Below are 57671 nucleotides of genomic sequence, written 5' to 3'. Positions count from 1 at the left end.
GCTGCCCGCCGCCATTGGTGATGACGTAGTGCGAACGCTGCGTCAGCGGCAGATGCTCGCGCCGCATATTCCACGCCAGATCCATCAGTTCGACGCCATCCAATGCGCTGCGCCCAGACCATGGCTGGCCCGCGGCATGGGCGGTCTTGCCCTTGAAGGTGTATTCTACCGAGACCATGCCATTATTGCCGGAATCTCCATAGCCCGTGCCGAAGTTCGATCCGACATGGGTGAAGATCGAGGCATCGACATCCTTGAAGAGGCCTGCGCGCACATAGTATGCTTTAGTCGCCAGCAGTTCCTCGGCAACGCCCGGCCAGAGCATCAGGCGGCCCTTGATGTTGTTCTTGACCATGACATCCTTGGTCGCGAGCGCCGCAGCAATGATGAGCGGCATACCCGAATTATGGCCTTCGCCATGGCCCGGAGCACCTTCGACCATCGGCTTTATGACTGGAGAGCCGGGATATTGCGAAAGCCCGAGCAGGCCGTCGATATCGCTGCCCAGGGCGATGACGGGGCCTTCCGTGCCCCATGTTGCGGTCCAGGCAGTGGGAATACCGGCCACGCCCTTGGTGATGGTGAACCCGTTCTTCTCAAGGATCCCGGTCAGATATTCCGAAGTCTTGAACTCCTGAAACCCCGGCTCCGCGAAGCTGAAGACCGAGTCGACCATCTCCTGCACCATCTTCGCCCGGCTATCGACGCCCACCATCGCTTCCTTCTTGAGCTTGGGGCTGGCTTCGGCGTGAGCCGATTGCAGGGGCGCAGCCAATCCAGCGGTTGCCATCAGCGCTGCCAGTATCTTGGAGCGGGTCTGGGTCATCAATCATCCTCCGGTAATCAGGGCCCTTCAGCGGGCGGTGTTATGAGCAAGGCGACGCGGACCGGGCGAAGGGGGGCACGCCCGGTCCGGCCACCCCCGCATTAGAGAGCGAAACGGACGCCCATGCGGAACACGCGGCCCAGAACATCGTAGAGGCTGCGGTTCGTTTGCGGGTAAGCGGGTGTGTTGTTGCCGGTCGGGCCGTTGCCGATGAGGACCGGATCGGTATTCATGACATTCTTGATGGCAAGGAACACTTCCATCTTGGCATTGCTGACTTCGAAGGAATAGTTGGCGTTGAAGTCAAGATAGAAGGCGCCGGGAATCTTGTTCCGGTTGATCGTGCGGAAGTCCGCGGTCGAAGCCGGGCAGTCGGTTTCACACACGATGTAGTTGTTATTGTACACGCCGCCGCTGACGCCACGTCCGATGAACTGGAACGCGAGCGGGCCGATATCGTATCCGGCCGAGAGGCGGTAGGTCCAGTCGGGAAGGCTGCCGGTGTTCTCGCCGGCGCCGTCGGTCGTCGCCGTAACGCCGTTGTCCGTCTTCAGGCTGAAGGCTTTGCTGGCCAGCGCGCGCAGCGTGACATTCCCCTCGAAGAGCGGGCGGCGATAGCTTGCCTCGAAATCGATGCCCTTGGTCTTGATACTGACGAAGTTGGTGGGTTTGATCTCGATGCTGGTGACGGGCAGGCCAAGCGTGGTGACGCCGCGCCCGCCGGTCGTCGAAATGAAGGTGCAGGCATCTGCGATGTTCTGCTGATAGCATTGATCGACCAATGTCTGGGCAAGGAGGGAGGATATCGCGCCCTTCAAGGTGATGTCGTAATAATCGACCGATAATGCGAAGCCCGGCAGGAAGGTCGGCGTCAGGACCACGCCCGCACCATAGGTCTTCGCGACCTCAGGACGCAGGTTGGCGTTGCCCACCGTCGACTCGTTGAACTGGTTCGATGCAATCGAACCGCCGATCTGCGGCACGTTGACCGTGTTCGTCCGGCCCGTCCCCGGTGCGAACAGTTCGCTGAGGTTAGGTGCGCGGATATCGCGGGAAATAGTGCCGCGGAACTTGATATCGTCCAGCGCCTGCCAAGTGAGGCCCGCCTTCCACGTCTTGACGCTGCCCGAGGTAGAATAGTCGGTGATGCGGAACGCGCCATTGAAATCCATGCCCTTGAAGATCGGAACGATGGTTTCGAGATAGGCTTCCTTCACATTATACTTGCCGAATGTGGGCAGGTAATTGCCGTAGATCCAGGTGCCGGTCGTCACGCCATTGGACACGAGCGGCTGGTATAGCGGATCGACATAGCCGCTGACGGACTCCTTGCGGTACTCCGCACCGAATGCGAGCGACACGGGGCCTGCCCAGATATCGAACAGGTTGTTAGCGGAGAAGTTGAGCGCGGCCACCTGCTGCTTCAGGTTTTGAAGCCGCAGCGGCTGAGCGCCAATGTCATTGTACAGCACGTAGTTGATCGCCGCCTGCGACCCGCCGCCGACGCCGATGCGGTTTAGCGGAATACAGCCGTTGGACGGGTTGGCCAGCGTCGAGCGACAGACGATGGTGCCCGCGGCAATGCCCGCCGCATTGCCCGCTGGCGCGACTACGGCGTCCGTCGCCAGCGTCATGCGATTGATGTTCCAGGCGTTGGTCAGCAACTCGCGCGTTTTGGTCTGGCCGTACTGATAGTAAGCGTCCCAGCTCCATTCCTTGCCGAACAGCCCGAAATCGCCGTTGCCGCCAACCACATAACGCCCGACTTCGCGTTCGTTCGCGCTGCCCTGCGGCGGGATGTCGATGTTGCTGGTGCCGATCTGGATCGAGTTGAGGTTGTTCGTCACCATCGCGGCTCTGACGGAATCAGGCAGATAAGCGTTGTCCCGCTGGATCGTAACGCCGGTCGTCGGCGTCTGCTGATAGAAGCTGCGGCCGGTGTAGTAGCTGTAGGCAAGCTGTCCGAAGAGTTCGAACGCTGGCGAGAATTCGTAGCTAACGCGGCCAAAGGCGCTCGCGCGCCTTTCGGAAGGAAGCAGGGTGGCGCTGCCGCGATGGCCCTCCGTGGTGATGTCGATATCGCCGCCCAGCATCCACTGGCCGCTGGTTGCGCCGAAATTGAGTTGATTGACGGTGGCTTTGCCCGTCGCAGGGTTTACAGAGCCAAAATAGGTTCCACGCAGCGGGCCCGTGCTGATCAGACCACCCGGCGTAAATTGGCCGGTGCCGATATTGTTGGACACAATAAATTCGGGTACGCAGGGCGTGTTCAGCGATGCGGCATCAGTGCAGCGACCTGCGGCATAAGCGGGATTGTTGGCCAGGAAATAGCCGCTCTCGTTCCAGTCGCGGTCGATCGACTGAATGCCCTTTTGCGTGAAATACTCGCCGCTGAGCAGGATATGCCCCTTGCCGTCGGCGAACGACTTGCCGCCAGTGAAGCTGATCTTGTGATTGGGGCCGTCGCCATAGGTAGTGACGCCATGCTCATACTCACCCTTGAACCCCGTAAAGTCCTTGTCGAGGATGAAGTTGACCACACCCGATACTGCGTCCGACCCATATGCGGATGAGGCACCCCCAGTCACAACTTCCACGCGTTCGATCAGGGCTTGGGGGAAAGTGTTGACGTCGACCTGCCCCGTTGTCGTGGATGCGACTGATCGCTGGCCGTCGAACAGCACGAGCGTGCGGTTTGCGCCAAGATTGCGGAGATTGACACTGTTGACACCAGCCGCGCCGTTGCTGAGCGACCCGTTCGAGGTGGCTGCGGTGCCGCTGCCGCGTACAGCTGGCAGCGTATTCACGAAGTCGGAGATATTCGCCGGCGCTTCGGATTTCAGCTCCTTGGTGCTGATGACGCTGACGGGGGTTGGTGCATCGTAGCCATCGCGCACGATGCGCGAGCCGGTAACGGTGATCTCCATTGTCTCGGGCGCGGCGTCTTCGACATCGGCAGGCGCCGCAGCATCCTGTGCATAAGCAGATTGGGCAGCCAGGCACATTGCGCCGGTGCCGATCGTCGCCAGCAGCCGTAGACGATCCCCGCGCCGACCCGCCGCAAGGCCGATCGTCCTCGAATAATTCAGAACGCCCATATTATGTCCCCTGTCTTGTCTCCGTGGGCTTTTCTGACGTCCTCTCCGGTCATTTTCCGACGCCCTCGCGTTCATCGTCAATGGTTCAGTTTCATCGTCTCTGCGATATCCGTCACTTCAGGTTCGTAACGGATTCAACGAGCAGGCATGGCAATCCCTCTACGTTTCACCTCCAAGTCAGGAGCGAACGGAACATTATTGCGATCTTGAGGAAATCAGGGCAAATCGAAGAAATATCTGGTGCTATTTGCCATGAAGGATGTAAATTGTGGGAAATTCCCTCGCTACTTCGCTCGATTCGGTAGATTTCAGGATTCTGAAAGAACTGTCCGAAGATGGGCGCGCCTCTGACGTCGCCGTGGGCGAACGCATAAATCTTTCCAGTAGTTCAGTAGCTCGCAGGCGCAAGATGATGGAAGATTCCGGCATCATCGGGGGCTATAATGTATCGGTGAACCTGAACGCTCTAGGCTTCAGCGGCGTGGTGCTCGTCGCCATTGAGCTGAATTCACAGGCCGAGAACGTGCTCAATGAGTTCGAGCAGGCGGTCGTAAAGTGCCCGTCAATGTCCTATTGCGGGTTCGTGTCGGGCGATACCGACTTCATCATCATGATCCACGTCACGTCGTTCAACGACTACGACACGATCTACCGGCAGGAACTTTCGATCCTGCCGCATGTGTCGAAGATCCGCAGCAGCTTCGTCCTGCGCGAAGTCGCGCGGCGAGCGAACCCGCCGACGATCTTCGACAAGCGGTAGAGGTCAGCCGCCGTTCGCAGCTGACTTCACTTTCTCGTACGGCACGAACTGGCCGAGCCCGACCGACCCCCGCTCGAAGCGCGCGGTAGTATCGTAAAGGCGAACGATATCGACGTTGCAAAGCTGCGAAAGCGAGGTTCGCGTCACCAGCGCGTCCCCCTTACGCAGGAACGACGCACCCGATGTGGGTCGATTGACGTAGATCTTCCTTCCGCTCGTTTCGTAGACGATCGCTGTGCCGTCTATGATCCGGCTGGATCGGATGTCCCGAAAGTTGATGCAGCTCACGGGTTTTCCGGCAACGCGACCTTCGATTTCCTTGGCCAGCTTGGCCTCGCCTTTTTCATTTGGCGCCGCCTGCGCCTGCACGCCTGCTGCCGTCAGCGCCGCCGACAGCATGATCGATGGAATGATACGCATGTCTATACCTCTCTAAACAGAGATTATGGGACTATATATAAGCTTGCCGCCCTGAATGCGCCATGACCGAGAGGCGAAAATCAGCGGCTTGGCGTTAGAAAAGCAATACGAAGTCGACGATCTTACCCCAGATCATGAAAGTTGGAATGTAGTGACAAACGAAACCATACTCCGCATAGGAGTTGTATGAGCACTGACCTTCCGCCCCCTGCCGGAGCCGCGTCCGATTGGACCATTCCGCAGGATTGGTCCCGCTACACGCCGGCAGAAAATGGGATGTGGGACAGGCTATTCGCGCGCCAATCCGCAATGCTGCCGGGGCGAGTCGCACCAGCTTTCCTTTATGGCCTGGACGTTTTGCGAATGGAGCGTCCGGGCATCCCTAATTTCGACGAGCTGTCCGAACGGTTGATGAAGAAGACGGGTTGGCAGGTGGTTGCGGTGCCGGGGCTCGTGCCGGACGAAGTGTTCTTCGATCATCTCGCCAATCGGCGTTTCGTGGCGGGGCGCTTCATCCGCACCCCCGACCAGATCGATTACCTGCAGGAACCCGACATTTTCCATGACGTGTTCGGCCATGTTCCCTTGCTCGCGCACCCTGCCTTTGCCGATTACATGCAGGCCTATGGCCAGGGCGGCCTTCGTAGCCTTGGCTTCGGTGCATTGCACAAGCTGGCGCGGCTGTATTGGTACACGGTGGAGTTCGGGCTGATCCGCGACGGCGGCGACCTGAAGCTTTACGGCGCGGGCATCGTCTCCTCCTATGGCGAATCGCGCTTCGCACTGGAGGATGCGTCTCCCAACCGGATCGGTTTCGACCTGATGCGGCTGATGCGGACTAACTATAAGATCGATGACTACCAACAGAGCTACTTCGTCATCGACAGTTTCGAGGAACTCCTCCGCATCACGATGGAAACCGACTTCGCCCCGCTCTACGAGGCTCTGAACGACGCAAGTGATCTCTCGCCCGACGCCATTATCGAGAGCGATGTCGTGCTTACACGCGGCACGCAGGCACATGCCCGGAACATGACGCGCGTTTGACCTTGCAGGTAAGGCGCGAGCAGCGCTAAGACCGCCCCAAATATAAAAGACGGCGTCGCTTCAGGGGCCTTTCGCAAGCATAGCTTACGGAAGTTAGGGAGATTTGCGGTGCGGGGGTTTCGAGTTTCTGTGGCGGCCGGGCTTATGTCGGCCGGGGCCGTGCTGGCGATGGCTATGCCGTTCGTGGCGAACGCACAGGCTGAAAAGCCAAGCCTGATGGACAGCTTCCGCATCGGCGGCAGCGGCAAGGGAGCGCTGTGCCAGGCGCAGAGCCGTAGCGGCGATCCGACCAGCAACAGCATGTTCGACCGCGCATGGACCGTGGCATGCCGCGATTCGGCACAGCCGGTTGGGCGGCTCTACGCACTGCGCCTGCCTGCTGGCGGGAGCGGCGATGCCCTGCTCGGCATGTTGGCGAAATCACGCGGAGCGGAACTCTCGTGCAGCGATGAAGGCGGTAAGACACTGGCCGACCTTGGCGCCGTGCTGGTGCGCAACTGTCGGATTGCCGGCAACGGCGCTGCCTACCGCATCACCCAAGTAAAGCGCGGCAAGACGACCTATATCGCACAGGGTTTCGCCAGCTACGCCAGCGCCCTCGACCTTGGCCTGCGTACCATCGTCGCCGACAAGATCGTGGCGGGCACTGTCGAGATCGCCACCCTTGGCGGAGAGGACATGACGGCCTTCGCCCGATTGCAGGCCGCAGGCCTCGATCCGCAGACAGTGCTTGCGGAAGGGTATCGCCGGAACAATTCGGGCAATTATGCCGAAGCCGCCGAGTTTTTCGACAGCCTGGAGGACCGTTTGGCAACGGCACCGGATGCCGCAAAGCTGACGGCGCAGGAACGCACCGGACTGGCGCATGAGTATCTGATCAATCGCGCGCTGCAGCTCTCCAATATGGGCGAATTCGCGCAGGCCGACGCATTGTTCGCGCAAGCGCGCAGGTTGCCGTCAGGCGGCCGTCTGCAACTGAGCCTGCGCCGCAATTTCGAGGCCATGCACCGGCTCAACCAGCGTGACTATGCAGGCGCGCTGATATTGCTCAACCAGCCGCTGGAGCAAGTACCGGAGGGCGTCATCGGCGATGCAGGCGGCGTTTCGCTGGGCGCGCAGGTCGTGGCCGAGATCAACAGCGGCATTCCCACTGGGCAAGCGCTGGGCACGGCGCAGGCGAACAAGCTGACGCCGCAGGAACGCGGCGCAATCATCGACGCGCAAACGCAGCAGCTTCGCGGCACCCTCCAGCGGCTGACCGGCAAGCCGGAGATGGCGCGGGCGACGCTTGATCAGGCGCTGAAAGCCGCGATGATGATCCGCGATGGGCGAGTGACCTCGATCACCCGTTTGCGCGCGCAATTGCTGGCGGAAATCGCGCTGACCTATGAAGCGCAAAAGAATTTCGGGCAGGCCGAGGCCCTCCTCAATCAGGCTGTCGATCTGCTCGCCGTGCAATATCCCGAGACAGTGGCGCTGAACGGTGCACGGGCGCGGTTGGGCTCGTTCCTCGTGCGGCGCGGGCGCACTGACGATGCGATCCCACTCTACCGGAAGATCATTGCGTCCACGACCGAGAACCGCAATGCGTTGACGGGCCTTTCCAATCAGTTGCAGCCCTGGTTCGCCCTGCTGGCGCAGCAGATCCCGACCCGGCCGGAACTGACCGCTGACCTTTTCCTCGCGACACAGACGCTTGTCCGGCCAGGTGCGGCCGACACGATGGAAGTGCTGACACGCGAGTTGTCGGCAGGCACCGGCGACGCGGCACGACTGTTCCGGCAGTCGGTGTCGCTGGCCCGCGATGTGGAGCGGGCGCGGATCACGCTGGCGCAACTTTCGCTAACAAAGTCGAGCGAGGAAGGTGTCGCAGCGCAGATCGCCGCGCAGCAGAAGGAAATCGCGACGCTCGGCGAGCAGCAGGCAACGACGCTCGCGGCATTGGCGGCCTATCCACAGTATCGCGCAGTCGCCAAGGATGTGCTGACTCTGGCCGACATGCAGGCGGCACTGAAACCCGGCGAAGCCTATGTGAAGATGGCGCAATTGGGCGACGCGCTCTACGCCGTGTGGATCGATCCGCAGGGTGCGACCGGCTATCGCATCGGCATCGGCGCTGCGGCGATGCGGGACAAGGTCACGTCTCTCCGCGAGACCATCTCCACCAGCGTGAATGGCGTCCAGGCGACGTATCCGCTGGACGTCGAACTGGCGCGCAGCCTCTATCTCGACCTGTTCGCGCCAGTCCAAGCGCGGCTGGCGGCGACCAGGCACCTGATCTTCGAGCCCGACGGCGCGATGCTGCAATTGCCGGCGAACCTGCTGATTGCGAGCCAGCCGGGCGTCGACGCCTATACGAGCCGGGTGGCCGCGAAGCCCGACAGCGAGTTCGACTTCCGCGGCATAGATTGGCTCGGACGGTCGCACAGCGTCAGCACCGCGCTCTCTGCACGCGCCTTCCGCGACGCCCGCAATGCGCCTGCTTCTGCGGCGGCGCGCGACTATATCGGCTTTGGAGAGAACGCGCCGGTTTCCGCGCTGCGCACAGCCGCATTGACGCGGAGCGCCACCGGCGAACCAGGGATCAACTGCAACTGGCCCGCTGCCGAGTGGAACCGCCCGATCCCGGCGACCGAGCTGCGCGAAGCGGCCAGGCAGATTGGCGGGCAGGGGTCGGAAGTGCTGACCGGCGCGGCCTTCACCGATGATGCGATCATGGCGCAGGGCAATCTCAACGATTTCCGCATCCTGCACTTCGCAACGCACGGGCTGGTGACGGCGCCGCGGGCGCAGTGCCCGGCACGCCCTGCCCTGCTTACCAGCTTCGGCAACAGCGCCAAATCGGACGGTTTGCTGCAATTCGGCGAGATATTCGACCTTAAGCTGGACGCGGACGTAGTGATCCTCTCTGCCTGCGACACGGCGGGCAAGGCGAGCCGGGAAGCGACCAAGGCTGCGGGCCTCAGCGGCGGCGGTGGTGCGTTGGACGGCCTGGTGCGCGCGTTCATCGGCGCAGGCGGACGTTCGGTGATCGCCAGCCACTGGCCCGCTCCGGAAGAGTTCAAGGCGACCGAGCGGCTGATCAACGGCCTGTTCTCCGCACCGCGCGGCGTCGGGATGGCCGAAGCGCTGCGTGAGGCGGAAGTCGTGCTGATGGATGATGCCGACACATCGCACCCCTTCTACTGGTCCGGCTTTGCGATCATCGGCGATGGCGCGCGTCCGCTGGCGGCTCCGGCGACCGTAGCGCAACGCTGAAGGCCGTGGCGGAGCGCCCCAGAGCATCCAGATCCTGGCTGAGGCGCGCCGCCCGCATCATCCAGGATGCGGGCCAATGGCGGCTGGTATCCACAGGCGTGGTGCTGTTGATCGCCCTGCTGTGCGCGCGCTTTAGCTGGGATTATGTGCCTGTCGTCGGCGATGCGGAGCGGGCGCTCTATGATGTGCGCATGACGGGCTTCGCACCGCGCGTGGATCAGGACCCGCGCATCGTGCTGGTGGTCTATAATGACCAGACGTTGATCGCGACCAAGAAACGTTCGCCACTCGACCGATCCACTTTGGCGAAAGCGTTGCGCACGCTCGACGCGCTGGGTCCCAAATCCATCGGCATCGATATCCTGATCGACCAGCCGCAGGATGAAGACCCGGACCTCATCGCGACGATGCGGGCGATGAAGACACGGACATGGCTCGGCTATGCCGAAGTCGCCGACAATGCCGAACAGATCATCTACGAACAGCAGCAATTTCTGGACGGCTTCGTAAAGCAAGTGCGGACGGACAGAATGAAACCCGCCAGCATCCGCCTGGAAGCGGATGCCGACAATGTGGCGCGCAGCTGGCCGGCGCAACTGGCTTCCCTGCCGCCGATATTGGTGCAGGCAATGGCCCCCTCCCCCGCCTTTGCCAAATATAAGGGCTCCATCCGCTATCGCCTGCCCGCCGATCCGGACCGGCCGGTGTTCGCGTCTTTCCCCATCGACCTGTTCACTGACCCCGCAGTCGGCGCGGCCTTCGCGGATCAGATCCGCGGCAGGCATGTGATGATCGGCGGAGACATCGTCGATAACGACCAGTTCGAGACGCCGATGTCCGCAACGACCGGCAAGTCGATGATCGGGCTGGAGGTTCACGCGAATATGCTGGCGCAGTCGCTTGATGGCGCAGCCCTGCCGCGCGTGCCGGGATGGCTCCTCTGGATCATCGCGTTGTTGGCGATCATGACTGCCGTGTTCACCAGCCTGGCAGAAATGCGGTGGTATTCGCTGGCGCCTTTTCTTATCGTGCAGGCCATATTATTCGGCGGCCTGCCATTCTGGTTCCAGCATGGCGGGTGGGATACACAGGGCGTGCCAGCCATCGGCTGGGGCATAGGCTGGGTGCTCGCCTTCGCGGCGGTGGGATCGGCGGCGCGCGCGGTCGGATCGCAGCAGCGGCGGTTCGCCCAGTCCGCGCTTGGCAAATATCTCCCCCGCGATATCGCCAACCAGATATTGGCCGAGCCCGAGAAGCTCGCATTGCATGGCGAGAAGCGCGCGATCTTCGTGGTGTTCACAGACCTTGAGGGCTTCACAAAGCTCAGCCACGCGATCGCGCCGGAAATGGTCGCGCAACTGCTGAACCGTTATCTCGACAGCCTGTCCGACGTGGTGTTGGCGCATGGCGGGACAATCGACAAATTCGTGGGCGACGCCGTGGTGGCCTTCTGGGGCGCGCCCATCTCGCGACCCGACGACGGCACCAACGCCGCCAAGGCCGCCTATGCGATGTGGCAGGCAGGCGAGGCCTTCCGCAAGGACGTTCCCGAAGGCGTGCCCCCGATCGGCAAGACGCGCGTGGGCCTGCATTACGGCGAGGCGATCGTCGGCAACTTCGGCGGTGAAGGCCGCATCCAGTACACGGCGCTGGGTGACAGCATGAACACTGCCGCGCGGCTGGAGGCAGCGAACAAATCCCTGCAAGCCAGCGTGATGGCCAGCCGCGAGGCGATGGAGCGCTCGGGGATGGACTGGTGGCGGCCAATGGGTCGCGTGATCCTGCGCGGGCGGGCAAAACCAGTCGAAATCTTCGAGCCCGCGCCGGATTTTCCCGCCAGTGACCGCGATCACTTAACCGCGATCCTGAGACGGTTAACAGAAGACAGGGAGGGCGCCCTGAAGGGTCTGATTGCGCTGGTCATGCGCCATCCCGAGGACACCGCTCTCGCCCATTTATTGTATCGTATCGAACAGACCGAAAATGGAGACGCATATGTTCTGGGGTAGGAAAAGTTCGCTGGGAGCTGCGATGGCGTTGGCGCTGAGCGCTGTCGCAGCCATGCCCGCCGTTGCCGAAACCATAGTGGTGCGCGCATCGGGTCCTTCGGCCAAGGGCTATCCTCCGGGCAAGAAGCTGGCGGACAGCGGCACTGTTTCACTCAAGGCTGGCGACGTAGTGACACTGCTGGACGGACGCGGCACCCGGACATTACGCGGACCCGGCACCTTCGGGCTGACGGCTGCGGCATCGTCGGGCACCGACAGCCGCAACACGCTCGCCTCGCTGCTGGAGACCAAGCGTGTGCGGCGGGCACGGACCGGGGCAGTTCGCGGCGGCATAAGCGAGGGCGCGCCAGCGCCCCGCAGTCCGAACCTCTGGTATGTCGACATCAGCCAGCCTTCGACTGCCTGCGTTCCCGATCCCGCCAATGTCCAGCTATGGCGTCCGGACATCGGTAGCGCCGTTACGCTCACCATCACTCCAGCAAAGGGCGGCCCAAGCGCTCCCGTCAGCTTCGCTGCGGGGGACGCCGTGGCGGGCTGGCCAGCGACCCTGCCCGTAACCGAAGGCGCGCAATACCGCTTGAGCTGGAGCGGTCTTGGCAAGCCTATCGACATCGGCTTCGCATTGATGAGCGGCGCAGCGGGCGGTCTGGAGACGATGGCCTCCACCCTGATCGCAAAGAAGTGCGAAGCGCAGTTGGCGCTGCTGACGGAGACGGTCGCGCTGCCCGATCCGGCACCTGACGCGCCCTGACCGAAGCGACGCCTGACAAGGATATATTTCTAGGTAATTGCCGCATGGCGATGCTTGTCAGCGTGGGGCCGGACTGTTAGGCCATCGCCCGACGAGCGCCGCCGGCAAAGAGCGGTGCCGATTCCCTTTACGGTCGCAAGAATAACAAGGCCAAGTCGGCACATCCGCCGCCTGGTCTTTCGTGTTTAGAGGCGATGTCCGACATCTGCGGCAGGGGGCCGCGTGCGGACAAGTGGGGGATCGTCATGGGTTTGAGAACAAGTGCAGAGCGGTCCGGGTCTTGCCTGCTGGCACTGATTGCGGCCTCTGCGCTGTCTCCTTTCGGCATAGTGTCCGGTGTTGCGATGGCGCAGGCAGTTCCGCCCCCGGCCCCCACAACCGGCGCGCCGACCCGCGAGGAAATCGAGCGCGGCACCACGCCGACGACACAGGCGCCCGGCCCCTCGCGCCTCACCGTGGAGGGCGGCGTCGAACGCGCGCCCTGCCCGCTCGCCGATCCGCGCTATGCCAAGGTGATGGTGACGTTCGCCGATGTGCGTTTCGACCATCTCTCTGCCGTGGACCCGGCCAGCCTGCGCGATAGCTGGGCGGAGTTTGCTGGACGCGAAGTGCCCATCGCCACGGTCTGCGAAATCCGCGACCGGGCTGCGACTGTCTTGCGTACGCGCGGTTATCTGGCCGCTGTGCAGGTGCCACCCCAGCGGATCGAGAAAGGCGGCACGGTCGTCCTCGACGTGCTGATGGCGAAGCTCGTGCGAGTCGAAATCCGCGGCAATGCGGGCAATGCCGAAAAAATGATCGCCGCGCACATGAATGCGCTGACCAGCCAGCCGGTCTTCAACGTGCAGGAGGCGGAGCGGCACCTTCTTTTGGCGCGTGACATGCCCGGCTTCGACGTGCGGCTGGCGCTGAAGCCTGCAGGCACCGGCGTTCCGGGCGAAGTGGTCGGCGAAGTACAAGTGACGCGGCGGCAGGTTCAGGTCGACGTCAACGTGCAGAATCTGGGCTCGCGGAGCGTCGGGCGCTTCGGCGCACTGGCCCGGCTTCAACTGAACGACATCACCGGAATGGCCGACAGCACGGTCTTCAGCATCTTCTCGACTGCGCAGACCAAGGAGCAGACCGTGCTTCAGGTCGGCCATAGCATGGGCCTTGGCAGCAACGGACTGCGGCTGGCGGGCGATTTCACTTATGCCTGGACCACGCCGGACATCGTCAATGGGACGCTGGAGTCCGAGACGCTGATCGCCAGCCTGTCGCTGAGTTACCCGCTGCTGCGGCGGCAATCGCGCAATCTGCTGGGTGCGGTTGGACTGGACGTGGTCGATCAGAAGGTCGAATTTTCCGGATTGCCCTTGAACCGCGACAAGCTGCGCGTGGTCTATGCGCGGCTGGACGCGGAAGCGACTGACACTGCCAGCCTGACCAGCACCATCGGCTATTCCGCCTCCGAGCCCAAATGGCGGATCGGCGGATCGCTGGAGGTCCGGCAGGGACTGGACGCCCTTGGCGCAAGCAAGCCCTGCGGCCCGCTCGGCATCGACTGCCGCGCGCCGCGCGTGCCACTGGGTCGTGTCGAGGGCGACCCCAGTGGATTTGCCGTGCGGCTGAGCGGCTATAGCGAATATCGCCCTGTGCCCAAGATCGCCTTCACCCTGTCCCCCCGCGCGCAATATTCGCCGGATGCGCTACTCTCCTATGAAGAAATGAGCGCGGGCAACTATACGGTCGGGCGCGGCTATGATCCCGGCGCGCTGATTGGCGACAGCGGCGTCGGCTTCGCCGCCGAAGTCCGCGTCGGCAGCGTCGTGCCGCGCAGTGTCAGTGACCTGTCGTTGCAGCCGTTCGGCTTCTTCGATGCGGCCTGGATCTGGAACAACGACAGGAGCTTCGACGGCATCAATCCGCAGCGGCTCTATTCGGCTGGCGGCGGCGTGCGCGGCGCATTCGGCAATCGCGCGCGCTTCGACCTGACGGTCGCGGTGCCGCTCAAGAAAACCACTTTCGAGACGGAGCGCAGCGATGTGCGCGTGCTGATGTCCGTCACTGCCCAGCTGCTGCCCTGGAGGCGATAATGCGCAAGATACCGCAAAAACTTCTCTGCACCTGTGCGATGGCCGTGGTGATGGGCACGGTAGCAGCCGTTTTGCCGCTGCAGGCGCAGGGCGGCTTTCAGGGCAACGTCACTTCGGCGATCGGGCTGAGCGGCAACAATCCGTTCATTTCCCGTGGAGAAACCAGTGACGTGATCGGCATCCGTGATACGGAGACGATCATCGACTGGCAGCCCTATGACAATGACATAAACAGTACTGCTCCGGTCGACTTCCTGCCGGATGGCAATGATGTCCGGTATGAGATCGGCATCTCGGCCACGATCAGCGACTACACGGTGCTCAACCGCATCAACCCCAGCAATACATCGCGGATCGTCACGCTCGATGGGCAGATTCGGAGTGTCCTGAACGACATCAACACGCCGGGCGGGTCGGTCTGGTTCTACACACCGGGCGGTTTTGCCATTGGCGCCAACGCCGTCATCAACGTCGGGAGCCTGGTCCTCACCAGCAACCCCATCACGACCACGGGCGGACTGTTCGACGCGAATGGCGCGATCCGTTTCCGGGGGCCTGCGAACAGCACATCGGCTGTGCAGGTCGGGACCGGCGCGCAGATCACTGCCGGTAACTACATCGCCCTCGTCGCGCCGCGTATCGAGCAAGGCGGCACCGTCTCCGTGAACGGGTCCGCGGCGTATATCGGTGCCGAGCAGGCGGATATCGTCATCAACGGCGGCCTGTTCGACATCAATATCCTGGCAGGCACCACCGATAGCAATGGCGTCGTCCATACCGGCAGCACGACCGGCCCCGCCTCCACTGCCGCCACGGACGTGCAGCGCATCGCCATGGTTGCCGTGCCGAAGAACAACGCGCTGACGATGTTGCTGTCCGGCGCCGTCGGCTATCCCGCCGCCGCTGCCCTGACGCAGGAGGGCAGCGCCATCATCCTGTCGGCGGGCTATAATCTAAACGCCGGAGACATAACGGATCCGGTCAACACCGTCGCCGCGAACATGACATTGGGCGGCGGTACGCTCTCATCCCGAACCTATGCTGAAGCGACGGGAACACTAGCCCTCGATCAGTCCGTCTCGCCAACGCTCACGTTCGGCAATTCGGCCGATCTGAAAGGCGGCGGCGACCTCTCGCTAGACGCCAGTGCAGGCAGTCTCATTCAGGTTCAAGGAGACCTCACTCTCGATACCTACAACCTGAACGGCCCCGGAACGATCAAACTGACGGCGCTCGGCGGGCCGAACCAGGTCGGCACCATCGATGTAACTGGCAATCTGACAGTCAATCTTTCCAACGAAGGGGTGAACGATCCGCTGAACGGCGGGAACGTCACGGGTGGCTCCTTGACGATGGAGAGCAACGGCGGCCTGATCCGCGCGCAATCGCTAATGGTCGATGCTACCAGCTATAGCGGCGTCGGGTCGAACAGCTCCGGCAATGCCACCGCCGGCAGCGTCGACCTGACGGTATCTGATGGCGGCATATTGCAATTCGCCACGACCGCTATCGATGCTTCGGCGGCCGTGAACCGGGACGCCAGCACATCGCCCGTCAACGGAGGCAATGCGACCGGCGGCTCGATCACCTTTACCGGCAACGGCGGAACCTTGGATCTGGGCGTCGTCACGGCCAAGGCGCAGGCCAGTGCCGGAACCTCGACCAGCGGCATCGCGGGAGATGCCACGAGCGGCAACATCGTCGTCGATCTGACCAGCGGCACCCATAACTGGACGAGCTTCAACGGCGACATAACCGCCGCTAACGGCTTTTCGGTCACTGGCCTTGGCACATCGGGCGCGACAGGTCCCGGCCTCGGCGCTCATCGCATTCTGATAGACGTGTCGGGATCGGCCACGCTGAACCTCTCGCAGTCGATTTCACTCTATGCCGAAGCATACAGCTTTGGCGGCAGCAGCGCGGCGGGAACCGTGCGGGGCGGGACAATCGGCGTGCAGGCCCGCGATGGCGGCACCCTGAATATCACCCGCGATCTGTTCGCCACCGCCAATGTCTTTTCCAACAACTTCAGCCTGAGCGGCGACGTCACCGGCGATATGCTCGGCGGCAATATCTCGGTAGGCGCATTGGGCGGCACGTTCAGGGCAGCGGGTCTCAATCTTTCCGCCTCCGCCGTTGCCGGGCAGGCCGGGATCACCGCCGGTTCGGCGACCGGAGGCTCCATCACTTTGGCCGCGACGCGCCCAGACGGCCTGCGCGGGAACCTGTCGCTCACGGACTGCGCGACTTTCGGCTGCGCCTTGAATGTGTTCGCGGCGGGTGCGCAGGGCGCCAACGGTTCCAGCGGAACCGGCGGCACTATTCTCGCCTACACCAGCGACGCCGACATGGCGATCGGCGCACTCTCGTTGTCGGCAGAAGGGCAAGGCGGCGCGGCCCGTCAAGCCTTCGGGCAAACCGGAACGGGTGGCGAAGGCATTGGCGGCACCATCACCATCGAGAGCCGCCGCGGCACGTTGAACAACGGCACCCTGACCTTGGGACAGCTATTCGCCAACGCGTCCGGCACGCCCCAGATCCTGGGCGAATATTATAATTTCAATCCGGGCGATGCAGGAGCCGGCTCCGGCGGCACCGTAACGCTGGGGCTCGACGGCGGCACTTTCAGCGCGTCGGATGTGGAGCTGACAGCCAATGGCTTTGGAGCGGCGGCGGACGAGAATTGCCTCGACTGCACGGGCGGCGGCACCAATCCCTTCCGGGCAGGAACGGGCGCGGGCGGCGCCGTAACGATGCGGCTGGCAGGCGCGAACGCGACGCTGGGTTCCTTGACTTTGAGCGCTAACGGAACGGGCGGCGAAGCACAGGGCGCCTATTCGCCTGACAGCATTGGCGCCATTGCCGGGATCGGGCGCGGCGGCACGGCAAGCCTTGAGGCAGTGTCCGGCCAGCTTACCGTCGGCACTCTTACGATCAATGCCAATGGCCTCGGCGGCACTGGCAGCCAGGTCTTCGACGGCAACGCTGCAGACGGCGGTTCGGGCGTCGGCGGCACGGCGCAGTTCGTCATGGAAGCTGGCACCACGGCCATAGTGAACGCCACCAATCTCACCCTGTCGGCGGCAGGCACCGGCGGTCTGGGCGGATCGGCGATTGCCGACGGGCTGCCTGCTGCCTACCGCGCAGGCACTGGCGGGGACGGCACGGGCGGCACAGTCGATTTCCAGCTGGCGGGCGGCACATTGAACACGCCCACCATCTTCCTTTCTGCGAACGGCGAAGGCGGGAACGGCGGCGAAAATGAAACGGACGGTGCAGGCGCTTCCGGGGGCGCGGGCATCGGTGGATCGGCCCGCCTGGCCTTCCAGAGCGAAGGGCACAATCTTGTGGATCTGACGCTCTCCGCTGCAGGCCGGGGTGGACAGGCGGGCACGACGCTCAGGATCGTGGGGTTCGATCAGAATGACGAGCCTATCTACGATTATGGCATCGGCGCAGGCGGCAATGGCGGCTCCGGCACTGGAGGGCTCGCCTCCTTGGCCATCGATGTCGATCCCGTCTTTGCCAACCTGACCCTGGATGCAAGCGGCGCCGGACGGGATGGCGGGACCGGATCGACCGGCGGTGCTGGCGGTGCGGGCACCGGCGGCATCAATGGCATGGGCGCCAATCTGGCGGTCAACTTCGGCACGCTGACCGTGGCCAATACCCTCACCATAACCGCAGGCGCGTTGGGCGGCGACGGCGGCATGGGGCTAACCGGCGTCGGCGGCGATGGCGGAATCGGCACCGGCGGCGAGGCTGGTATGATCGTTTCAGGCGGATCGACTCTGGTTCAGACGAACATGCTCGATATCTACGCAGGAAGCCTTGGCGGCGACGGCGGCGCAAGCGGAACGATGAGTGGCGCCGGGCTTGCGGGCGCCAGCGGCGGAATGGCGATCGGTGGAGCCGCAGGCATCCTCGTTGCCGACAACGCAACGCTGGAACTGGGACAAACGACGCAGATCAGCGCCGCGACCATTGGCGGCACCGGCTTTTCCGGCACCAGCAGCGCGGTGCCCGGCACCGGCGGCAGGAGCGGCGCGGGAGGCGACGCGACGGGAGGCACTGCCCGTTTCGTGGTACAGAATGCCACCGTCACCAGCGGCACGGGCAGCACTCTCGCTATCGACGCATCGGCAGCGGCGGGATCGGCGTTCGGCGTCTCCGATGGCGGACAGGGCGGCCCCGGCGGCAGCGCCACGGGCGGCATCGCACAGATCGAAGCGGCGGGCAGCGCCGTTGCCCTCAACACCGTCTTACTCTCTGCCAATGCACTAGGCGGGACCAGCATCAACGGCGCGGCTATCGGCAATGTCGGCGGCAATGCGACTGGCGGCAACGCAGCGGTCAATGTAAGTGGCGGCGGCATCGTTGCACAGCTCGACGCACTCGCCCTCAGCGCATCGGCGCTTGGCGGCAGCGGCGGCGCTTCGAGCGGCGCAGGCGTTGCAGGCGCAAATGGCGGAGCGGCCACAGGCGGACGTGTCCGGTTCGGCGGCAGCGGCAACAGCCAGACCGTGCTGGCCCCCTCCATCACTCTGATCGCCAATGCGACAGGCGGTGCGGGTGGAGCAGGCGCTACGGGTGGCACGGGCGGCAACGGCGGTATAGGACTGGGCGGCACCGCGCAGTTCGCCATCGACTCCGCACAGGCCCGATCTTCAGGCTCGGGCACCTACTCGCTCTCCGCGCATGGCACTGGCGGCAATGGCGGAGCAGGCGGCGATGGCACCGGCGGCCTCGCCAACTTCGAAGCCCTGAACGCCGATTTCGATCTACCGGCAATGCAACTCTTCGCCAATGGCAGCGCGGGCGATGGCGGGCTTGGCGGGATCAGCGGCAACGGCACTATCCCGGTCGCCTCCGGACGGAACGGCTTCGCCACGGGCGGCATCGCCCAGGCATCGAATGGCGGCGGCGGATCGCTCGCCAGTGGTGGACTGCGCCGCCTCGCCGGACTTATCATGGAAGCGAACGGCCAGTTTCAAACTGCGAACGGCTTCGCCCTCGGCACTACGGCCGGCCGCATCACTATTACCGACACGTCCATCACGGCTGGCGGCGGGCTGATCATCAACGGCACGCTGAACGCGGATGCTCTTGGCAGCCCATCCTGCAACTGCTCGGGCATCTTCGTCAACGCCAGCGGCAACCCGATCCAGAGCAGCGATGCTTTCCTGTCCAGCGACGCGCCGATTTCCTTTGCCTTCAACGGCGGCGGGTCGTTCCGCGCCACCAACACGCTGGACGTACAAAGCCGCGGCACGATCACGGTCATGCACAGCAATCCGGTTGCCACCGGCGACAGCCTGTTCGGCAGCACCGTCGCCTTGAATGCGGCAGGCGATGTGCTGAGCGCCGCAGGCACGACCCTGCGCGCCGCCAATGCGATGACGATCACCAGCGGGAACGGATCGGTCGCACTTGCCCAGGCCATTGCGGACACCGGCCTCAACGTGCTTGCGACTACCGGCACGGCAAGCGTCAGCGGACAGGCCGTTGCGCAGACCATCAAGATATCCTCGGCCGACATCGTGATCGGCAGCGGCGCGCGGCTGGGCGCGCAGGGTACGACGCGCAACATCACGCTGAGCGGATCCTTCGGCCAGCAGGGCCGAAACTATATCGGCGGTGGCGATCAGGCAGGTGCCTACAGCCTCTCGGGCGATGAGATGACGCGCCTGTTCGCGCAAGACATATTGATCGCTCTGGCGGCGCAATCCACTATCGGCAGCTTCACATTGACGTCGGGCACGAATGGCAATCTTGGGCCGAACGGCACGTTGACCGTGCAGTCGCAAGGGCGGATGGAAGTCGTCGGCGCGATCAGGTTGACAGGGCTTGGAACGACCGGTGGTCTTACGCTGAGTGCAGGCAATGGCATGGACGTGTTCACGGATACGGCCTCCATCGACCTGCGTGGCGCAGGCACGACCCTTGGCGGAGTCCTGACCCTGGACGCTCCGAGCGTCGCGGTTGCGACCAGATCCGCGATCACCGACATCACTGGCTTCATTCCGGTGGACACGCGTAACGAGCGGCTCAGCCGGAATGACGGCAATGTGAGCGATGAAGGGTTCCTGCGCGCCGGGGCGATCGCCATCAACGGAATCGGCGTCTATATTCAGAACAGTGGCGCAGGAACGGAGCTTGCCGACCGGCGCGGCTTCACGACGAACCGCCTGACACTGACGGGTGGCGGGCCGGATACGGAAATCGTCATCAACGGCCGTCTCGTGAACAATGCGGGGGGCTTCATCACGGGCGCCGAAGCAATCCGGCTGGTGTCGATCAACGGCGTTCCAGGCGGTCGAACTGGCGATTTCAGCGACCGCTCGACGGTCAATGGCTGCCTGATCCTTGCCGTAGCGAATTGCACCATCGTGCCGCCCGTGATCCCGGAAATTCCGCCGGTCATGGCTGACAACCGCGACGCGATCGAGCGCATCCTCGATCCGGCCATCGCTGTGAAGCAGATCTTCCCGGTCGCCATCGTGGAACTGCGCGACTTCGTGGCGGAGGGTTATCCGCCGCTGATCGACGAGCCCGTGACCGGCGCGGGGAACGAGGACCTGTGGGACAGCGATTGCAGCGTCAGTGGCAATGAAGGCTGCGGTGATCCCGTCGCGCAATGATCGATTTCTCAGTAGGGGGATAATTTATGACGAAGGCTTCGGACCTTTTCATTCAGTGCCTTGAGGAAGAGGGCTGCGAATATATCTTCGGCGTCCCCGGCGAGGAAAACCTCGACATGCTCGACAGTCTGAGCCGGTCGAAAACGATCAAGCTGATCCTCACCCGGCACGAGCAGGGCGCTGGGTTCATGGCCGCGACCTATGGGCGGCACACCGGCAAGACCGGGGTGTGCATGGCGACACTGGGACCCGGCGCGACCAACCTGGTGACGGCCGCCGCCTATGCGCAGCTGGGCGGCATGCCGATCCTGATGGTGACGGGCCAGAAGCCGATCAAGAAGAGCAAGCAGGGCCGTTTCCAGATCCTGGATGTCGTGTCGATGATGGGGCCGATCACCAAATATACCCACCAACTGGCGAGCGCGGACAATATCCCCAGCCGCGTCCGCGAAGCCTTCCGTCTGGCCGAAGAAGAGAAGCCCGGGGCGACGCATCTGGAGTTCCCGGAAGACGTCGCGGACGAGCACACGGACTCGCGCCCGATCAAGCCGAGCCTCGCCCGGCGCCCCTCCGCCGATCCGAAGGCGGTGCGCGCGGCGGTGCAGATGCTGGAAAAAGCCAAGTCCCCCATCCTCGTGATAGGCGCAGGCGCGAACCGGAAAATGACCGGGAGGATGCTGCTCCAGTTCGTGGAGAAGACCGGCATCCCTTTCCTTACGACGCAGTTGGGCAAAGGCGTGATCGATGAGACGCACCCCAAATTCCTCGGCTGCGCCGCGCTTTCCGCGGGCGATTTCGTGCATCGGGCGATCGGCGCGGCGGACCTGATCGTCAATATCGGCTATGACGTCATCGAAAAACCGCCCTTCTTCATGAAAAACGAAGGTGGTTGCCCCGTCATCCATGTCTCGACGCGCTTCGCGGAAGTCGATCCGGTCTACTTCCCACAGGTCGAAGTAATCGGCGACATCGCCAACGCCATCTGGCAGATGAAGGAAGACATCGTGCCTAAGGGCTGGGCCTGCGAAAAGATGCTGGACTATCGCAAGGCGGAAGTGGCGCATACCGCCAGTCTCGACGGCGATGATCGTTTCCCGATCTTCCCGCCCTATCTCGTGCGCAAGGTGCGGGAGGCGATGCCGAACGACGGGATCATCTGCCTCGACAATGGCGTCTACAAGATCTGGTTCGCGCGCAACTATCCCGCGCGCCAACAAAATACCGTATTGCTGGACAATGCGCTGGCGACGATGGGTGCGGGCCTGCCCTCCGCCATGGCGAGCGCCATGGTCTATCCCGACCGCAAGGTGATGGCGATCTGCGGTGATGGCGGCTTCATGATGAACAGTCAGGAGATGGAAACCGCGGTCCGTCTGGGCCTCAACATCACCGTCCTGATCCTGAACGACGGCAGCTACGGCATGATCCGCTGGAAGCAGGCAAACATGGGTTTCGAGGACTTCGGACTGACGTATGGCAACCCGGATTTCGTGAAGTATGCAGAAGCGTATGGCGCGCATGGCCACCGGGTTGAAAGCTCGGCTCATCTTGCCGATATCCTGAAGCACACCCTGGACACGCCGGGCGTTCACCTCATCGACTGCCCGGTCGATTACGCCGACAACGATCAGATCCTGAACAAGGATATCAAGGAACTGAGCGCGGCGCTCTGAATTAGCCTACTGGCCTTATCCCCGATGGGCCAAGGAGAAAGCATGACCAAGCTCAAGGACGTCTATCCGCTATACCTCAACAACAAGGCGCAGCAGCCCAATACCGACCTCGAAGTCACCGACAAATATAGTGGCGAAATCGCATTCCGCGTCGCGCAGGCTGACAAGGCGACGATCGAGGAGGGTATTGCAGGGGCCGTCCGCGCGGCGGGACCGATGGCACGGATGGCGGCCTATGAGCGGCAGGCCGTGTTGCAGCATTGCGTCGACCGCTTCAAGGAACGGAAGGAAGAACTCGCGTTTGCGCTATGCGTGGAAGCGGGCAAGCCGATCAAGGACAGTGAAGGCGAAGTCGGACGGCTGATCGACACCTTCCGCATTGCCGCCGAAGAAAGCGTGCGCATAACTGGCGAAGTCCAGCCTCTGGACATCTCGCCGCGCGCAAAGGGCTATCAGGGCATCTGGAAACGCGTGCCAATCGGCCCCTGCTCCTTCATTTCACCCTTCAACTTCCCCCTCAACCTTGCCGCGCACAAGATCGCGCCCGCCATCGCTGTGGGCTGCCCCTTCGTGATGAAACCCGCCAGCCGGACGCCACTGGGCGCGATCATCATGGGCGAGGTTCTGGCCGAGACGAACCTGCCCGAAGGCGCGTTCTCCATCCTCCCCGCGCATCGCGAAGGCGCGGACCTGTTCACCGAGGACGAGCGACTGAAGCTGCTGTCCTTCACCGGATCGCCCGGCGTGGGCTGGGACCTGAAGGCCAAGGCGGGCAAGAAGAAGGTCATCCTGGAACTCGGCGGCAATGCGGCCGTCATCATTGACCATGACGCCGATCTGGATGACGCGCTGGAACGGGTGATCTTCGGCGCCTTCTACCAGTCCGGGCAAAGCTGCATCGGCGTGCAGCGAATCATCATCCACGAATCGATCTACGACCGGTTCCGCGATATGCTGGTCGCCAAGACCAAAACGCTGGTTGCGGGGGATCCAAAGGACCGGAACGTCTTCATCGGCCCCATGATCTCCGAAAGCGAAGCGCGGCGTCTGGACGGCTGGATACAGGAAGCCGTCGCGGGCGGCGCGAAGCTGCTGTGCGGCGGCAAGCGCGAAGGCGCGATGCTGGAGGCGACGCTGCTGGAGAATGTCGACCGCTCGTCCAATGCCTACCGCGAGGAAGCCTTCGGGCCGCTGGCCTTGCTGAGCAAGTTCAGCGATTTCGATGCGGCGCTCGATGAGGTCAACGACAGCAAATTCGGGCTGCAGGCGGGCATCTTCACGCGCGACCTGTTCAAGATGTTCGACGCATGGGACCGGCTGGACGTGGGCGGCGTCGTGATCAATGACGTGCCCAGCTACCGCGTGGACAACATGCCTTATGGCGGCGTCAAGGATTCCGGATTGGGCCGCGAGGGCATCAAGTTCGCCATGGAAGACATGACCGAGATCAGAAACCTCGTCATCCGGCGCAACTGAGCCGATTTCGGATTGTAAGAAGGCCCCGGTCGAGGCTAGGGACAATTACATAAGATAAAGCGGTCGCGCGCAATATTCGGGGGGCGCGTCGGGCAAAGGTCCGGCGCGAATTGGGGGCGTGCAAATGACGTTCGGGGGCAGAACTGTCCGCATCCGGGCCATGGCGGCGGTCATGCTGCTGACGGCCTTTGCGCTGTGCGCGCTGCTGCTGGGCGGACTCCCGGGCCGGATCATGACGTCTGCCGATGCCGCTCCGTCGTCCACTTCCGTCTCTACATCGTCCGGGCCTGGCGGCTTCGTAGGGGTGGCGTCCTGCGCGGGCACCACCTGCCACGGACGCATGGAAGCCGACGGCAAGATCGTGCGTCAGGACGAATTGATGCGCTGGCAAGAACCATCAACGCAGGACGGCGCGCATAGCCGCGCCTTTGCCGTGCTGTCCGGCACACGCAGCAAGCAGATCGCGGCAACATTGGGCATCGGGGATCCCACGGCGGCGGGCGCGTGCCTAGGCTGTCACGCAACGCCCGCATCGGCAGAGCGCGGCCCGCGCTTCCACACGCAGGATGGTGTCGGCTGCGAGGCATGTCATGGCCCCGCTTCCGGCTGGATCGCATCGCATTATGCGGTAGGGGTCACCCATGCGAGCAACGTCGCCAAGGGCATGATCCCGCTGGATCGCCCCGCGGAGCGGGCGGCGGTCTGCCTCGACTGCCATTTCGGCAGCGACCAGCCGGGCCAGTTCGTAACGCACCGGATCATGGCCGCCGGACATCCACGCATCGCCTTCGAACTCGATCTGTTTTCGACTTTGCAAGCGCACCACAACGAAGATCCGGACTATATTCAGCGCAAAGGCAGGCCCGACGGCGTGCGCATGTGGGCCGTGGGTCAGGCGCTGGCGCTGGAACGGTCGCTTTCCCTCTATGCCAGCGCGCGCGGCACCGAAGGCGTATTCCCCGAATTCTATTTCCTGGACTGCCATAGCTGCCACCGCCGCATTGCCGATCAGGATGCACGCGTGAAGACGTGGGAGAGCAATCCCGGTCGCCCCATCCCGGCAGGCATGCCGCCCTATAATGACGAGAATCTGATCATGCTGTCCGCGGCGGCGCAAGTGGCCGCACCGGGTCTTGCGGCGCGCTTCGATGCCGACAGCCGCGCTTTCCACGCCGCGATGGGCCGCGACCGACCGAGCAGCGTTGCCGCAGCCCGCAAGCTCGCGGCAAGCGCCGCGGCACTGGCGGCGGACTTTTCGAGTGATCGGCTGGGCGGCGACATGGGCTTTGCCATCATCGACAGGATCGCCAGCACCAGCATCGCGTCTCGCTTCACGGACTATGAGGGATCGGTACAGGCAGTGATGGGCGTGGACACGCTGCTGAACGCGCTGGTGAGATCCGGGCGGGTGACGGTTGGCGCGGCAGCGGGAATTCGCGGCGACATCAATCGCGCTTACGCCGCCGTAAGGGAGCCGAACAGCTATCGCCCTGTCGATTTCCGCGCCGCCTTGGGCAGCGCGTCGCGCAGCATCGGGGCGTTGCACTGACATGAAAAGGCTGTCCGCTTTCCTCGCCGGAGCTTCGCTGGTCCTCTCGTCCTGCGGCGGGGGCGGGAGCAGTTCGCCAGCGCCGAGTCCCACGCCCTCCCCCGCGCCGTCGCCGACGCCGGCCAGCCTCTACGCCGTGCCCGCGCAGGAATCACTGAGCGTCGCGGACGTGGAAACCATTGTCGCACGGGCAGCGGCCGAAGCGCGTGCGCGCAACCTTCCCGCCGTGATTGCCGTGACGGACCGGGTCGGCAATGTGCTGGCGATCTTCAACATGACCGGCGCGCGCGCGACCGCAACCACCAGCGCCGCACCCAATGGCGACAATATCGACGCGCAGAACCTGACCGTACCGGCAGCGGCAGGCGCCATCGCCAAGGCCATAACCGGCGCATATCTGTCGAGCGGCGGCAATGCCTTCTCGACACGCACGGCGAGCCAGATCGTACAGCAGCATTTCCCGCCCGCGCCGACGACCGTGGGGCTGGAGAGCGGGCCACTCTACGGCGTGCAGTTCAGCCAATTACCGTGCTCGGATCTCGCGGCGCGGTTCGCCTCGTCCGGCGCGGGCGCGCTCATCGGGCCCAAGCGCTCGCCACTCGGTCTCGCTGCCGATCCGGGCGGCTTCCCGCTCTACAAGAACGGTGTGGTCGTCGGCGGCATCGGCGTGATGGCGGATGGCGTCTATGGCTCCGACCCCAACATCCTGGACGATGACAACGATCCGGAGGAATATATCGCGCTGGCCGGAACGGTCGGCTTCGAGACGCCGGAAACCATCCGCGCAAGCCGCATTTCGGTGGACGGCACATTGCTGCGCTACTCGGACGCGACCTATGACCGCCTGATGGCAACTGGTGTGGCGAGCTATGCCGCGACAAACCCGGCGCTCGGTACATTGGTCGCGGTGCGCGGCTATTATGGCGACCCGGCTCCGGCGATCCTGGCGGGCACGGCCTATGGCAGCGAGACGTCCGGCATCCGCCCGTCCCGCACGGCAGAGTTCTCCAATCGCGATGCGTTCATCCTGACCGACGGGTCGGGCAACAATCGCTTCCCCATCCGCGCCGCCACCGATGCAGGCGATGTCGCGCAGCCGCTCACCGCCGCCGAAGTCACGGCATTGATCGAAGAAGCCTTCACTGTGATGAGCCGGGCACGCGCGCAAATCCGCCAACCTTTGGACAGCCGCGCGCAGGTGTCGATTTCCGTAGTCGACACGCGCGGACAGGCACTGGGCGTGGTGCGCTCGCCCGATGCGCCGATCTTCGGCACGGACGTTTCGTTGCAGAAGGCGCGAACCGCCGCGTTCTTCTCCGGCGCGCGCGCGGGCGAAGAGCTGCTGCTGAACCCCAGCGCGGACGTCCGTGCCTTCGTCGCCAAGGCACGGACCTTCTTCAACGATCAGAGCGCGCTGACTGGCAAATATGCCTTTACCGACCGCGCGAACGGCCTGATCTCTCGCCCCTATTTCCCCGATGGTGAAGTCGGCCGCCCGAACGGCCCGTTCTCGCGCCCCATCGCGCAATTCAACCCCTTCTCCACCGGGCTGCAATCGGCGCTGATCCTGGGCGACCTCGCCGCGCATCTCGGCTTCGTCACCGGCGCGACGCCCACCGACACACCGCAGCGCTGCACGGCTCTCCCCGCTCCCGCCCCTAACCAGAACCGGCTTCAGAACGGCATTCAGATCTTCCCTGGCTCAGTGCCGATCTATCGCGGCAATGTGTTGGTCGGGGCCATCGGCGTGTCAGGCGACGGCATTGATCAGGACGATATGATCAGCTTCCTGGGCGTCAATAATGGCGGCAAGCGCACCAGCGGCATCGGCAATGCGCCCGTCGCGATCCGGTCCGACCAGATCGTCGTGCAGTTGGACAATGCCAGCGTCCGCCTACGCTATGTCGGCTGCCCGTTCGCGCCGTTCCTCGACACCAATGCCCAAGATGCGTGCGGCGGGCTGTAGCAAATGGCCATAGTTTCCCTCCTGCCGCTGATGGCGATGCTGGGCGCGCAGCCGCCCGGAGAGCCTGTGCCTCCGCCACCGCCCGACAATTGGCAGGAGATCATCGACGCGCCGGAACATCAATCGCAGGCGGACGCTGACGAACAGTTGATCGATGGCCGCCGCCGTCCTGGCTTTCAGCAGGAACTGCCGGACAAGGTCACGCAGGACAATCAGGGCGCCCTCCGCGCCCCGCCGCCCGAGGCATTCCCGACCGATCAGGTGCCGGTTCCGGACCGCTGGCGACTGATCGAGTCGCTGGGGCTGGTGAAGGAGCGCTGGTTCGACCCGTACAATCAGAACACGCTGAAGGGCGACCGGCCCATCAATCGCGAGAAGGTGAAGTGGCTGCCGATCAAGGGCGAGGACTGGTTCTTCGTCGCGAGCGCCGTCAGCGACACGGTGCTGGAGCCGCGCACCTTCCCCATTCCCGTCGGAGTGCAGACCACCGAGCGCCCCGGCAGCCTCGACGTGTTCGGCAAGGACGCCAGCTTCGTCTTCTCGCAAACCTTCATCGCCAGTGCATCGCTGGTGAAGGGATCGACGGCCTTCAAGCCGCCCGAGATCGAATATCGCGTGGCGCTGGCGTTCAACGTCAATCATGTGGATGTCCCTGAACGTCGTGTGCTGTTCGTCCAGCCCTCCAAACCCAGCCACCGCACCGATCATTTTCTGGGTGTACAGGAATTGTTCGTCGATTATCACCTCGCGAACACGTCAGACCGCTACGATTTCCGCTCGCTACGCGTCGGCATCCAGCCGATGCAGTCGGACTTTCGCGGCTTCCTGTTCAACGACCAGCAGCTTGGCATCCGCCTGTTCGGCAATCGCGACAACAATCGCTTCCAGTTCAATCTCGCGGCCTTCTGGCGACTGGAGAAGGACACGAACAGCGGCCTCAACAGTGTGGTGCAGCGCCCGCGGGACGATTTCGTGTTCCTCGCCAACGTCTATCGGCAGGACTTCCTGATCCCCAGTTTCACCAGCCAGATTACCGCAGTCTACAACATGAACCGGGAGAAGAATGACGTCGAGATCGACGACAACGGCTTCCCGGTGCGCCCTGCCCTGCTCGGCGATCTGCGCGGGCGGGAATATGATGTCGTGTATCTGGGCTACAACGCGGACGGTCGGATCGGCCGCATCAACCTGACTGCATCGCTGTACGGCGCATTGGGTGAGGACCGGAACAGCTTCTTCACCGGCAAAAAAGCGGAAATCCGCGCCTTCTTCGCCGCTGCGGAGGCAAGCTACGACATCGACTGGGTGCGCTTCCGTCTCTCCGGACTGTACGCCAGCGGCGACGGCGATCCCTATGATGATAGCGAAAACGGCTTCGACGCCATTTTCGAGAACCCCGTTTTCGCCGGAGCCGATACCAGTTACTGGATCAGGCAGACGATCCCCTTTGCAGGCGGCGGGCGCGTCATCAGCATCAACGGACGCAACGGCATCCTCAATTCCCTGCGATCCTCGAAGGAGCAAGGGCAGTCGAACTTCAACAATCCCGGCACGATGTTGGTGGGCGCAGGCGCGGATTTCGACGTGACGCCGGAGCTACGGCTCTCCGCCAACGCCAACCATCTCTGGTTCGAGAACACCGCCACGCTGCAAGCGCTGCGGGTGGAGGGCAGCATTCCCAAGTCGATCGGCTGGGACCTGTCCACTGCCGCGATCTGGCGGCCCAAGGCAACGCAGAACATCGTGTTCCGGCTGTCAGGCGCGGCATTGCTTCCCGGCAAGGGCTTCAGGGATCTTTTCGATAACCGCGACAGCCACCGGAATTACTATTCGGTGCTCGCCAATCTGATTGTCAGCTACTGATGCGCGGCCTGCTTCACCTTCTCTCCCGAGTGAAAGCATGGGCGCTGCTCCTGCTCGCGGCGCTGTTGATCCCCGTCGCGATCGTACAGGCGAGCGACGACGAGAAGCCGGTGAAGCGGAACTATGCGGTCGCCCCCGCCGCACCGATGAGCCAGACTGCCGAGCAGGTCGCGGCGAAATCCGACGGCTGCTATAGCTGCCACACCAAGACTGACGAGCCCTCAATGCACGCGACTCCGGCGGTGATGCTGGGCTGCACCGACTGCCATGGCGGCAATGCGAGCGTGCGCGGCAACCCGGCGCTAGGCTTCGACGCCCCGGAATATGCCGCCGCGCGCGATAAGGCGCATGTGCTGCCGACCTATCCCGAGAGCTGGCACTACCCCTCCTCCGCCAACCCGAAACGCACCTACACGCTGCTGAACAAGGAAGCGCCGGAGTTCGTGCGCTTCGTGAACCCGTCCGACTACCGCGTCGCGCGTGAGGCGTGCGGGTCCTGCCATCTTGCCACAATCGAGGCGGCGGAGCGCTCGATCATGGCGTCCGGCGCGATGCTGTGGGGCGGAGCGGCCTATAATAACGGGCTAGTGCCGTTCAAGAATTACATATTCGGCGAGGCTTATACCCGCGACGGCAAGCCCGCCAAGATCGTGACGCCGGGCAATCCTCCCGGCACGCTGACCGACGCCGAGAAGAAGCGCGGCGCGCTGGCGGAACTCTACCCTTTGCCGACCTGGCAGGTCATTCCGCCGGGCGACGTGTTCCGCGTGTTCGAGCGCGGCGGGCGTAATATCCAGACGCAGTTTGCCGAAATCGGCCTGCCCAATCCCACCGGATCGATCCAGCGGCTGGAAGAACCGGGCCGCCCCGATCTCAAGCAGTCCAGCCGTGGCCCCGGCACCGGCCTTCGCGTCGCCATTCCCGCGCTCAATATCCACAAGACGCGCCTCAATGACCCCTTCATGTGGTTCATGGGCACTAACGACCAGCCGGGCGATTATCGCCATTCGGGCTGTTCGGGCTGCCATGTCGTCTATGCCAATGACCGCGAACCGCGCCACAGCCTTGTCTACGCGCAATATGGCCGCGACGGGCAGAGCGCGACGATAGATCCGACGATCGCCGCTAAGGTGGAACATGCGGAAGTCGGCCATGGCGGCCTGAAAGGTCCGCATGGAGAGACTGTCGCCCCCGGCCACGGCGCCGAAAAGCCGGAGCACCCCATCGCCGCCGCCAAGGAAAGCGGGCACCCCATCCGCCACGCCTTCACCCGCGCAATCCCGACCGCGCAGTGCATGAACTGCCACATGCATCAGCCCAACATCTTCCTGAACAGCTACCTCGGCTACACGATGTGGGACTATGAATCCGACGCCCCGCTGATGTGGCCCAAGAAGCAGAAATATCCGACCGCCGCGGAAGTGCATGAGGTGCTGGAGCGCAATCCCGAAGCCGCCTCACCCAAGGGCAACTGGTCGGACGTCGATTTCCTGCGCAACGTCTATGACCTGAACGAGAAGGCGAAGGACACCCAGTTCGCCGACTATCACGGCCATGGCTGGAACTTCCGCGGCATCTTCAAGCGCGACCGCGAAGGCAATCTGCTGGACAAGGACGGCAAGATCGTCGCCAATGACGATCCCGAGAAATGGCGCAAGAAGGACGAGCCGAAGTTCGTCCAGCCCGGCACCAATCCCGGCAAAACCGTCCACATGATGGACATCCACGCTGAAAAGGGCCTGCAATGCGCCGACTGCCATTTCGGGCAGGACAGCCATGGCAATGGCTATATCTACGGCGAAGTCGCCAACGCCATCGAGATCGGCTGCAAGGATTGCCATGGCACTGCCGACGCCTGGCCGACTCTGCTCACCTCCGGCCCGGCCGCGCCGCCGAACGGCACGAACCTCGCGCTGCTGCGCAATCCGGACGGCAAGCGGCGGTTCGAATGGTTCTATGATGCCAGCGGTCGGCGCAAGCTGATCCAACGGTCCATCGTCGATCCGAACCTCGAATGGGAAGTCAGCCTCGTCAAGAACTCGGTCGACCCGGCCAACCCGCACTTCAACGCCCGCGCCGCCCGCGCCAAGCTGATGAGCAAGAGCGGCGCGGAAGATGGCAGCTTCGGCTTCGGACCGGGCGTCGCGCAGGAAGACCGCGCACATGGGGACGACAAGATGGCGTGCTTCACCTGTCATCTCAGCTGGACGACAAGCTGCGGCGGCTGCCACTTGCCGATCGAGGCGAACTGGAAGACCAAGAGCCATCACTTCGATGGCGAGGAAACCCGCAACTTCGCGACCTACAATCCGCAGGTCGCGCGGGACGAGATGTTCCAGCTCGGCCGCCACATGACGACCAAGGGCAATCAGATCACGCCGGTGCGCTCCACCAGCGCACTGGTGCTGTCCTCCACCAACCTCAACCGTGAGCGGATCTACGTCCAGCAGCCGCCGATTTCGGGCATCGGCTTCTCCTCGCAGGCCTTCGCGCCGCATTTCCCGCATACGGTGCGCACGACCGAGACCAAGACCTGCTCCGACTGCCACCTGTCCGCGAAGGACGACAATAACGCGATCATGTCGCAGCTGATGTTGCTCGGCACCAACTTCGTCAATTTCGTCGGGCTGAATGCATGGACCGGCCTGGAGGGTGGGTTCGAGGCAGTCCGCGTCACCGAATGGGACGAGCCGCAGGCGGTGATCGGCAGCTACCTTCAGAAATACGCCTATCCCGATTATTGGCGCATGCACGTCGAGGACAACAAACGCGAGTTGAAGGATTGGGTGCGCGGCAAGGCGTTCGACGCCAAAGCCTCGGGCGAAACGCAGCCGATGGAGGAGTTCAAGAACATCGTCCAGGGCACCGCCGGCCGGGTCGGATGCCTGCAATTGCGCGGCGAATATATGTTCGTGGCGGAGGGCAGGGGCGGCTTCCACGTCTACGACGTCGCTTCGATCGCCAACAAGGGCTTCTCGGAACGGATCGTCAGCGCGCCGTTCTCGAAGCTCGGGCAGAACACCCGCGTCAAGACAACCAACGCGACCTGCATGGCCATCGCGACCAATCAGCCGATCAATCCGCTGCGCAGCACGCCGGAACTGCGCGAGATCAATCAGGAGCAGGCGTTCCTGCCGATCTATTCCTACGCCGCCGTCACCGACAGTGTGGAAGGGCTCGTCATGGTCAACATCGAGACGATGGCCGACGGCGAATTCCGCAACAACTTCCTGAAACGCGCCGCGACGTGGAACCCCGACAATGTGCTGAAGGGCGCTCGTCATATCACCCTGGCTGGGCAGATCGCCTACATCACTGCGGATGTCGGCCTCGTCGTGGTCGATCTGTCCGATCCGCTGAAGCCGCACCTCGCAGCCGTCCGGCCGCTGAAGGATGCGCGGGCGAGCGCCATCCAGTTCCGCTACCTCTGGGTGACGGACGCGGATGGCTTGAAGCTGTTCGACGTGACCAAGCTCACCGATCCTGTCGGCGTCCCTTCAGGCACAGTGCCGCTGGCCGATGCGCGTCGCGTCTACCTGGCGCGGACCTATGCCTATGTCGCGGGCAAGGCGGACGGGCTGGTGATCGTCAACATCACCAACCCGATACGGCCGCTGATCTATGCCAAGGAGACTTTCGGCGGCGCGATGAACGATGTCGAGGACGTGATCGTAGGCACCACCAATGCCTCGCTGTTCGCCTATGTGGCGGACGGTCGCAACGGTCTGAAGGTCGTGCAGCTCACCAGCCCCGCGAGCCAGCCGAACTTTTACGGCTTCTCGCCGGCACCCAAGCCCGAATTGATTGCCTGGGCCCGCACACCCTCCCCCGCTTTGGCACTATCCAAGGGGCTGGATCGCGATCGCGCAGTCGATGAGACCGGCGGTCAGATCGCCGTATTCGGACGCCTCGGCTCGCGGCCTTTCACGCGCAGCGAGATGGAGCGCCTGTTCCTCTCGCCGCGCGGCATACCTTACAAAGTCACCGATGACGTGGACATGAAGGACTGGCGACCACCCCTCAAGGCGGCCAGCCGATAGAGCCCGTTCGAAGGGTCAAACTTAAAAAATAGATGCAAATCAATATCCTTGCTCCTATACCTAGGTAAATTCACGATGATCTGATCGAAACTGGGGGTAAGCGGGGCCGTGCTGACTGTCCGGAACGACCGATCGATACGCGCCCTGGTGGCGGGCTTCGTGCTCCTGGCATTGGCCATCGGCGGCAGCATCTGGTTTTCGGTGCAGCAGCACAAGTCGGTACAAGCCATCACTCAGACATTGGAAGTGCAGAGCCGGTTGGCGGGTATCTTGTCTCGGTTGCAGGACGCCGAGACGGGGCAGCGCGGCTATTTGCTAACCGGACGCCGCGAGTTCCTGGGACCGTACGATCTGGCGATCAAGAATTTGCCGCCAGAGTTTGCTGCCCTCGAAAAACTGCTCGCGAATAATCCGGCGCAGTCGGACCGGCTGCATCGACTTCGGGAAATATCTGCCGGAAGGCAAGCATATCTACGCCTCGCGATCGCCAAGTTCGAAATGGGCGCTCCCATAGACATCCTCGAGCTTCAACGCGGCAAGCAGACGATGGACCATGCACGGCGCCTGATTTCGGACATGCGCGCGCATGAGCAACAGCTACTTCGAAAGCGCGAAGCCAGCTCTCGTGTGCAGCGGATATGCATTGGACTGGCGCTTGCTTTGAGCGGGCTGACGGTGATGGTGCTGGGGATGTTTGCCGTGCGCCATGCACGTGCCCGCCTGACTGAAGCCGTCACCGCCGGCAGTGCGCTGGCCCGCAGCAATGCGCAACTGCGTGAGGAAGCGCAGAGCCGCTCCCTGGTGGAAGCGCAATTGCGTCAGGTGCAGAAGATGGAGGCCGTTGGCCAGTTGACGGGCGGTATCGCGCACGACTTCAACAACATGTTGGCGGTAATCGTAGGCTCGCTGGATATCGCCCGAAGACGGCTGGGCGGGACCATCGACAAGCGCATCGTGCAGAATATCGAAAACGCTCTGGAGGGCGCGCATCGCGCAACGCAGCTCACTTCTCACCTGCTTGCCTTTTCGCGGCAACAGCCACTTGAGCCGCGCGCCATCGATACCAACAAACTGGTGGGCGGCATGTCGGAGCTGCTGCGGAGGACAATCGGCGAATCTCTGCAGATCGAAACAGTTCTTGCAGGCGGCCTGTGGCCAAGCTTCGTTGATCCCAACCAGCTTGAAAACGCGATCCTGAACCTCTGCGTCAACGCGCGGGACGCCATGCCCGATGGCGGCAAGCTGACCATCGAGACGAGCAACGCCCATCTGGACGACGCCTATGCAGCGGCGCATCAAGAGGTAGTCGCAGGGCAGTATGTCGTCATAGCCGTGACGGACACCGGCATGGGCATGTCACGCGAGCTTATCGAGCGTGCGTTCGAACCGTTCTTCACGACCAAGGAAGTCGGGCGCGGCACCGGCCTTGGCCTCAGCCAGGTCTTCGGTTTCATCAAACAATCGAAAGGCCATGTGAAGATCTATTCCGAGGTGAGCGAGGGAACGACCGTCAAGCTGTACCTGCCCCGGCACATGGGCCCTCATGACGTGGCGACCGGACCGAGCGAGATATCGTTCGCCGACGATCTTCTGGCTGCCCGTGATGGCGAGATCGTTCTGGTCGTGGAAGACGAGGACAGAGTGCGCAATGTCTCCGTCGATGGCTTGCGCGACCTTGGCTATACCGTCGTGCAGGCGGCCGACGCCGCAGAGGCGCTCGCGGTTCTCGCCAATCAGCCCCGCGTAGACCTGCTGTTCACCGACGTGGTAATGCCGGAAATGAACGGCCGGAAGCTCGTCGACCACGCGCTCATCGCCCGCCCGGATCTCAAGGTGCTGTACACCACAGGCTACACCCGGAACGCCATTGTTCATAACGGGATGTTGGATCCGGGCGTCGCCTTGCTGTCGAAGCCCTTCACGCTGACCCAACTGGCGCGCAAGGTGCGGCAGGTTCTGGACAGCGACCAGGCCACTTGAACGACTCGTCGCGGAGAGGTGGCAACCTGTCGATTGGATCGGATCTCCTGCCCCTCCGGAGAGTACGAGGCGGCATGGATGAAGCTTCCCTGTCTTCTCACCGGCATCGCCGGGACCGCCGCCATGTAAGCCAGCACTTCGCCCGGGAGATCAGGCGCAGACGCGATCAGGCATGGGCTTCACTGGCGCAAATGCTGCCGGACGAGCGCACCTGATTCCTGTCCCGTAGAGGTACCGGCACCTCATAATCAGCCAAGAAAAAGGGCCGCCCGGACAAACCGGACGGCCCTTTTTTGTTCAGACAGCCCAGAAGGCCGAGCCGATTAGTCCTGCGTCAGGAAATCAGGCAGGCCACCGGCATCGCCTTCATTCTGAGTCTTGTCGCCACCTTCGCTGCGCGGGCCACGTTCGCCACCGCGACCACCACGGTCACGACGATTGCGATCGCCTCCTTCGCGACGGGGACCACGATCACCGCGCCCGTCTTCTCTGCCGCCACGATCGCCACGCGGTTCGCGGGGCTCACGTGCGGGACGGGTGTCTTCCAGTTCGGCGCCGGTTTCCTGATCGACGACGCGCATCGACAGGCGAACCTTGCCACGCGGATCGATCTCGAGGACCTTGACCTTGACTTCCTGGCCTTCCTTCAGAACGTCAGCGACCTTCTCGACCCGATCGTTCCGGATTTCCGAAACGTGGACGAGACCGTCCTTGCCGCCCATGAAGTTCACGAAGGCGCCGAAATCGACGAGGTTGACGACCTTGCCGTCATAGATCTTGCCGACTTCCGCTTCCTGCGTGATGCCCAGGATCCACTTACGCGCGGCTTCGATCTGGTTGATATCGGAGGAGCTGATCTTGATCAGGCCCTCGTCGTCGATATCGACCTTCGCGCCGGTTTCCGCGACGATTTCACGGATGACCTTGCCGCCGGTGCCGATGACTTCGCGGATCTTCGACTTGTCGATCTGCAGCGTCTCGATGCGCGGCGCATGAGCGGAAAGCTCGGTGCGGACTTCGCCCAGCGCCTTGCTCATTTCACCGAGGATGTGGGCACGGCCTTCCTTTGCCTGCTCCAGAGCCTTGCGCATGATCTCTTCGGTGATGCCGGCGATCTTGATGTCCATCTGCATCGTGGTGATGCCTTCGGACGTGCCGGCAACCTTGAAGTCCATGTCGCCAAGATGGTCTTCGTCACCCAGGATGTCGGACAGGACGGCGAAGTCCTTGCCTTCCAGGATCAGGCCCATGGCGATGCCCGACACCGGACGCTTCAGCGGAACGCCTGCGTCCATCATCGAGAGCGAACCGCCGCACACCGTAGCCATCGACGAGGAGCCGTTGGATTCGGTGATGTCGGAGAGGACGCGGATCGTGTAGGGGAACTCGTCCTTGCTCGGCAGCACGGGGTGCAGCGCACGCCATGCCAGCTTGCCATGACCCACTTCACGACGACCCGGCGCGCCGAAGCGACCGACTTCACCGACCGAATAGGGCGGGAAGTTGTAGTGCAGCATGAAGTTTTCGTACGACAGCCCAGTCAGCCCGTCGATCATCTGCTCGGCGTCCTTGGTGCCCAAGGTCGTGGTGCAGATCGACTGCGTCTCGCCACGCGTGAACAGCGCCGACCCGTGGGTGCGGGGCAGAAAGCCGACGATGGCTTCGATCGGACGGATCTGCGTCGTGGAACGGCCGTCGATGCGGGTGCCATCCTTCAGGATCGCGCCGCGAACGATTTCCGCTTCCAGCTTCTTGACGAGCTTCTGGGCAGCCATCTGATCCTGCGGCGCGGCGTCGGAGAAACCTTCCTTCGCCTTGGCGCGGGCTTCGTTCAGCGCGTTGGAGCGTGCCGACTTGTCGGTCAGCTTGTACGCTGCGGCAATGTCCTTGCCGATCAGCTTCTTCAGCTTGTCCTTGGCAGCGGAAAGATCAGCCTGAGCGGCCATTTCCCAAGGGTCCTTGGCAGCCTTCTCGGCAAGCTTGATGATCGCACCGATGACCTTGCGGCAGGCATCATGCGCGAACGAAACGGCGCCGAGCATGACGTCCTCGGACAGCTCCTTGGCTTCCGACTCCACCATCATGACGGCATCGTTGGTGGCCGCGACCACCAGGTCGAGTTCACCGGCCTTAACATCGTCCATCGACGGGTTCAGGCTGTACTCGCCATCCTTGTAGCCGACGCGCGCCGCGCCGATCGGGCCCATGAAGGGAACGCCCGAGATGGTGAGCGCTGCCGAAGCCGCGATCATCGCGACGATATCGGGCTCGCTTTCGCCATCGAACGAGAGCACCTGGCAGATCACGTTGATTTCGTTGTAGAAACCTTCCGGAAACAGCGGGCGGAGCGGACGGTCGATCAGGCGGCTGGTCAGCGTTTCCTTTTCCGTCGCGCCGCGCTCACGCTTGAAGAAGCCGCCGGGAATGCGGCCTGCTGCGGAGAATTTTTCCTGATAGTGAACGGTGAGCGGGAAGAAGTCCTGCCCTTCCTTCACGGACTTGGCAGCGGTCACGGCGCACAGCACCACGGTCTCGCCATAGGTGGCCAGCACAGCGCCGTCGGCCTGACGCGCAATGCGGCCCGTTTCGAGCGTGAGGGTCTTGCCGCCCAGCTCGATTTCTACTTTCTTTACGTCGAACATATTTATTTCCTTCGCCCGCGATGCCCTATTGCATGGCGGGGCCTTTGGTGGGTCCAAACGACCCATGGGTGGAGAGCCTTGGCCCTCCTTAGCCGTCCCTAACGGAACGGTGCGGGGGACGTTCCCCCGGTTTCACACCGCCGCACCGAATTGCACAACGACATGTCTCAGAATCAGAAACGGCCCCGCGCGGGGGCCGCTCCTTCGTTTCGGCTTACTTGCGCAGGCCGAGCTTGCCAATCAGGTCCGTATAACGCGCCTGATCTTTCTTCTTCAGATAATCCAGCAGGCTGCGACGCTTGTTGACCAGCATCAGCAGGCCGCGACGGCTGTGATTATCCTTGTGATGAGTCTTGAAATGCTCGGTCAGGTTCGTGATCCGCTCAGTGAGGATCGAAACCTGGACTTCGGGAGAACCCGTATCGCCTTCGGCGCGGGCATGTTCCTTGATAAGCGCTTCCTTGCGCTCGGCAGTGATCGTCATCTGTCTTCTTCCTTCGACATCAGGTTAAAGCCACGCACCACCCTGATCACATGATCATCGGCCTCGACCAATGCGACGGGTATTTCGCCCAGTATCGCCAGATGGAGTCCGGTGGTTGCGGCTGTCCCGGTCAGCGTTCGGCCTTGTTGAAGGGCAGCGGCCTGATCGGCGGTAACAGCGAAAGCCGGGATGTCGTCCAGCCCTGCTGTCAACGGCAGCAAAAGCTGCGCGATGGAGCGGTCGTTAGCAGCATCCGCCAGATTGTCCAGTGAAATCGCGGACTCGAGCATGAACGGGCCCGCCTTGGTCCGCCGCAGCATAGTCACATGGCCGACGGTGCCGAGCGCAAGCGCGATGTCCCGCGCAAGGCTACGGATGTAGGTGCCTTTGGAAACGTGAGCGGTAATCGTAATTTCCGTGAGCCTGCCGTCCCTGCCCGCGCCGGTGTGATGGATTTCAAGACTGAAAACAGTCACACTCCGGGTCTTCATCTCCACCACCTGGCCCGCGCGGGCGAGATCATAGGCGCGCTGGCCATCGATCAGGATCGCGGAATAAGCGGGCGGCACCTGCTCAATCGGTCCCGTGAACCGGGCAAGTATGGCCTCCACTTCGGCCAGAGTGGGCAGCACCTCGCTTCGGGCCACCACTTCGCCCTCCATGTCCAGCGTATCGGTCTGCAAGCCGAAGCCAATGGTGAACTCGTATATCTTGGATGCGTCCAGCATCCGACCGGCCAGCTTCGTCGCCTCGCCCAGCGCGATCGGCAGCACGCCCTCCGCCAGCGGATCTAGGGTGCCGCCATGCCCGACTTTTGTCTTCGGTTCGCCCGCCTGCCGTAGCGCGCGCTTCACCGCCGAGACAGCCTGCGTGGAACCCAGCCCGCGCGGTTTGTCCAGGATCAGCCAACCATGCAGCATCACTCCTGCCACTCTTCGCGCAGGATCGAGAGCACGACCGTATCCCGTAAGTACCCCGTCCACGTCCGCCGCTGGCGGCGCAACACGCCTTCCCTGACGGCCCCGAGCTTTTCGACAGCCCGCAACGACCGTCCGTTGCGGGTATCGATCCGGAACTCCGCGCGCTGGAACCCGCATCCGAAAGCACGGCCCAGCAACAGCGGCTTGATCCGGCCATTGAGGCCGGTCCCCCGCACCGCCGGAGTCATATAGGTGCCGCCGATTTCCAGCACGCCGCTCGCCGCGTCGATGTTGAGATAGCCGGAAATGCCGGTAAGAACGCCGCCTACGCGAACGGCAAAGGGGTTGCGCGCCGGATTGCCGACAATGGCCTCGAATTCACGATCGAAGTCATCACTCGCAAGCCGAACCGGATATATCTCCCATACCGCGTCATCGTCCGGGCAGATTGCGCGCAGGTCCTCGCGATCTCTCTCGGCCAACTGAGTCATGACGATATCGCCTGCCGCAATCGAGGCGAGCAGGCCGTCCATATTTACCATCGTCAGCCTTCCCGCAGCCGCGCCATGAAGTGCCTGCGGCACAATGCGATGTAGCTGTCATTGCCGCCGATCTGCGTTTGCTCCCCATCGCGCACGGCCCTGCCCGCGCCGTCCACCCTCAAGTTCATCGTCGCCTTGCGCCCGCATTCGCAGACCGCCTTGATCTCGCTCAGCGAGTCCGCGATCCCAAGCAATAATGCGCTGCCTTCGAACAGCGCACCGCGAAAATCCGTGCGCAAGCCATAGCAAAGCACCGGAATGTCGCTCTCGTCACAAATCCGCGCCAGTTGCAGCACCTGAGCAGCCGTAAGGAATTGCGCCTCGTCCACCAGCACGCAGGCAATCGGCCCCTGCGCATGCTGCATCAGGATCGCGCTATGCAGGTCCATCTGCGGATCGAAGACATGCGCCTCCGCCTCCAGCCCGATACGGGAGGTGATGTGCCCGGCATCGTAGCGATCGTCTATCGCGGCGGTCCACAGCATCGTCGCCATGCCGCGCTCGCGATAATTGAAGCTGGACTGGAGCAGCGTCGTCGATTTCCCCGCATTCATCGAGGAATAATAGAAGTAGAGCTTGGCCATGATGCGTCAGGGAATGGGCGGCGAAATGCCGTCCAGCCAGCGCACCAGCAAGTCGGCCAGCGCAATGCGATGGTCGGAAAAGCTGTGGTCGGTCGGCATCACCTGGACCTGTGCGGCGGGCCATACCGATTGCGCGGCCCCGCCGATCCTGCGTGCCGTCGCTCCAATCCCTCGCTCCGCACCGACGATGCTGAACGGGCGTTGTCCGAAGGCTATGACACGCGCGCTCAGATCGAAGCGCGCAGCATTGGCGGTCATTTCCTGCGACAACGCCTCCACACTGGTTCCCGCGAGCGGCGGCAGATCGCCCGTCGCCTCCGCCGCCCAAGCGACCTGCCCTTCCTGAGTCGCGAGCGAGGCGGCCGTCTCCGATATATCCCAGGGGTCGATGAGGAACAGGCCCGCGACCGCCGGATCATCCGCCGCCGCATCGGCCGCCATGAAGCCGCCCATGCTGTGCCCGGCAACCGCAATCGCCTTAGGATCGATGCGGTATTTCGCCTGCGTCACCGGATCGTGAAGAAAAGCGAGTGCAGTATGCGCGTCCTGCGCGGCGTTGGTCAGGGAGAAGCGGCCGGGGCTGCCCCAACTGCCGCGATAGTGCAGCGTCAATACGTTCCAACCACCGCGCCGCGCCGCCTGCGCGAGATCGAGGTTCTGCTCATTACCCGGAAAGCCGTGCAGCAACAGCAGCGTCGGATGCGGTCCGCGTCCTGACGCCCTGTACATCACTGCGTTCATTGCGCCATCGCCTGCGGGGAGCACGAACGCGCTCATGTCGGCGGGAATGCTCTTGTCCGCCATCGGATCGGAGATGACGGCGCGATGCACAGCCTCCTTCGCCTGCGCATGCGAAACAGTGAGCAGAAGCGCTGCCAATGCCGTCATCTTACGCATGGGAATCTCCGCCGCTTGGCCCTTTGTCGCCGCATCTTTGGGCCGGACGTTCATCAAGCGCAACAGAACGCCGCAATCTATTCCGCTTCGTCGCTGCCCAGATCCTGCGCCACCTTGGGGTTGCGCAGCAGCTTGTCGATATGGCTGCCTTCGTCGAAGCTGTCATCGGCCAGGAATTTGATCTTCGCGGCATATTTAAGCTTCATCCGGCTCGCCACTTCGCGCTGAAGATAGGCGGTGTTCGTCCGCAGAGCTTTCAGCACCGCCTCCTCGTCCCGGCCCAGCAGCGGCTTGATGAACGCGGTCGCATGACGCAGATCGGGAGACATGCGCACTTCGGTGACGCTGACGACATGCTTTGCCAGCACATCGTCATGCACATCTCCACGCGCCAGGATTTCCGAGAGGATATGGCGCACCTGCTCGCCCACGCGCAGCACGCGGACGGAGGGGCCTTCGGAAGGTGTCACAGCCATATGCATGTCCCGTCATCCGGACATCCCGCCATCCCGACATCAGCCGGGATGGCGCAAATCCTTACCGTCACAACGTCCGCGCGCGTTCCTCGACCTCGAACGTTTCGAGATAATCGCCTGCCCTGAGGTCAGTGAAGTTCTGCGTGAAGGTCACGCCGCATTCCAGACCTGCACGGACTTCGGCAACATCGTCCTTGAAGCGACGAAGCGAGGCGATTTCACCCTGATAGGTGATGACATCGTCGCGGGTGATGCGCGCCTTGAGCGCCTTGCGAATGACGCCGTCGACCACCAGCAGACCAGCGGCCTTGCCATGCTTGCCCGCCGAGAACACCTCGCGGATTTCGGCGCGGCCGACGATGGTTTCGATACGCTCCGGCGCAAGCTGCCCGGCCATTTCGTTCTTCACTTCCTCGATGAGGTCGTAAATCACATCATAGTAGCGCAGCGAGACCTTGTCCCGCTCGGCCAAGACGCGCGCCTTTGCATTGGGACGCACGTTGAACCCGATCAGCGGGGCGCGCGAAGCCGCGGCCAGCGTAACGTCGCTCTCGGTGATCGCGCCTACGCCGCTTTGCAGCACGCGGACCTTGATCTCGTCGGTCGATGCCCGGTTGAGCGAATTGACGATCGCTTCGACCGACCCCTGCACGTCGCCCTTCACCACCACCGGATATTCGATGACGGTCGTGTTCAGCGCAGAGAACATATGCTCGAAGCTGGTCGGCGCAGAGGTCGTGCGCTTGCGCGTCTTCTGCTCGGCGCGATAGGCCGCAACTTCGCGGGCACGCGCTTCATTCTCCACGACGGAGAGCTGATCGCCCGCCATCGGAACACCTGACAGCCCGAGGATTTCCACGGGAGTCGAGGGACCGGCGACCTTCACATTCTGGCCCTTGTCGTTGACCAGAGCACGCACCTTGCCGCTTTCGGCGCCGACGACGAACGTGTCGCCAACCTTCAGCGTACCCTTGCGCACCAGCACCGTCGCGACAGGACCACGGCCCTTGTCCAGTTTCGCCTCGATCACATTGCCTTCGGCAGCGCGATCGGGATTGGCGGTCAGTTCGAGCAATTCGGCCTGCAACAGGATCTTTTCGATCAGTTCGTCCAGACCCGTCCGCTTGGTCGCGGAGACGAGCACGTCCTGAACGTCGCCGCCCATGTCCTCGACCACTACTTCCTCGCTCAGCAGGCGCTCGCGCACCTTCTGCGGATTGGCTTCAGGCTTGTCGACCTTGTTGATCGCAACGATCATCGGCACGCCTGCCGCCTTGGTGTGGTTGATGGCCTCCACCGTCTGCGGCATCAGTCCGTCATCCGCCGCCACCACAAGGATGACGATATCGGTAACGTTCGCACCGCGCGCACGCATTTCGCTGAACGCCTCGTGGCCTGGCGTATCGAGGAAGGTGATCAGATCGCCCCCCTCCGTCTTCACCTGATAGGCGCCGATATGCTGGGTAATGCCGCCGCTTTCGCCGGACACCACGTCGGTGCCGCGCAAGGCGTCGAGCAGCGAGGTCTTGCCGTGATCGACATGGCCCATGATGGTCACGACCGGCGGACGGGCCTTCAGCGTTTCGACGGCATCCTGATCGCCCTCGATGCCGATTTCGACGTCGGATTCAGACACGCGCTGGATGCGGTGGCCGAATTCTTCCACCAGAAGTTCGGCGGTATCCTGATCGATCACTTCGTTGATCGTGACCGGAGTGCCCATCTTGAACAGGGCCTTCACCAGATCCGCGCCCTTTTCGGCCATGCGGTTGGCGAGTTCCTGGATCGTGATGCTTTCCGGCACGACCACATCGCGGCTCTGCTTTTCCCGCGGCTGCTGACGGCCGCCACCATGGGCGCGCCGTTCCTTTTCACGGGCACGCTTGAGCGCGGCGAGGCTGCGGGCGCGAGCGCTGTCGTCCTCGGCAAGCGCCTTGGTAACGGTCAGCTTGCCGGACTGGCGGCGATCGTCGACGCCGCGCTTCGTCTTGTCCACCTTGGCCGGCTCGGGCCGCTTGATCGGCGACACCGGCGTAAAGCGCCGAGGCGGCGGCACAACGCTCGTTGTCGTTGCGGCAGGTGCTGCGGCTTCGGTGGCAGGCGCTGCGGCTTGCGCAGGCTCCGCCGGAGCAGCGGGCGCTTCGGCCGTAGGCGCGGCGGCAGGCGTTTCCACCGGAGCAGGCGCGGCAGCGGCCGGCGCAGGTTCGATTGGCTGGGGCTGAGGCTCAGGCTGCGGCGCATTGCTCTGCTCGGCACGCCGCTTCTCTTCCTCGATCGCAGCCAGACGTGCGGCTTCGGCACGGCGACGCGCATCTTCCTGCGCGGCCATTCGTGCTTCTTCGGCTTCGCGCAACAGCTTCTGCTGCAGTTCCTGACGAGACATCAGGCTGTTGGCGGGGTTCTGGCGCGGCGGCGGCGGCGGCGCGGCGGGCGCTGGAGCCGGACGCGGCGCCTGAACAACCGGCGCGGGCGCGACTTCGGGCTCGGGCGTCGGCGTCGCGGCCTCGCCCGGCTTGCCAATGAGGCGGCGCCGCTTCACTTCCACCACGACCGTATTCTTGCGGCCATGGCTGAAGCTCTGCTGCACCTGGCCGGACTCGACCGTCCGCTTGATACCAAGCGGCTTGCGGCCCAGAGTCGGCTTGTCTTCCTTGCTGTCACTCATTGACTAAACTTAACCCTTCACTTGCGTCATCTGGGCGCGCGAACCATTCGGTTCGCAGGCCAATTCCTGATTCTGATCGGCCGGAACGCCCAGCGCGGCGGCGACTCCGTCCTCCTGGGACGGGGCAGCGCGCGACGGCGCTGCATTAGCGCATCCGAGATAGATTTGCCAGCGGCCAAGGGCGCTTTGCAGACGCGCGGCGGCCTTCTGGTCCGTTACGGCAATATGGACGACGTTCTCACGCCCCATGGCCTTAGATAATGCGTCCCGGCCCACAGGCAAGACGATGCCCGCCAAATCGGTGCCTTCGGCGTCCTGCCCCACCCGCAAAGCCTGATCCAGCTTGCGGCTGCCATCCGGCCGCGCATCGGCGGCATGATATAGTTGCACGACATTCCCGCGACGCGCCGCATCCTCGATCTTCGCCGATCCAGTGAGCAACATGGACGCCTTCGCCTCCAGCCCCAGCCGGTCGAGCAACGCATCGCGCAAGGCGGTGTCGATCCGATCCGCCAGATCGTCCCGGACCATGATGTCACTGGTCTTGAACGCGCGGATCAGCGCGCCTTTCAGCTTGTTGTTGGCCAGCGCCTTTTCCAACGCCGGACGCGCCACGCCAATCCATGCGCCACGGCCCGGAGCCTTGGCGCGCGGATCGACCGCGACCTGCCCGTCAGGCCCGAGCACCAGACGCACGAGACCTTCCGGATCAGCCCGGTCACCCGAAAGGATGCACCGTCTTTCGGTCATTGCGGCCTCCCCTTAAGATGGGAAAGCCGGTCCGCCTCAAACCCTAGCGTGTCATTGGGGAGTTTCCGCAACAGCGTCCTCCCCAACATCAGCGGCTTCATCTTCGAACCAGTGCGCACGCGCGGCCATGATGATCTCATTGCCCTGCTCTTCACTCAGGCCATATTCGGCCAGAATGCCGCCCTTGTCTTCCGCACTTTCCTTGGCGCGGCGGCGCGTATCGACGCGCTTCTTCGCAACCAGTTCGTCGGTGGCGAGATCGGCGAGATCGTCCAGAGTCTTGATGCCGGCCTTGCCGAGCGTGACGAGCATCGCTTCGGTCAGGTGCGGCATTTCCGCCAGCGCATCCTCGACGCCCATGCCGCGGCGTTCCTCGCGGGCAGCAGCTTCGCGGCGCTCCAGCGCTTCGAGGGCGCGGCTCTGCAGTTCCTCGGCCAGTTCATCGTCGAAGCCTTCGATGCTCGCCAGTTCGTCGATCGAGACATAGGCGACTTCATCGAGTTCGCCGAAGCCTTCCGCGACCAGAAGCTGCGAGAGCGTCTCGTCCACGTCCAGTTCGCTCTGGAACAGTTCGGAGCGCTGCACGAATTCCTTCTGGCGCTTCTCGCTGGCGTCCGCCTCGGTCATGATGTCGATGGCCGACCCGGTGAGTTGCGAAGCTAGGCGCACATTCTGGCCGCGACGGCCGATGGCGAGCGAAAGCTGATCGTCGGGCACGACCACTTCGATGCGGCTTTCATCCTCATCGATGACGACGCGGCTGACGGTCGCTGGCTGCAAAGCGTTGACCACGAAGGTCGCCGTGTCTTCCGACCAGGGAATGATGTCGATCTTCTCGCCCTGCATTTCCTGCACGACGGCCTGCACGCGACTGCCCTTCATGCCGACGCAGGCGCCGACCGGATCGATACCGGAGTCGCGGCTGATCACACCGATCTTGGCGCGGCTGCCGGGATCGCGCGCGGCGGCCTTGATCTCGATGATGCCATCGTAGATTTCGGGCACTTCCTGCGCGAACAGCTTCTTCATGAAGTCGGGATGCGCGCGGCTGAGGAAAATCTGCGGCCCGCGATTTTCACGGCGGACATTGAGGATGATCGAGCGAATGCGGTCGCCGACGCGAACGACTTCGCGGGGGATCTGCTGGTCGCGGCGGATCACGCCTTCGGCGCGGCCGAGGTTCACGACGACATGGCCGAATTCTACGGACTTCACGACGCCGGTGATGATCTCGCCCACGCGGTCCTTGAACTCTTCATGCTGGCGCTCGCGCTCTGCGTCGCGGACCTTTTGAAAGATCACCTGCTTGGCGGACTGCGCGTCGATACGGCCGAGGTCGATCGGGGGCAGCGGATCCACGATGAAGTCGCCGACGGTCGCGCCGGGCTGCAATTTCTGCGCAGCCTTCAGATCGACCTGCTTGAAATAATCCTCGACGGCTTCCACCACTTCGACGACGCGCCACAGGCGCAGGTCGCCGCTATCCGGGTCGAGCTTAGCGCGGATGTCGTTCTCGGCACCGTAACGCGCGCGGGCGGCGCGCTGGATCGCGTCCTCCATCGCTTCGATCACGATGGCCTTGTCGATCATCTTTTCCGATGCCACCGAATTGGCAATGGCGATCAACTCGGCCCTGTTGGCGGAAATGGCGTTGGCCATGTGGGGACTTATCCTTCCGTTTCGATTTCGTCCGCTCCGTCCGAGGACAGCGGCATTGTAGCAGATATGAGTGCGTCAGTCAGCACCAGCTTGGCGCTCGTAATATTGGAAAAGGGAATCTCCACCCGGCCGACCTTCGCATCGACCAGATGAATGATGTCGCCCTCATGGCCTTTTAGGATTCCCTTCAGGGTCTTGCGGCCCTCCACGGCTTCCTCGACGGTGATGCGAGTCTCATGGCCCTTCCAGTCGTCGAAGTCGTGGAGGCGCGTCAGCGGCCGGTCGATGCCGGGCGAACTGACTTCCAGGCGATAGGCTTCCTCGATCGGATCGGTTTCATCGAGCACATCGGAGAGGCGGCGGGATATCGCGGCGCAATCCTCGATCACCAATTGGCGCGTATCGCGGCGCTCGGCCATGATCTGGAGCGTGCGCTCGTCGCCCGCGCCGAACAGCTTCACGCGCACCAGGTCGAAGCCAAGGGCTTGCACCTCCGGCTCGATCAACTGTGTCAGTGCGGCAATGTCCGCCATTCAAACCCTCGAATAATTGCACAGGCGCTTGTCGCCGCCGGCCCCGTCGGAGCCGACCCTCGCATGTGTGACGATGTAAGGAAGCAATGGCGATATAGGCAGACATGCCCTTTAAGGCAACCATATTTGCACAAGATCATTTGCGTAGTAGCTTCATCGTCAGGATCGTCCCTTGAGAGGATATCGCATGCGCCATTCGCCGCTCGCCATTGCCATGCCGCTCGCGCTTCTCGCCTGCTCAGGCAGTGGCTCCGCCAATGGCCAGCCTGCCGCGAGCGCATCCAAGCCATTCAAGACGTCCGTCATAGCGGATTTCGACGCGCCATGGGCCATGGCATTCCTGCCCGACGGACGGATGCTGGTAACAGAAAAAGCGGGAACCTTGCTGCTGTTCGATCCGAAGAACGGCACGAAAATACGTGTTTCCGGCATTCCACCCGTCGACAGTGCCGATCAGGGCGCTTTGATGGATGTCGTGTTGCACCCTCAGTTCGCAACCAACAAGCAGGTCTATGTCAGCTTTTCGGAAGCCGGCCCCGGTGGCAAGGGCGTGGCGCTGATCACCGGCACCTTCGCGCAGGCGAGCGATGGCAAGGCGGCGCTCTCCAATGTGAAGAAGATTTTTCAGGCCACACCGTACGTCGAAGGCAACGGCCATTATGCCGGCCGGATCGCCTTCTCGCCGGACGGGAAATATCTGTTCTTCACCAATGGGGAGCGGCAGAAGTTCACGCCCGCGCAAGACCCTAAGGCTACCCTCGGCAAAGTGCTGCGGCTGAACCTGGACGGTACGCCTGCGGCGGGAAATCCGCTGGCGGCGAAGGGCTTCCATCCGGCTGTCTGGTCCTATGGCCACCGTAACCTTCTCGGAATTGCGTTCGATGACAAGGGACAGCTTTGGGAACAGGAGATGGGCCCCAGGGGCGGGGACGAAGTGAACCTGATCAAACCGGGCCTGAATTATGGCTATCCCCTCGCGTCCAACGGCAGCCATTATGACGGACGCGATATTCCCGACCACAAGCCCGGCGACGGCTTCGAGGCGCCGAAGGTGAGCTGGAACCCGGTGATCTCGCCCGCCGGCCTGGCGTTCTACAACGCCGACCTGTTCCCGGCCTGGAAGGGATCGCTGTTCATTGGCGGCCTGTCCAGCAAGGCGCTCGTCCGGGTGAAGATCGACGGAAGCAATGCGAGCAAGGCCGACCAGTGGGACATGGGCGCGCGCATCCGCGACGTCGAGCAAGGCCCGGATGGGGCATTATGGGTATTGGAGGACGAAGATGACGGTTCCCAGGGCCGCCTACTGAAACTGACGCCCGCCTAACGGCAGGCGCGCCAGCCCATTGCCCCCCGCTCCGCCTGATCGAGGTGGAGATGGTCGGCATGGGCAGAGTTATAGTCGGGCGATAGCACCGTGGAGAACAGCGCGCATGCCCCATCCCGCACCTCATGCAGGAACTGCGCGCTTTTACCCTCCACTTTCCAATCACGAATGAGGCGTATCCTGCGCCCGTCCGCCAGAACGAACCCGGCAATGTCGATGGCGTCGGCAGTCGCATGTTCGCTGAAGTCACCGCTGGATCGCCCGTACATCCGGCGGCAACTGAAGCTGCCGAAATGCTCGATTTTGCGCACCTGCTGCCCGAACACACGTTGCGCGGCGGGCTGCACGACGTTCCATTCCCACATTTTCAGCGCGGCGGCGACCGGGCATGAAGGCGCAACCGAGGCCGGAGCGTAAGCGATCGCACCCTCTGCCGGCTTTAACCTCAGGGCATCGCCATATGCGCACTTTCCTCCACCTCTGGCCCCGAGCGCAACATATTCCACCCCGGCGCGATCGAGCAGTTGCTGGCACTGCGGCAAGTCCTGTGTCAGCGCCGCCAGCTTGCGCCCGGTAAACATGCCGACCGGCTGCGCCAGATCCAGAGGTGTCCATGGGAGGTCCTGTGGACGCCCCTTCATCAATGCATATCCGCAGATCAATGCAGAGCCGACCAAAGCAAGCCAGAGGAGCCGCTGCGTCCATCTGTAGAAGGCTCGCATGGTCAACCCCGCATGGCTGTCTCGATCGGCTCTTCACATATGGGGTAGCCAAGGTGGTTGGGGATGCAGAGCACCTCTCCCCCCGGCCGATGCTCGATCCAGGGCACGATCTTTTCCACCGCAATGGTGCGCGCATGCTGCTCCAGCGCGGCTATCGATGAGAATTGGGCCACGCGCTCCAGATTACGACGGGTCGGGAAGATCACGCGCCCGCTCCCATTGGCACAGCGTGCCAGCACGCCTGCCGCCGTGTCCCAGAACAGATCGACATGTTCAGAATTGTCCACCGTCGGCTCAGGGCCTGCCACGTTGTGCCGCGCCAGGTAAAAACGCGCGTCGAACACGCGACGAGCCACATCTTTCGCGTTCGGATGCCATCGCGCGAAAGGTACCAGGGCGCCAAGGTCCAGCGTCATTCCCCCGTTGCGGAGCAGGCCGGAAAAGGGCGCACCGCCCTCCAGTTCCTTGCGGAGTTCAGCCAGCACATCAATGTCGGAAACGCTCAATCCGGGCGCGATGCCGCTTTCTTCCAGGGTCTCACGGATTGCCCCGACACGCGCGCTCGCCTCATCCAGCGTCAGGTCCGTGTTCAGGGATTGCGCAACGACACTGTCGTCCGGATCGATCGCACCGCCTGGAAACACGAGCGCATCAGCGGCGAACGCCATATTGGGTGAGCGCTTCACCATCAATATTTCGGGAGCAAGCGCTTCCCGCTCGCGCAGGACGATGAGAGTCGCGGCTTGGCGCGTAACAGGTGATCCTTGGGCCTCGGTCATGTCACCTGCTTAGGCTGGCTGCATCACGAGCGAAAGCCGTCATTCCAACCATAGCGACGGGCCGCGGTTTCCCGGCCGGGCTTTTGCCACAGGATCGTTGCCGCACGCCCATTTCAGCGTCTTAGCCAGGCTTCCGCGTCATCAAGGTCGATAAATTTATAACTGGTCGGTCCAGGCGGCGCGGAGAAATTGGCTTCCAGGAACCACTGCCCCTGCAATTCCCCATGAAGATCGGACAAACATGTCAGAACGGCCATCAACCGACCGTCCCTGAAGGCAAGCACGGCGTCATTGTCATGATCGCCGCAATCGAGTTTCACCGGCTTGAATTCTATGACCATCATTAAGCTGCTGCTGCGTGTAGATAGGCAGGATCGAAGTCGGCTGCATGCTTCAGTCCCTCCCAATCCAAAATATGCACATGCCGCTTGTTGCGGGCGATCACTCCATCTTCCGCAAGCGCCTGTAGCATCCGGTTCACGTGGATCGGCGTCATTCCGGTCGCGTCTGCAATCTCGTCCTGGGACATCGGAAGCTCGAAACGCTCGATCGTGCCAAGTCCGACAGCTTCCCGGCGTGCCGCGAACTCGCACAGCATATGCGCCACGCGAGACTTGCCGTCCCTACGCCCCACGTTGAGAACCCATTCCCGGAAGATCGACGCATCGATCAGCGCATCGCGCCAGAGCGCTTCATTGACGGCCGGCCGGGTTTCCAGAACATGGCGGAGGCTCGCCGCCGAAACCCACGCAACCGTAGCGGTGGTGATCGTGGAAACGCTATGATCGGCGCGCGTCAGCATCAGGTGCTGCAGGTCCAGCATGTCTCCGGGAATGTGGAACGAGACGATCTGCCGCCCGCCCTGGCTCGTCAGCTTGTACCGGCAGGCATACCCCTTAAGAAGAAGGCAACAGTCCGTCGGCCGATCGCCCTCCCGGACGAGATGCGTACCTGCAGCGGCTTCAGCGATGTTGAAGGGGAGTGCGGAAATAGCGTTTCGGTCGTCATCATTAAGCTTGGCAAGGCGTTCGAGCTTACGGATCAATAGCGCGAACGGCCCGTCGTCGTTGGCAGGCATCAGCATCTTTCTTTGGAAATAGATGCCCTTAATTTGGCGAAGCTTTGGCAAAGGTCAAGTGCCTGATTCCATTAGGAAGGCAGCAGGCATTCTCGTTAACACCTTGATCCTAAGGCAACCATCACACCGGGCCGAAGCGGTTTTAAGGGGCGTAGCGCCTGGGCACATCTTCCGTCTCCGGAATGTTAGTCGGACGGGCAGCGCCATGAAACCATGACCGCTGCCCGCCCGTGCTTCCGGCAGGGACCGCCGAAAGATCAGAAGCTGTAGGCGAGGCTCAGCACAGCGGAGCGGCCTTCACCCGGCGTTGCCCAACCGTTGTTGCGAATACGGGTAAAATATTTTTCGTTCGTGAAGTTCTGAACATTCAGTTGTGCCGTCAGGCCGTTGTTGAACGCATAGGACAGGAACGCGCGATGGCTGAGATAGTCCTTCGACCGGTAGATCGGCGTGAGCGTGGTCGAGGGAATGGGCGCCGCAGCGACCAGCGCGGAGTTGTTCAGCGCGAACGATCCCTGATAAGTGAAGCCATAGCCGACCTGAAGACCGAAGGGCAGCAGATAGGTGGTGAACAGGCTGCCCGAATGTTTGGGCGTGTTGTTCAGTTCATTGCCCGCCTGCGGATCGGGGATCGCAGCCGAATTGCCGCATGCGTTGGTGACGACAGGCGGCGTTCCGGCGGTCACGGGGCCGGGATTGGCAAGGCAGTAATCCGACACGCTCTGAAGGACCTTGGTCTTCAGATAGGTGTAGTTGGCAAAGATCGACCATTCGGGCGTGATATTGCCGGTCGCGCCGAGCGCAATTCCATCGGCGCGCGAGCGGCCGTCCAGCACCTGAATGTCGGGCTCGCCGGGCACGAAGGCCGAGACGCGATAATTGGTGCGTTCGTTGCGGAAGACAGCGGCCGTCAGCTGAAGCCGATTGTCGGCCAGGTCGATCTTGCCGCCGATCTCGTAATTCTTCGCGCCCTCCGGTTTGACGGTGCAGTTCGCGGCCGTGCAGGCTCCGTTGACGGACGCCTTGGACGGCGTCTTGGAATTGCCGAAAGCTGCATAGATGCTCGCATTGGGGATGGGCTTCAGCACGACGCCGACGCGATAGGAGAAGAGATCGTCTTCATTTTCGAAGCGCGTTCCGATCTTCACGTCACCCCGATTGAACGTGCTGGTGGTGAAGGGCGCGATGGCATCCGTACGGGAATAGCCCTTGTTCTTTTCATAGCGCACGCCGCCGTTCAGTTCGATCCAGTCGGTCAGCTTGACTGCATCGAACAGATAAATGGCGTAGTTAGTCTGCTCGCCGACCGTGTAGGCGGTCTTCGTGAAGTTATATGGGCCAGTGTAGAGATTGGCGCTCGCCGGATTGGCTATGTTGCCGAAGGGCAGGCGGCGCGTCGTCGTCGTCCGGTCATAAGGATTGGTGCCATCGGCATTGCGCAGCACGCTAGCGCCGATCAGCGTGAATTTTTCCCATGCAACGGACGCACCCAGCGTCATCGTATGTTCAAGACCACCAGTGTTGAAAACGGCCTTCAGATCAAGCTGGTTGTAGCCGAGCTCGTTGCGGGTATCGCGGAGGTTGCCCTGCGGGCCCGTCAGCAGGTAGGATCCGGCCGGCACTGTGATCGCAACCGTGGCGGGTGCCCCAAAGGATGTTGCCGACGGATTTGTCGCCGCTGCCGCTGCGGTGGTGCACGCTGTGCCGAGCGGCGTCAGGCCGGAAGCCAGGCAGAAGGTGCCCTGCGGCGCCGTGGCAATCGAGAGCTGCTTCACATTCTGGTAGCGCGTGAGATTGCGGATCGACACATCGTCGCTGAAATCATGATCGAAGATGGCCGTCAGCGAATTGACGTTGATCTTCTGCTTGTCCACGCCGCGCAGACCATAATAGCCTTCGCGGTCGAAGCCGGACACCAATCCCCCGGCAGCGGCAAAATAAGGCACGCCATATTGAGGAACATTGTTGTCCTCCTGATGAAGATAGGCGAGCGTCAAGCGCGTCGGGCTGTCGATGCCGATCGTGAGCGAGGGCGCTACACCCCAGCGCTTGAACTGTTCATGATCGCGCCCCGGAACGTCATTGCGATGGAACATGGCGTTCAGGCGTACCGCGATCACATCACTGATGCGCTTGTTGGCGTCCACGGTGGCGCGGTAATAGTCGTCGGTGCCGACGCCGCCGTTGATCACGGTAAGATCGTCCGCTTTGGGAAGCTTCGTGACAAGGTTGATATTGCCGCCGACTGCTCCCGCGCCCGATACGGCGCCATTAGCGCCATTGAACACTTCGATTTGCTCGAGGTTGAATGTGTCCGAGCGTGTATATTGCGCACTGTCGCGCACGCCATCGACGGTGATGTCGTTGTTCGCACTGAAGCCGCGCAGGTTGATGCTGTCGCCATAACCGCCGCCGCCTTCGCCGGCACCGAAGGTGATCCCCGGAACAGTCGAGAGCACGTCGCGCAACGTCAGCAGGTTCTGCTTCCGGATAGTCTGGTTGCCAATGACGGTGATCGTTTGGGGCGTATCGAGCAACGGCCGCACGATCTTGGGGGATTCAACTTTATCCACCTTGGGCGTATCTTCCTCGATCGCCGATTCTGTCACGGTCACGCCACCCAGAGTCCGCTGGTCTTCCTGCGCCTGTGCTGCCTGCGATGTGACAATGGCGCTGACGCATGACAACGCAAGGAAAGCCGGAGTGGCCATGCGATGCTTGGAATTGGTCGACATACTGTTTCCCCAGAGAAATGATCGAGAGAGCCACTATTGCGACGCATTATCGGTGTCAACGGTTATTGCGAATGATTTTCATGTGTGTCGCAAAATGTATCTGAAATAAAGAGGCTTCGTGCCCTGCAGGATCGCGTCTGCTCCGCGCTCTGGGGCAATATGAAGCGCCGCAACCGATTAAGTGGAGCGGGTGAACTCGCCACCTGTAGTCCGGGCATTGCTTCCACGTCAAAGCTGGCCATACTCCAGGCGATGAAGCGTTGGCTTTACCTTATCGCGGGTTTTCTGGCGCTGGCACTGGGCATTGCGGGCGCGGTTCTGCCGCTGCTACCTACCGTCCCGTTCATCATATTGGCGGCATTCTGCTTCGCTCGTAGCAGCCCGAAGCTTGAACGTCAGTTACTGGAGCACCGCCACTTCGGTCCGCATATTCAACGGTGGCGAAGCGATGGCGCCGTCAGCCGCAAGGGCAAACGTGCCGCAACGGCAGCGTTCGCAATGTCTGCCCTGCTGGGCCTCCTTTTCGCGCCTTGGCCATTTTCCCTGGTGCCAACAGCCGCAGCCGTGATTGGCGGTATATGGATCTGGGGGCGGCCTGAATAACGCCGCAGTCAAGCTACGGCATCGGGGCAAATTGCTAGGTTCACGACATCGACAGAGCGATGCACCTGTCAATCCGTTGCGCGAACCTGCCCCGCCGTTCCATCAAGCCTGTGCAGTCTTGGATGCGCGTTTCTTATAGGCGCGCTTGGCAGGCTTCGGTTCATCAGAAGCGCTCTTGCCATTGACCGTCGCTGCTCCCGATTTCTTTGGCCTCCCCACTGATGTGGCTTTAACGGTCTCATCCGCGACGTCTGCAGGCGCATCGGACGTGCCAGCTCTGATCTTGAGTTTGCGACGTTCTTTACCTGGAGTGTCGGTCGTGGCCGATGCCTGATCTGGGGCATTCTGTGCCAAGTCTTGATCAGCATTGGCACCAGCCTCAGCCGAGCCGTCGACGTCAGACTTGGGCGCGACCTTCGATGCCTTGCCCGCAGCAACTTTCGGCGCGGACTTGGCAGAAGATGCACGTGCTTTACGCGCAGACTTGGCAGGCGGCGCAACAACTTCAGGCACTGAAGGCTGGGCATCTACCGCCGGCGCTTCGGCAGCGAAATCTTCAGCCGGCTTCGTCAATGTCGCGGTTTCAGCATCGGACGGGCCATTGCCGCGGCTCCGCTTCTTGCTCCCGCCCAAACCGTGCTTGGCAGCGACAGCTCTGCGTTCCTCGGAGAAGGTCGGCGCCACCATCGGATAGTTCGCAGGCAGCTTGTAGCGCTCACGATAATCGGCCGGTGATAGCCCATTCGCCTTGAGGTGGCGCTTTAGCGTCTTGTAGGCTTTGCCATCGATCATGCTGATGATGTGATCGCGCGAAGCGAGGCTCTTCCGAATGCTCACTGCTGGCGTAAACGTCGGCGCTTCCGGTTCGACAGGTGAAGGCGCATCAATACCCGCAAGAGCAGAGTAGGTTGACTGGATCAGCCCGGACAAATTCTCACTTGGAACCGTATTGTTGACGAAATACGCGCTTAGCAATTCGACGGTCAAGGTGGTGAGATCGGCCTGCTCGTGGTCAGCCATCGTGTACGTACTCCATTTTGAGGACCGATTGGAAAAAATCCTAGTCACGCGCTTAGCAGCGCTTGCAAAACCATATAGAGCCAAACTTATCAAATTGTATACTAAGATCAGGACTACTCGATTGGGCCAGAAAATAACGGTTGCTGCGATGCAGATGGCGGGCAGGCAGGTATGTGCGAATCAGTCATAGCCGGTGTAGATGTCCGCGGATCCTTGAGCCTCCTCAGAATCTATTGATCTAATACTGATATTGCTCGTGCCACCGCAGCAAGTAATGGCGCTCGGCAACGCGCCAACCGCTGCCGGATCGATGGTTGCGTCACCATGCCAGCGAAGGTGCTTGGAGCCGCCGATGGCAAGCCATCGTTCGCGGGGCTCCTACTGGGATCGGCTTTATGTGGCGCTGAATGCACCGGCTAACGGTAACGAGAACACCTTCTCCGTTGCGGTTCGGCCGGGGTCAACAGTGGTGTGCAGCCTACGCAATCCAGGAACTGGGAATCCCCTCACAGCTATGATCTGAGCCGCGTGCGCTCATCAATGTTCTGCGCGTGTCACGTAGATCAATAAGCCGGCGAGGGCAGATATGCCTGCGAAAATCGCCGCGACCATAGGCACCCCGAGCCCAGCGGTGAGCAGCAGTCCGACGGCAATTGGGCTCAAGGCAGCCCCCCCTCTGCCAATGCCCAACGTGAAACCGATGCCGGTCGAACGAAGATCCGTGTCGAACGCGCGGGCCGCCAAGGCGCACAAGCCTGCAAAGGAGGCGTTCACAAATATGCCGCTGATGAACGCAACGGCGGCCAACAGGGGGAGCGGCCGCAAACTTGAACCAAGGATCAGGATTGCTGCTCCAGAAAGCAGAAGTATTCCTATTGTCGTTCGTTTCAATCCAAGTGATCGCACCACAGGACCGAACGCCAATACACCAGCAAGCCCGCCAACGTTGAACAACATCAAAACTGTTGCTGCCTCGGAGGGGCTGTGCCCGGCATCGACCGCAAATTTGGGCAACCATTTCAGAGCGAAGTAGAAAGTGGAAAGCGTGAACAAGCTCGCCATTGTGAGCATGACGGTCTTGCCGAGTTGCTGTGAGGCAAAAAGGCATCCGAATGTCTGCGTTCTCCGCTCAGCATCCATCGAAGGCAGTTCCTCCAACGGAGAATACCCCATGCGGCCGAGCAGTATGTTCAGTCGGCGCAGCGCATTTCGAGGCTGTTTCCGAAGGAAGTGATGGGGCGTCTCGGGAATGCCCCAAAGAGCCAGCATAAATGTGAGGCTGGTCAGAACGGCGCCTAGACCAAATACCCAGCGCCAGGAAAGGAAGGTAAGTGTATAGGCAGCTGTAGCGCCACCCCCGATCGCGCCGATCGTATATCCAAGGCCCAATAATGCCACGGATTGGTCACGCGATCTTTCGTTGGACATCTCCGATACCATTGACGTCACAGCTGGGTTAAGCCCGCCGAGTCCCAGGCCAGCGATTAACCGGGAAAGAATGAACGGCAGAAGGCTATTGGCTGAAGCCGAGGCGAGCATCCCCAAGCACATCAACATAAGGCATGTGAGGACAATCGGGCGCCTTCCAAGCCGATCTGCCATCCGCCCCATGGTCATTGCGCCGACTGCGGCGCCGATCACGTCCATTGCGAGCATCAGCCCGAGATTGGCTTGGCTCAACTTCCACCCTGCCGCTATGCCTGACGCAGCGACACTGACGGTGACGACGTCAAAGCCGTCAACGGCAAGCTGATCTGCCCCCTTCTGAGTGGTCCAGAATCTCTGTTATTTTGGATTATGAAGGAGTTTGGAAATGGGCAAGAGGC

36 protein-coding genes and 1 pseudogene (1 of these 37 running past the window's edge) are annotated in these 57671 nt (G+C 62.5%); 16 read left to right on the top strand and 21 right to left on the bottom strand.

Features of this window, described 5'->3' with window-relative positions; all coding sequences use genetic code 11:
• Both QHC67_RS11815 and QHC67_RS11810 read right to left on the bottom strand, forming a co-directional pair.
• Nucleotides 1–826: the 5' portion of an amidohydrolase gene (locus QHC67_RS11815; protein WP_319294555.1), read on the bottom strand. It extends 770 nt beyond the left edge of the window; 826 of the gene's 1596 nt are visible here — the first part of the coding sequence; it begins with the start codon at nucleotides 824–826; its stop codon lies beyond the left edge, outside the window.
• A gap of 101 nt (nucleotides 827–927) precedes the next feature.
• Nucleotides 928–3924 (bottom strand): TonB-dependent receptor plug domain-containing protein, encoded by a 2997-nt coding sequence (locus tag QHC67_RS11810; RefSeq protein WP_319294553.1) that lies wholly within the window; start codon nucleotides 3922–3924, stop codon nucleotides 928–930.
• Between the two features lie 268 nt (nucleotides 3925–4192).
• On the opposite strand from QHC67_RS11810, the gene QHC67_RS11805 reads away from it, so the two are divergent.
• Nucleotides 4193–4684: an Lrp/AsnC family transcriptional regulator gene (locus QHC67_RS11805; protein ID WP_319294551.1), complete on the top strand. Its 492-nt coding sequence runs from the start codon at nucleotides 4193–4195 to the stop codon at nucleotides 4682–4684.
• A 3-nt stretch (nucleotides 4685–4687) separates the two neighbouring features.
• On the opposite strand, the gene QHC67_RS11800 is transcribed toward QHC67_RS11805, so the two are convergent.
• The gene (locus QHC67_RS11800) at nucleotides 4688–5104 is read right to left on the bottom strand and encodes a hypothetical protein (protein WP_319294549.1); all 417 of its coding nucleotides are present in this window, start codon (nucleotides 5102–5104) and stop codon (nucleotides 4688–4690) included.
• Nucleotides 5105–5290: 186 nt separating this feature from the next.
• Here QHC67_RS11800 and phhA point away from each other — a divergent pair, with 186 nt between their 5' ends.
• From phhA to QHC67_RS11735, 13 genes are all read left to right on the top strand, one after another.
• Complete coding sequence (gene phhA / locus QHC67_RS11795; protein ID WP_319294547.1) at nucleotides 5291–6151, top strand: phenylalanine 4-monooxygenase; 861 nt, start codon at nucleotides 5291–5293, stop codon at nucleotides 6149–6151.
• A gap of 144 nt (nucleotides 6152–6295) precedes the next feature.
• Nucleotides 6296–9409, top strand: a complete 3114-nt coding sequence (locus tag QHC67_RS11790) for a CHAT domain-containing protein (protein ID WP_319294546.1) — start codon at nucleotides 6296–6298, stop codon at nucleotides 9407–9409.
• 5 nt (nucleotides 9410–9414) lie between these two features.
• Entirely contained in the window at nucleotides 9415–11418 is a 2004-nt protein-coding gene (locus QHC67_RS11785; protein WP_319294544.1) for an adenylate/guanylate cyclase domain-containing protein, read from the top strand.
• 22 nt (nucleotides 11419–11440) lie between these two features.
• A complete protein-coding gene (locus QHC67_RS11780) occupies nucleotides 11441–12169 on the top strand; it encodes a hypothetical protein (RefSeq protein WP_319294542.1) in 729 nt (242 codons plus the stop codon).
• Between the two features lie 245 nt (nucleotides 12170–12414).
• Nucleotides 12415–14244, top strand: a complete 1830-nt coding sequence (locus QHC67_RS11775; protein ID WP_319294540.1) for a ShlB/FhaC/HecB family hemolysin secretion/activation protein — start codon at nucleotides 12415–12417, stop codon at nucleotides 14242–14244.
• Nucleotides 14244–20885, top strand: a complete 6642-nt coding sequence (locus tag QHC67_RS11770; protein WP_319294538.1) for a histidine kinase — start codon at nucleotides 14244–14246, stop codon at nucleotides 20883–20885. Before QHC67_RS11775 ends, QHC67_RS11770 begins: the two co-directional genes overlap by 1 nt.
• A 26-nt stretch (nucleotides 20886–20911) precedes the next feature.
• Nucleotides 20912–22558, top strand: coding sequence for an acetolactate synthase large subunit (locus QHC67_RS11765; RefSeq protein WP_319294537.1), 1647 nt, complete (start codon nucleotides 20912–20914; stop codon nucleotides 22556–22558).
• Nucleotides 22559–22600: 42 nt separating this feature from the next.
• Nucleotides 22601–24034: an aldehyde dehydrogenase family protein gene (locus QHC67_RS11760; protein ID WP_319294535.1), complete on the top strand. Its 1434-nt coding sequence runs from the start codon at nucleotides 22601–22603 to the stop codon at nucleotides 24032–24034.
• 124 nt (nucleotides 24035–24158) lie between these two features.
• The gene (locus QHC67_RS11755) at nucleotides 24159–25583 is read left to right on the top strand and encodes a multiheme c-type cytochrome (RefSeq protein WP_319294533.1); all 1425 of its coding nucleotides are present in this window, start codon (nucleotides 24159–24161) and stop codon (nucleotides 25581–25583) included.
• 1 nt (nucleotide 25584) lies between these two features.
• Nucleotides 25585–27549, top strand: a complete 1965-nt coding sequence (locus QHC67_RS11750) for a heme-binding protein (protein ID WP_319294531.1) — start codon at nucleotides 25585–25587, stop codon at nucleotides 27547–27549.
• Nucleotides 27550–27552: 3 nt separating this feature from the next.
• Complete coding sequence (locus QHC67_RS11745) at nucleotides 27553–29412, top strand: hypothetical protein (RefSeq protein ID WP_319294529.1); 1860 nt, start codon at nucleotides 27553–27555, stop codon at nucleotides 29410–29412.
• On the top strand, nucleotides 29412–33452 hold the full coding sequence (locus QHC67_RS11740) for an LVIVD repeat-containing protein (protein ID WP_319294528.1): 4041 nt from the start codon (nucleotides 29412–29414) through the stop codon (nucleotides 33450–33452). The genes QHC67_RS11745 and QHC67_RS11740 overlap by 1 nt, the downstream gene beginning before the upstream one ends.
• Nucleotides 33453–33560: 108 nt before the next feature.
• Complete coding sequence (locus QHC67_RS11735; RefSeq protein ID WP_319294527.1) at nucleotides 33561–35432, top strand: CHASE3 domain-containing protein; 1872 nt, start codon at nucleotides 33561–33563, stop codon at nucleotides 35430–35432.
• Between the two features lie 323 nt (nucleotides 35433–35755).
• Here the strand turns inward: QHC67_RS11735 and pnp are convergent, their stop codons facing one another.
• The 11 genes from pnp to rimP form a co-directional block, all read right to left on the bottom strand.
• On the bottom strand, nucleotides 35756–38074 hold the full coding sequence (gene pnp, locus QHC67_RS11730) for a polyribonucleotide nucleotidyltransferase (protein WP_319294525.1): 2319 nt from the start codon (nucleotides 38072–38074) through the stop codon (nucleotides 35756–35758).
• A gap of 214 nt (nucleotides 38075–38288) precedes the next feature.
• Nucleotides 38289–38558, bottom strand: a complete 270-nt coding sequence (gene rpsO / locus QHC67_RS11725; protein ID WP_319294522.1) for a 30S ribosomal protein S15 — start codon at nucleotides 38556–38558, stop codon at nucleotides 38289–38291.
• On the bottom strand, nucleotides 38555–39475 hold the full coding sequence (gene truB / locus QHC67_RS11720) for a tRNA pseudouridine(55) synthase TruB (protein ID WP_319294569.1): 921 nt from the start codon (nucleotides 39473–39475) through the stop codon (nucleotides 38555–38557). Before truB ends, rpsO begins: the two co-directional genes overlap by 4 nt.
• A 2-nt stretch (nucleotides 39476–39477) precedes the next feature.
• Nucleotides 39478–40020, bottom strand: a complete 543-nt coding sequence (locus tag QHC67_RS11715) for a GNAT family protein (protein ID WP_319294521.1) — start codon at nucleotides 40018–40020, stop codon at nucleotides 39478–39480.
• A gap of 2 nt (nucleotides 40021–40022) precedes the next feature.
• Nucleotides 40023–40604 (bottom strand): thymidine kinase, encoded by a 582-nt coding sequence (locus tag QHC67_RS11710; protein WP_319294520.1) that lies wholly within the window; start codon nucleotides 40602–40604, stop codon nucleotides 40023–40025.
• A 6-nt stretch (nucleotides 40605–40610) separates the two neighbouring features.
• Nucleotides 40611–41501, bottom strand: a complete 891-nt coding sequence (locus QHC67_RS11705; RefSeq protein WP_319294519.1) for an alpha/beta fold hydrolase — start codon at nucleotides 41499–41501, stop codon at nucleotides 40611–40613.
• Nucleotides 41502–41578: 77 nt separating this feature from the next.
• Nucleotides 41579–41977 (bottom strand): 30S ribosome-binding factor RbfA, encoded by a 399-nt coding sequence (rbfA, locus tag QHC67_RS11700; RefSeq protein WP_319294517.1) that lies wholly within the window; start codon nucleotides 41975–41977, stop codon nucleotides 41579–41581.
• Nucleotides 41978–42044: 67 nt separating this feature from the next.
• On the bottom strand, nucleotides 42045–44642 hold the full coding sequence (gene infB, locus QHC67_RS11695; protein WP_319294515.1) for a translation initiation factor IF-2: 2598 nt from the start codon (nucleotides 44640–44642) through the stop codon (nucleotides 42045–42047).
• Nucleotides 44643–44651: 9 nt separating this feature from the next.
• Nucleotides 44652–45392, bottom strand: coding sequence for a DUF448 domain-containing protein (locus tag QHC67_RS11690; protein ID WP_319294513.1), 741 nt, complete (start codon nucleotides 45390–45392; stop codon nucleotides 44652–44654).
• A gap of 51 nt (nucleotides 45393–45443) precedes the next feature.
• Complete coding sequence (gene nusA, locus QHC67_RS11685; RefSeq protein WP_319294511.1) at nucleotides 45444–47051, bottom strand: transcription termination factor NusA; 1608 nt, start codon at nucleotides 47049–47051, stop codon at nucleotides 45444–45446.
• A gap of 8 nt (nucleotides 47052–47059) precedes the next feature.
• Entirely contained in the window at nucleotides 47060–47584 is a 525-nt protein-coding gene (gene rimP / locus QHC67_RS11680; RefSeq protein ID WP_319294509.1) for a ribosome maturation protein RimP, read from the bottom strand.
• 187 nt (nucleotides 47585–47771) lie between these two features.
• Here rimP and QHC67_RS11675 point away from each other — a divergent pair, with 187 nt between their 5' ends.
• Nucleotides 47772–48908: a PQQ-dependent sugar dehydrogenase gene (locus QHC67_RS11675; protein WP_319294507.1), complete on the top strand. Its 1137-nt coding sequence runs from the start codon at nucleotides 47772–47774 to the stop codon at nucleotides 48906–48908.
• Here QHC67_RS11675 and QHC67_RS11670 read toward each other — a convergent pair.
• From QHC67_RS11670 to QHC67_RS11650, 5 genes are all read right to left on the bottom strand, one after another.
• A complete protein-coding gene (locus tag QHC67_RS11670; protein ID WP_319294505.1) occupies nucleotides 48905–49630 on the bottom strand; it encodes an extensin family protein in 726 nt (241 codons plus the stop codon). The genes QHC67_RS11675 and QHC67_RS11670 overlap by 4 nt on opposite strands.
• A 2-nt stretch (nucleotides 49631–49632) precedes the next feature.
• Nucleotides 49633–50409, bottom strand: coding sequence for an NUDIX hydrolase (locus QHC67_RS11665; RefSeq protein WP_319294503.1), 777 nt, complete (start codon nucleotides 50407–50409; stop codon nucleotides 49633–49635).
• A gap of 113 nt (nucleotides 50410–50522) precedes the next feature.
• Entirely contained in the window at nucleotides 50523–50753 is a 231-nt protein-coding gene (locus tag QHC67_RS11660; RefSeq protein WP_319294501.1) for a hypothetical protein, read from the bottom strand.
• A complete protein-coding gene (locus tag QHC67_RS11655; RefSeq protein WP_319294499.1) occupies nucleotides 50753–51487 on the bottom strand; it encodes a Crp/Fnr family transcriptional regulator in 735 nt (244 codons plus the stop codon). Before QHC67_RS11655 ends, QHC67_RS11660 begins: the two co-directional genes overlap by 1 nt.
• Before the next feature lie 257 nt (nucleotides 51488–51744).
• Nucleotides 51745–54222 (bottom strand): TonB-dependent receptor, encoded by a 2478-nt coding sequence (locus QHC67_RS11650; protein ID WP_319294497.1) that lies wholly within the window; start codon nucleotides 54220–54222, stop codon nucleotides 51745–51747.
• 252 nt (nucleotides 54223–54474) lie between these two features.
• Between QHC67_RS11650 and QHC67_RS11645 the strand changes: the two genes are divergently transcribed.
• Nucleotides 54475–54825: a YbaN family protein gene (locus QHC67_RS11645; protein ID WP_319294567.1), complete on the top strand. Its 351-nt coding sequence runs from the start codon at nucleotides 54475–54477 to the stop codon at nucleotides 54823–54825.
• 102 nt (nucleotides 54826–54927) lie between these two features.
• Here the strand turns inward: QHC67_RS11645 and QHC67_RS11640 are convergent, their stop codons facing one another.
• Complete coding sequence (locus tag QHC67_RS11640) at nucleotides 54928–55812, bottom strand: MucR family transcriptional regulator (RefSeq protein ID WP_319294495.1); 885 nt, start codon at nucleotides 55810–55812, stop codon at nucleotides 54928–54930.
• Nucleotides 55813–56382: 570 nt separating this feature from the next.
• Nucleotides 56383–57573: pseudogene (locus QHC67_RS11635) on the bottom strand (MFS transporter); the annotation flags it as partial.
• Between the last annotated feature and the right edge of the window lie 98 nt (nucleotides 57574–57671).

Source organism: Sphingobium sp., from assembly GCF_033795625.1.
Lineage (GTDB): Bacteria > Pseudomonadota > Alphaproteobacteria > Sphingomonadales > Sphingomonadaceae > Sphingobium.
This window is presented reverse-complemented; position numbering and strand designations above follow the sequence as displayed.

Bases quoted from the DNA above. Each gene is read 5' to 3' on its own strand.
- QHC67_RS11810 (WP_319294553.1), bottom strand. From the start codon at position 3,924: ATGGGCGTTCTGAATTATTCGAGGACGATCGGCCTTGCGGCGGGTCGG.
- QHC67_RS11800 (WP_319294549.1), bottom strand. From the start codon at position 5,104: ATGCGTATCATTCCATCGATCATGCTGTCGGCGGCGCTGACGGCAGCA.
- phhA (WP_319294547.1), top strand. From the start codon at position 5,291: ATGAGCACTGACCTTCCGCCCCCTGCCGGAGCCGCGTCCGATTGGACC.
- QHC67_RS11790 (WP_319294546.1), top strand. From the start codon at position 6,296: ATGTCGGCCGGGGCCGTGCTGGCGATGGCTATGCCGTTCGTGGCGAAC.
- QHC67_RS11780 (WP_319294542.1), top strand. From the start codon at position 11,441: ATGGCGTTGGCGCTGAGCGCTGTCGCAGCCATGCCCGCCGTTGCCGAA.
- QHC67_RS11775 (WP_319294540.1), top strand. From the start codon at position 12,415: ATGGGTTTGAGAACAAGTGCAGAGCGGTCCGGGTCTTGCCTGCTGGCA.
- QHC67_RS11770 (WP_319294538.1), top strand. From the start codon at position 14,244: ATGCGCAAGATACCGCAAAAACTTCTCTGCACCTGTGCGATGGCCGTG.
- QHC67_RS11765 (WP_319294537.1), top strand. From the start codon at position 20,912: ATGACGAAGGCTTCGGACCTTTTCATTCAGTGCCTTGAGGAAGAGGGC.
- QHC67_RS11760 (WP_319294535.1), top strand. From the start codon at position 22,601: ATGACCAAGCTCAAGGACGTCTATCCGCTATACCTCAACAACAAGGCG.
- QHC67_RS11755 (WP_319294533.1), top strand. From the start codon at position 24,159: ATGACGTTCGGGGGCAGAACTGTCCGCATCCGGGCCATGGCGGCGGTC.
- QHC67_RS11750 (WP_319294531.1), top strand. From the start codon at position 25,585: ATGAAAAGGCTGTCCGCTTTCCTCGCCGGAGCTTCGCTGGTCCTCTCG.
- QHC67_RS11745 (WP_319294529.1), top strand. From the start codon at position 27,553: ATGGCCATAGTTTCCCTCCTGCCGCTGATGGCGATGCTGGGCGCGCAG.
- QHC67_RS11740 (WP_319294528.1), top strand. From the start codon at position 29,412: ATGCGCGGCCTGCTTCACCTTCTCTCCCGAGTGAAAGCATGGGCGCTG.
- pnp (WP_319294525.1), bottom strand. From the start codon at position 38,074: ATGTTCGACGTAAAGAAAGTAGAAATCGAGCTGGGCGGCAAGACCCTC.
- rpsO (WP_319294522.1), bottom strand. From the start codon at position 38,558: ATGACGATCACTGCCGAGCGCAAGGAAGCGCTTATCAAGGAACATGCC.
- QHC67_RS11715 (WP_319294521.1), bottom strand. From the start codon at position 40,020: ATGGTAAATATGGACGGCCTGCTCGCCTCGATTGCGGCAGGCGATATC.
- QHC67_RS11710 (WP_319294520.1), bottom strand. From the start codon at position 40,604: ATGGCCAAGCTCTACTTCTATTATTCCTCGATGAATGCGGGGAAATCG.
- QHC67_RS11705 (WP_319294519.1), bottom strand. From the start codon at position 41,501: ATGCGTAAGATGACGGCATTGGCAGCGCTTCTGCTCACTGTTTCGCAT.
- rbfA (WP_319294517.1), bottom strand. From the start codon at position 41,977: ATGGCTGTGACACCTTCCGAAGGCCCCTCCGTCCGCGTGCTGCGCGTG.
- infB (WP_319294515.1), bottom strand. From the start codon at position 44,642: ATGAGTGACAGCAAGGAAGACAAGCCGACTCTGGGCCGCAAGCCGCTT.
- QHC67_RS11690 (WP_319294513.1), bottom strand. From the start codon at position 45,392: ATGACCGAAAGACGGTGCATCCTTTCGGGTGACCGGGCTGATCCGGAA.
- nusA (WP_319294511.1), bottom strand. From the start codon at position 47,051: ATGGCCAACGCCATTTCCGCCAACAGGGCCGAGTTGATCGCCATTGCC.
- rimP (WP_319294509.1), bottom strand. From the start codon at position 47,584: ATGGCGGACATTGCCGCACTGACACAGTTGATCGAGCCGGAGGTGCAA.
- QHC67_RS11675 (WP_319294507.1), top strand. From the start codon at position 47,772: ATGCGCCATTCGCCGCTCGCCATTGCCATGCCGCTCGCGCTTCTCGCC.
- QHC67_RS11670 (WP_319294505.1), bottom strand. From the start codon at position 49,630: ATGCGAGCCTTCTACAGATGGACGCAGCGGCTCCTCTGGCTTGCTTTG.
- QHC67_RS11665 (WP_319294503.1), bottom strand. From the start codon at position 50,409: ATGACCGAGGCCCAAGGATCACCTGTTACGCGCCAAGCCGCGACTCTC.
- QHC67_RS11660 (WP_319294501.1), bottom strand. From the start codon at position 50,753: ATGATGGTCATAGAATTCAAGCCGGTGAAACTCGATTGCGGCGATCAT.
- QHC67_RS11655 (WP_319294499.1), bottom strand. From the start codon at position 51,487: ATGCCTGCCAACGACGACGGGCCGTTCGCGCTATTGATCCGTAAGCTC.
- QHC67_RS11650 (WP_319294497.1), bottom strand. From the start codon at position 54,222: ATGTCGACCAATTCCAAGCATCGCATGGCCACTCCGGCTTTCCTTGCG.
- QHC67_RS11645 (WP_319294567.1), top strand. From the start codon at position 54,475: ATGAAGCGTTGGCTTTACCTTATCGCGGGTTTTCTGGCGCTGGCACTG.